At 73.2% G+C, this 53,658-nt stretch carries 46 protein-coding genes and 2 rRNA genes; 40 read left to right on the forward strand and 8 right to left on the reverse strand.

Annotation, left to right across the window (positions count from 1 at the left end; translation table 11 throughout):
* The 16 genes from ACR9ZK_RS02480 to ACR9ZK_RS02555 all read left to right on the forward strand — a co-directional run.
* Positions 1-291: ribosomal RNA gene (locus ACR9ZK_RS02480) — 23S ribosomal RNA — on the forward strand; the annotation flags it as partial.
* Between the two features lie 80 nt (positions 292-371).
* Positions 372-488: ribosomal RNA gene (gene rrf, locus ACR9ZK_RS02485) — 5S ribosomal RNA — on the forward strand.
* Between the two features lie 107 nt (positions 489-595).
* Entirely contained in the window at positions 596-2,209 is a 1,614-nt protein-coding gene (locus ACR9ZK_RS02490; protein ID WP_481339817.1) for a tetratricopeptide repeat protein, read from the forward strand.
* Positions 2,202-3,260, forward strand: coding sequence for an HAD-IIA family hydrolase (locus ACR9ZK_RS02495; protein WP_481339820.1), 1,059 nt, complete (start codon positions 2,202-2,204; stop codon positions 3,258-3,260). Before ACR9ZK_RS02490 ends, ACR9ZK_RS02495 begins: the two co-directional genes overlap by 8 nt.
* 32 nt (positions 3,261-3,292) lie before the next feature.
* Entirely contained in the window at positions 3,293-3,616 is a 324-nt protein-coding gene (locus tag ACR9ZK_RS02500; protein ID WP_481339823.1) for a hypothetical protein, read from the forward strand.
* Positions 3,613-4,437 carry a TlyA family RNA methyltransferase gene (locus tag ACR9ZK_RS02505; RefSeq protein WP_481339826.1) on the forward strand — a complete coding sequence of 275 codons (825 nt, stop codon included), beginning with the start codon at positions 3,613-3,615 and terminating at the stop codon, positions 4,435-4,437. The genes ACR9ZK_RS02500 and ACR9ZK_RS02505 overlap by 4 nt, the downstream gene beginning before the upstream one ends.
* Positions 4,434-5,381 carry an NAD kinase gene (locus ACR9ZK_RS02510; RefSeq protein ID WP_481339829.1) on the forward strand — a complete coding sequence of 316 codons (948 nt, stop codon included), beginning with the start codon at positions 4,434-4,436 and terminating at the stop codon, positions 5,379-5,381. The genes ACR9ZK_RS02505 and ACR9ZK_RS02510 overlap by 4 nt, the downstream gene beginning before the upstream one ends.
* A gap of 10 nt (positions 5,382-5,391) precedes the next feature.
* Entirely contained in the window at positions 5,392-7,203 is a 1,812-nt protein-coding gene (gene recN / locus ACR9ZK_RS02515; RefSeq protein ID WP_481339833.1) for a DNA repair protein RecN, read from the forward strand.
* A 71-nt stretch (positions 7,204-7,274) separates the two neighbouring features.
* On the forward strand, positions 7,275-8,456 hold the full coding sequence (steA, locus tag ACR9ZK_RS02520) for a putative cytokinetic ring protein SteA (RefSeq protein WP_481339835.1): 1,182 nt from the start codon (positions 7,275-7,277) through the stop codon (positions 8,454-8,456).
* Positions 8,453-9,397 (forward strand): copper transporter, encoded by a 945-nt coding sequence (locus ACR9ZK_RS02525; RefSeq protein ID WP_481339838.1) that lies wholly within the window; start codon positions 8,453-8,455, stop codon positions 9,395-9,397. The genes steA and ACR9ZK_RS02525 overlap by 4 nt, the downstream gene beginning before the upstream one ends.
* Positions 9,394-10,227: a hypothetical protein gene (locus tag ACR9ZK_RS02530; RefSeq protein WP_481339841.1), complete on the forward strand. Its 834-nt coding sequence runs from the start codon at positions 9,394-9,396 to the stop codon at positions 10,225-10,227. The genes ACR9ZK_RS02525 and ACR9ZK_RS02530 overlap by 4 nt, the downstream gene beginning before the upstream one ends.
* Positions 10,224-11,933 (forward strand): murein biosynthesis integral membrane protein MurJ, encoded by a 1,710-nt coding sequence (gene murJ, locus ACR9ZK_RS02535; RefSeq protein ID WP_481339844.1) that lies wholly within the window; start codon positions 10,224-10,226, stop codon positions 11,931-11,933. Before ACR9ZK_RS02530 ends, murJ begins: the two co-directional genes overlap by 4 nt.
* Complete coding sequence (locus ACR9ZK_RS02540) at positions 11,930-13,024, forward strand: glycosyltransferase family 4 protein (protein ID WP_481339848.1); 1,095 nt, start codon at positions 11,930-11,932, stop codon at positions 13,022-13,024. The genes murJ and ACR9ZK_RS02540 overlap by 4 nt, the downstream gene beginning before the upstream one ends.
* Before the next feature lie 16 nt (positions 13,025-13,040).
* Complete coding sequence (locus ACR9ZK_RS02545; protein ID WP_481339851.1) at positions 13,041-14,837, forward strand: CTP synthase; 1,797 nt, start codon at positions 13,041-13,043, stop codon at positions 14,835-14,837.
* 3 nt (positions 14,838-14,840) lie between these two features.
* Positions 14,841-15,533, forward strand: a complete 693-nt coding sequence (locus tag ACR9ZK_RS02550) for an NUDIX domain-containing protein (RefSeq protein ID WP_481339855.1) — start codon at positions 14,841-14,843, stop codon at positions 15,531-15,533.
* 125 nt (positions 15,534-15,658) lie between these two features.
* Positions 15,659-15,955, forward strand: coding sequence for a YchJ family protein (locus ACR9ZK_RS02555; protein WP_481339858.1), 297 nt, complete (start codon positions 15,659-15,661; stop codon positions 15,953-15,955).
* On the opposite strand, the gene ACR9ZK_RS02560 is transcribed toward ACR9ZK_RS02555, so the two are convergent.
* On the reverse strand, positions 15,854-16,849 hold the full coding sequence (locus tag ACR9ZK_RS02560) for an EamA family transporter (RefSeq protein WP_481339861.1): 996 nt from the start codon (positions 16,847-16,849) through the stop codon (positions 15,854-15,856). The genes ACR9ZK_RS02555 and ACR9ZK_RS02560 overlap by 102 nt on opposite strands.
* Positions 16,850-16,923: 74 nt before the next feature.
* Here ACR9ZK_RS02560 and ACR9ZK_RS02565 point away from each other — a divergent pair, with 74 nt between their 5' ends.
* Positions 16,924-17,838, forward strand: coding sequence for a LysR family transcriptional regulator (locus tag ACR9ZK_RS02565; protein WP_481339864.1), 915 nt, complete (start codon positions 16,924-16,926; stop codon positions 17,836-17,838).
* 64 nt (positions 17,839-17,902) lie between these two features.
* Here the strand turns inward: ACR9ZK_RS02565 and helR are convergent, their stop codons facing one another.
* The gene (gene helR / locus ACR9ZK_RS02570) at positions 17,903-20,137 is read right to left on the reverse strand and encodes an RNA polymerase recycling motor ATPase HelR (protein WP_481339866.1); all 2,235 of its coding nucleotides are present in this window, start codon (positions 20,135-20,137) and stop codon (positions 17,903-17,905) included.
* A gap of 176 nt (positions 20,138-20,313) precedes the next feature.
* The gene (locus ACR9ZK_RS02575; RefSeq protein WP_481339868.1) at positions 20,314-21,414 is read right to left on the reverse strand and encodes an acyltransferase family protein; all 1,101 of its coding nucleotides are present in this window, start codon (positions 21,412-21,414) and stop codon (positions 20,314-20,316) included.
* 125 nt (positions 21,415-21,539) lie between these two features.
* On the opposite strand from ACR9ZK_RS02575, the gene aspS reads away from it, so the two are divergent.
* The 3 genes from aspS (at position 21,540) to ACR9ZK_RS02590 (ending at position 24,388) form a co-directional block, all read left to right on the forward strand.
* Positions 21,540-23,369 carry an aspartate--tRNA ligase gene (gene aspS / locus ACR9ZK_RS02580; protein WP_481339870.1) on the forward strand — a complete coding sequence of 610 codons (1,830 nt, stop codon included), beginning with the start codon at positions 21,540-21,542 and terminating at the stop codon, positions 23,367-23,369.
* 103 nt (positions 23,370-23,472) lie between these two features.
* Complete coding sequence (locus ACR9ZK_RS02585) at positions 23,473-23,943, forward strand: helix-turn-helix transcriptional regulator (RefSeq protein WP_481339872.1); 471 nt, start codon at positions 23,473-23,475, stop codon at positions 23,941-23,943.
* A 10-nt stretch (positions 23,944-23,953) separates the two neighbouring features.
* A complete protein-coding gene (locus ACR9ZK_RS02590; RefSeq protein WP_481339874.1) occupies positions 23,954-24,388 on the forward strand; it encodes a VOC family protein in 435 nt (144 codons plus the stop codon).
* 15 nt (positions 24,389-24,403) lie between these two features.
* On the opposite strand, the gene ACR9ZK_RS02595 is transcribed toward ACR9ZK_RS02590, so the two are convergent.
* Both ACR9ZK_RS02595 and ACR9ZK_RS02600 read right to left on the reverse strand, forming a co-directional pair.
* The gene (locus tag ACR9ZK_RS02595) at positions 24,404-25,216 is read right to left on the reverse strand and encodes a GNAT family N-acetyltransferase (protein ID WP_481339877.1); all 813 of its coding nucleotides are present in this window, start codon (positions 25,214-25,216) and stop codon (positions 24,404-24,406) included.
* Positions 25,213-27,408, reverse strand: a complete 2,196-nt coding sequence (locus ACR9ZK_RS02600) for an MMPL family transporter (protein WP_481339881.1) — start codon at positions 27,406-27,408, stop codon at positions 25,213-25,215. The genes ACR9ZK_RS02595 and ACR9ZK_RS02600 overlap by 4 nt, the downstream gene beginning before the upstream one ends.
* A 17-nt stretch (positions 27,409-27,425) precedes the next feature.
* Between ACR9ZK_RS02600 and ACR9ZK_RS02605 the strand changes: the two genes are divergently transcribed.
* The 15 genes from ACR9ZK_RS02605 to aroQ all read left to right on the forward strand — a co-directional run bounded on the left by ACR9ZK_RS02605 (position 27,426) and on the right by aroQ (position 45,357).
* Positions 27,426-28,820 carry a replication-associated recombination protein A gene (locus tag ACR9ZK_RS02605; RefSeq protein WP_481339883.1) on the forward strand — a complete coding sequence of 465 codons (1,395 nt, stop codon included), beginning with the start codon at positions 27,426-27,428 and terminating at the stop codon, positions 28,818-28,820.
* Positions 28,821-29,278: 458 nt separating this feature from the next.
* Positions 29,279-30,307 (forward strand): ABC transporter permease, encoded by a 1,029-nt coding sequence (locus ACR9ZK_RS02610; RefSeq protein WP_481339935.1) that lies wholly within the window; start codon positions 29,279-29,281, stop codon positions 30,305-30,307.
* A gap of 102 nt (positions 30,308-30,409) precedes the next feature.
* Positions 30,410-32,140 (forward strand): ABC transporter substrate-binding protein, encoded by a 1,731-nt coding sequence (locus ACR9ZK_RS02615; protein WP_481339886.1) that lies wholly within the window; start codon positions 30,410-30,412, stop codon positions 32,138-32,140.
* A 115-nt stretch (positions 32,141-32,255) separates the two neighbouring features.
* Positions 32,256-33,242 (forward strand): ABC transporter permease, encoded by a 987-nt coding sequence (locus ACR9ZK_RS02620; protein ID WP_481339889.1) that lies wholly within the window; start codon positions 32,256-32,258, stop codon positions 33,240-33,242.
* Positions 33,239-34,309 carry an ABC transporter ATP-binding protein gene (locus tag ACR9ZK_RS02625; protein WP_481339891.1) on the forward strand — a complete coding sequence of 357 codons (1,071 nt, stop codon included), beginning with the start codon at positions 33,239-33,241 and terminating at the stop codon, positions 34,307-34,309. Before ACR9ZK_RS02620 ends, ACR9ZK_RS02625 begins: the two co-directional genes overlap by 4 nt.
* Positions 34,306-35,358 carry an ABC transporter ATP-binding protein gene (locus ACR9ZK_RS02630; RefSeq protein WP_481339894.1) on the forward strand — a complete coding sequence of 351 codons (1,053 nt, stop codon included), beginning with the start codon at positions 34,306-34,308 and terminating at the stop codon, positions 35,356-35,358. The genes ACR9ZK_RS02625 and ACR9ZK_RS02630 overlap by 4 nt, the downstream gene beginning before the upstream one ends.
* A gap of 405 nt (positions 35,359-35,763) precedes the next feature.
* Positions 35,764-38,442: an alanine--tRNA ligase gene (gene alaS / locus ACR9ZK_RS02635; RefSeq protein WP_481339897.1), complete on the forward strand. Its 2,679-nt coding sequence runs from the start codon at positions 35,764-35,766 to the stop codon at positions 38,440-38,442.
* Positions 38,439-38,945, forward strand: coding sequence for a Holliday junction resolvase RuvX (gene ruvX / locus ACR9ZK_RS02640; RefSeq protein WP_481339900.1), 507 nt, complete (start codon positions 38,439-38,441; stop codon positions 38,943-38,945). Before alaS ends, ruvX begins: the two co-directional genes overlap by 4 nt.
* Positions 38,942-40,333 carry an endolytic transglycosylase MltG gene (gene mltG, locus ACR9ZK_RS02645; RefSeq protein ID WP_481339902.1) on the forward strand — a complete coding sequence of 464 codons (1,392 nt, stop codon included), beginning with the start codon at positions 38,942-38,944 and terminating at the stop codon, positions 40,331-40,333. The genes ruvX and mltG overlap by 4 nt, the downstream gene beginning before the upstream one ends.
* Positions 40,327-41,208: a shikimate dehydrogenase gene (locus tag ACR9ZK_RS02650; RefSeq protein WP_481339904.1), complete on the forward strand. Its 882-nt coding sequence runs from the start codon at positions 40,327-40,329 to the stop codon at positions 41,206-41,208. Before mltG ends, ACR9ZK_RS02650 begins: the two co-directional genes overlap by 7 nt.
* Positions 41,205-41,906 carry a prepilin peptidase gene (locus ACR9ZK_RS02655; protein WP_481339907.1) on the forward strand — a complete coding sequence of 234 codons (702 nt, stop codon included), beginning with the start codon at positions 41,205-41,207 and terminating at the stop codon, positions 41,904-41,906. Before ACR9ZK_RS02650 ends, ACR9ZK_RS02655 begins: the two co-directional genes overlap by 4 nt.
* Positions 41,907-42,002: 96 nt before the next feature.
* Complete coding sequence (gene aroC / locus ACR9ZK_RS02660; RefSeq protein ID WP_481339910.1) at positions 42,003-43,223, forward strand: chorismate synthase; 1,221 nt, start codon at positions 42,003-42,005, stop codon at positions 43,221-43,223.
* Positions 43,220-43,801: a shikimate kinase gene (locus ACR9ZK_RS02665; RefSeq protein WP_481339937.1), complete on the forward strand. Its 582-nt coding sequence runs from the start codon at positions 43,220-43,222 to the stop codon at positions 43,799-43,801. The genes aroC and ACR9ZK_RS02665 overlap by 4 nt, the downstream gene beginning before the upstream one ends.
* Positions 43,798-44,913 carry a 3-dehydroquinate synthase gene (aroB, locus tag ACR9ZK_RS02670; protein WP_481339914.1) on the forward strand — a complete coding sequence of 372 codons (1,116 nt, stop codon included), beginning with the start codon at positions 43,798-43,800 and terminating at the stop codon, positions 44,911-44,913. The genes ACR9ZK_RS02665 and aroB overlap by 4 nt, the downstream gene beginning before the upstream one ends.
* Before the next feature lie 9 nt (positions 44,914-44,922).
* Positions 44,923-45,357, forward strand: a complete 435-nt coding sequence (aroQ, locus tag ACR9ZK_RS02675) for a type II 3-dehydroquinate dehydratase (protein ID WP_481339917.1) — start codon at positions 44,923-44,925, stop codon at positions 45,355-45,357.
* Between the two features lie 109 nt (positions 45,358-45,466).
* On the opposite strand, the gene ACR9ZK_RS02680 is transcribed toward aroQ, so the two are convergent.
* Together ACR9ZK_RS02680 and ACR9ZK_RS02685 are read right to left on the reverse strand one after the other, a co-directional pair.
* Positions 45,467-46,537, reverse strand: coding sequence for a DUF3800 domain-containing protein (locus ACR9ZK_RS02680; protein WP_481339919.1), 1,071 nt, complete (start codon positions 46,535-46,537; stop codon positions 45,467-45,469).
* 49 nt (positions 46,538-46,586) lie between these two features.
* A complete protein-coding gene (locus ACR9ZK_RS02685) occupies positions 46,587-48,632 on the reverse strand; it encodes a HelD family protein (RefSeq protein WP_481339922.1) in 2,046 nt (681 codons plus the stop codon).
* A gap of 205 nt (positions 48,633-48,837) precedes the next feature.
* On the opposite strand from ACR9ZK_RS02685, the gene efp reads away from it, so the two are divergent.
* Both efp and nusB read left to right on the forward strand, forming a co-directional pair.
* Positions 48,838-49,401: an elongation factor P gene (efp, locus tag ACR9ZK_RS02690; protein ID WP_323101757.1), complete on the forward strand. Its 564-nt coding sequence runs from the start codon at positions 48,838-48,840 to the stop codon at positions 49,399-49,401.
* Between the two features lie 16 nt (positions 49,402-49,417).
* Positions 49,418-49,831: a transcription antitermination factor NusB gene (gene nusB, locus ACR9ZK_RS02695; protein ID WP_481339926.1), complete on the forward strand. Its 414-nt coding sequence runs from the start codon at positions 49,418-49,420 to the stop codon at positions 49,829-49,831.
* 21 nt (positions 49,832-49,852) lie between these two features.
* Here the strand turns inward: nusB and ACR9ZK_RS02700 are convergent, their stop codons facing one another.
* Complete coding sequence (locus tag ACR9ZK_RS02700; protein ID WP_481339929.1) at positions 49,853-50,758, reverse strand: LysR family transcriptional regulator; 906 nt, start codon at positions 50,756-50,758, stop codon at positions 49,853-49,855.
* Between the two features lie 92 nt (positions 50,759-50,850).
* Between ACR9ZK_RS02700 and ACR9ZK_RS02705 the strand changes: the two genes are divergently transcribed.
* From ACR9ZK_RS02705 to ACR9ZK_RS02715, 3 genes are all read left to right on the forward strand, one after another.
* Positions 50,851-52,011, forward strand: a complete 1,161-nt coding sequence (locus tag ACR9ZK_RS02705) for a TDT family transporter (protein ID WP_481339931.1) — start codon at positions 50,851-50,853, stop codon at positions 52,009-52,011.
* A gap of 79 nt (positions 52,012-52,090) precedes the next feature.
* A complete protein-coding gene (gene pyrR, locus ACR9ZK_RS02710; RefSeq protein WP_481339939.1) occupies positions 52,091-52,666 on the forward strand; it encodes a bifunctional pyr operon transcriptional regulator/uracil phosphoribosyltransferase PyrR in 576 nt (191 codons plus the stop codon).
* The coding region (locus ACR9ZK_RS02715; RefSeq protein WP_481339933.1) for an aspartate carbamoyltransferase catalytic subunit at positions 52,663-53,658 on the forward strand (996 nt) is incomplete at its 3' end. The genes pyrR and ACR9ZK_RS02715, both read left to right, overlap by 4 nt.

Genomic DNA, 53,658 nt, shown 5'->3' on the forward strand with positions numbered 1-53,658 from the left:
CCCTATCCGCTGTGCGCGTAGGAAACTTGAGAAAGGCTGTCCCTAGTACGAGAGGACCGGGATGGACGAACCTCTGGTGTGTCAGTTGTTCCGCCAGGAGCACCGCTGATTAGCTACGTTCGGAAGTGATAACCGCTGAAAGCATCTAAGCGGGAAGCACGTTTCAAGATGAGGTTTCCAGGCCCGCGAGGGCGAGAGGCTCCCAGCTAGACGACTGGGTCGATAGGCCGGATGTGGAAGCACAGCAATGTGTGGAGCTGACCGGTACTAATAAGCCGACAACTTGACCCTACGAAGATGCTCCGCGTCCACTGTGCAGTTCCCGAGACACAAACACTCCACACCCCGCGTGTTTGAGATCTCCATAGAGTTTCGGCTGTCATAGCGAAGGGGAAACGCCCGGCTCCATTCCGAACCCGGAAGCTAAGCCCTTCAGCGCCGATGGTACTGCACTGGTGACGGTGTGGGAGAGTAGGACGCAGCCGGACACACTTTGGTAGAGCGCCCCGGACGGAACTTCATTGATCCGTCTGGGGCGCTCCCTTTTTGTGCCCAGGAAGTGGCGTCGGCACGGCCGGCGCGGAAGGATGACGATATGAGCGACCAGTACGGCGACGACGACCGGCGACGCTCTCACGACCGTCGCTCCGACGAGCGACGGGACGACCGCCGCGGCCCCCGACGTTCCGAGAATGATCGGGGCGGTCGGTCCAGCGGTCCCCGACGGGACGACCGCCGCGAGAATGATCGTACGTACGGTGGTGACCGGCGTCGCGAGGGCGGTGACCGTCCCTCGTACGGTGGTGACCGGCGCCGCGACGGCGGGGACCGTCCTTCCTACGGTGGTGACCGGCGCCGCGACGGTGGGGACCGTCCTTCCTATGGTGGTGACCGGCGCCGCGACGGCGGGGACCGTCCCTCCTATGGTGGTGACCGGCGCCGCGACGGCGGGGACCGTCCCTCCTACGGCGGGGACCGACGCCGGGACGGCGGGGACCGTCCCTCCTACGGCGGGGACCGACGCCGGGACGGCGGGGACCGTCCCTCCTACGGTTCGGACCGACGCCGCGACGGCGGGGACCGTCCCTCCTACGGCGGGGACCGACGCCGCGACGGCGGGGACCGTCCCTCCTACGGTGGCGACCGTCCCTCGTACGGTGGTGACCGGCGTCGCGACGGCGGTGACCGTCCCTCCTACCGTGGCGACCGTCCCTCCTACGGTGGTGACCGGCGCCGCGACGGCGGTGACCGACCCTCCTACGGTTCTGACCGGCGCCGCGAGAGCGGTCGTCCCTCCCGCGACCGTGAGCGGTCCGGCGGGAGTCCGCGCCGTGACGAGCGTGACGGCGCGCCGGCGCAGCGCGGCGGGTCGCGCCTGACGCCCACGTCGCCCCGCAAGCCCGAGCCGGCGATCCGTGAGGGTGTCACCGGCTACGAGCTGGACCGCGGCGTCAAGAACCAGCTGCGCACGCTGTCCAAGGAGAACGCCGAAGGCGTGGCGCAGCACCTCGTGATGGTCGCCGAGCTGCTCGACGTCGACGTCGAGGCGGCCCTCGCCCACGCGGAGACCGCAGTGCGTCGCGCCGGGCGGGTCCCAGCCGCGCGCGAGGCCCTCGGTCTCGTCGCCTACCGCATGGGCGACTGGGCCCGGGCGCTCGGTGAGTTCCGGACCGTTCGTCGGCTCTCGGGCTCGAGCCACCTGCTGCCGCTCATGGTCGACTGCGAGCGCGGCCTCGGCCGCCTCGCCAAGGCCCTCGAGCTGGCACAGACGCCCGAGGCGCAGAACCTGGCCGTCGACGACCGGGTCGAGCTCGCCATCGTCGTGTCCGGCATCCGGCGCGACCTCGGCCAGCTCGACGCTGCCGCTTCCGGCCTGTCCGACCTCGTCAAGCGGGTCAACCCGAACCGACCGCTTGCCGCACGCCTGTACTACGCCTACGCCGACGCCCTCCTGGCCGCGGGCGACACCGAGGCTGCGCGCGAGTGGTTCGCCCGGGCGGCCGACGCCGACCATGATCTCGTCACCGACGCCGCCGAACGCCTCGAGGAGCTCGACGGCATCGACCTCACCGACCTGCTCGAGGGTGAAGACGAGGAGGTCGACGACGTCGAGGACGTCGACGACAGCAGTGACATCGACGAGGCTGACGACCTCGACGACAGCGACGACAGCGACGACAGCGACGACGCGTCGCGCGGGCGTGGCTGACCGGGGCTTCGTCGACGCCTACGACGGGGTCGTCTGCGACCTCGACGGCGTGGTCTACCGCGGCGACGACGCCATCGACGGCGCCCCGAAGGCACTGCAGGACATCGTCGCCCGGGGCGTCCGCGTCGTCTACGCGACGAACAACGCCTCCCGGGTGCCGGCCGAGGTGGCCGCCCAGCTCGGGAGCCTGGGCGCCCCCGGAGGTGCGGACGACGTCGTCACGAGTGCGCAGGCCGGGGCCGAGCGACTGGCGTCCACCCTCGCACCCGGCTCGCCGGTGCTCGCCCTGGGCGGACCCGGTGTGACCGAGGCGCTGACGCGCGCCGGGTTGCGTCCGATCCCGCCCGGCCGGGCGAACCACCTCGACCCGGAGGAGCCGTGTGTCGCGGTGCTGCAGGGGCTCGGCCGCAACCTGACCGTGCTCGACTTCGAGGACGCAGCACGCCTGCTTCAGGCCGACGTGCGTTGGGTGGCGACCAACGACGACGCGACCCTGCCGATGCCGTGGGGAGGCGCCCCGGGCAACGGGGCTTACGTCGACCTGCTGGCCTCCGCCGTGGGCCGGCGCCCCGAGGTCGTCGGCAAGCCGCACGCCCCGCTCTACCGCCTGGCGACCGCCCGGCTCCGGGCAGACCCCGCCCGCGTCCTGGCCGTGGGCGACCGGCTCGACACCGACATCGCGGGCGCACGCGCGGCCGGGACCGACTCCGCGTGGGTGCTCACCGGAGTCGGTCGTCCCAGCCACCTGCTCGCCACCGACCTGCGCCCGACCGTCGTCGTCCGCCACGTGGCCGACCTTCTCGACCCGCTCGACCCGCCGACCCGTCACGAGGGCGTCTGGGTCTGCGGCGGCTGCCGCGTCCGCATGAGCGACGGCGCCCTCGAGGTCCTCGGGTCGGAGGCGTCGAAGGGGTGCTCCCATGACACCGACCTGCTCCGGGCGGGACTCGCGGCCCTCGTCGAGCGCCGGGATGCCGGTGACCCCGTCTCGGGGCTGGCCGAGGCCGCTGCCCGGCTCGACGGCCTCGCGGCCGGGCACCCGCTAGCCTGACCCGAGCGGCACCACCACGACGGAGGACGGACATGTTCGGGCAGGACCCCAGGCAGACGGACGCCGACGAGGTCGACGAGACGACCGAGACGACCGAGACGACCGACGGCACCGACGAGACGGACACCTACACCGACGAGCAGGGCGACGTCGAGGGCGACGCGGAGGTGCCGTTCGAGCCCTCCTTCGACGAGCGGGCGGAGCCGGAGGCGCCGGCCACGGGGGACCCGTCCATCGACGACGCCATGACCGATCTCGCTGTGGCACAGTCCGGCTCGTTCGAGGAGCGCATCGAGGCAGGGGAGCGCGCGCACCGTCTGCTGCAGGGCCGGCTGGGCGGCCTCGGCGAGGCGTGAGCGGACGGCGGCTCGACGCCGAGCTCGTCCGCCGGGGGCTCGCCCGCTCCCGGGGCCAGGCTCGCGAGCTCGTCGACGCCGGTGACGTCCTCGTCGAGGGGCGGCCGGCGGCCAGGGCATCCACCACCGTCGACGACGACACCGCGATCGCGCTGGCCCGGGAGCCGGACCGGTGGGTGGGCCGCGCTGCACTCAAGCTGCTGCACGCCCTCGACACGTGGCCCGTGGCCGTGCAGGGCCGGCGCTGCCTCGACGTCGGGGCGAGCACCGGCGGGTTCACCCAGGTGCTCCTGGAGCGGGGTGCCGCGCACGTGACCGCACTCGACGTCGGCCACGGTCAGCTCGTGCCCACGCTGGCCCGCCACCCCCGGGTGCGCGACCTGCCGGGCACGAACGTCCGCGACGTCGACGTCGAGACCCTCGGCGGCCGCTTCGACCTCGTCGTCTCCGACCTGTCGTTCATCTCGCTCGCCGTCGCCCTGCCGGCCATGCGCCCGCTCGTCACCGATGCCGGCGACCTCGTCGTCCTCGTCAAGCCCCAGTTCGAGGTCGGTCGCGAGAGGCTGGGGCGCAAGGGCGTCGTGACGTCCGTGCACGAGCACCGCCGTGTGCTGCGCGAGGTGGCCGCCGTCGCCACCCGGTTGGGCCTGCACGTGCACGGTGCCGCGCCCAGCCCGATCAAAGGGGGTGACGGCAACCGCGAGTTCCTCCTCTGGCTCGCGCCGAGGCGCCCGGAGCCGGGTGCCCCCGCCGCGGACCCGACGGTCGTCGATGACATGCTGGTGGCCGTAGCAGCCGTCGACCCGGAGGGAGCGCCGTGACGCGTCGGATCCTGCTCGTGGCCCACCCGCGGCGTCCCGAAGCGCTGACGGTCGCCAAGGGCGTCGTGGAGCGACTCACCCGCGTCGGCATCGACGTCTCCCTCCAGGCCGACGAGGCCCAGGTCCTCGACCTCGAGGACAGCACCCGCGTCCACGTCGCCTCCAAGCAGGAACGGGCCGCCGAGGGCTGCGACCTCGTCGTCGTCCTCGGCGGCGACGGCACGATCCTGCGGGGCGCCGAGTTCGCCCGGCGCGTCGACGTGCCCCTCCTCGGCGTCAACCTCGGCCACGTCGGCTTCCTCGCCGAGGCCGAGAAGGACGACCTCGACGCCACCGTCGAGCACATCGCCAACAAGGACTACGCCGTCGAGGAGCGCATGACGCTCCACGTCGACGTGAGGCTGCACGGCGAGCTCATCGCGAGCAGCTGGGCCCTCAACGAGGTCAGCGTCGAGAAGGCGGCCCGGGAGCGGATGCTCGAGACGACGATCGAGGTCGACGGGCGGCCGCTGTCGAGCTGGGGCTGCGACGGCGTCATCGTCTCGACCCCGACCGGCTCGACGGCGTACGCGTTCTCGGCCGGTGGCCCGGTCATCTGGCCGCAGGTCGAGGCGATGCTGCTCGTGCCGAGCGCCGCCCACGCACTCTTCGCCAGGCCGCTCGTTCTCGGGCCGGACTCGCACCTGGCCATCGAGATCAAGGCCGCCACCGAGGGGTCCGGCGTCATGTGGTGCGACGGGCGACGCCACGTCGCCCTGCCGCCCGGCGCCCGCATCGAGGTCCGCAAGGGTCTGCGGCCGATCCGCCTCGCGCGGCTGAGCCGGGCCCCGTTCACCGACCGGCTCGTCGCGAAGTTCGACCTGTCGGTCGAGGGCTGGCGCGGAAACGGCGACTCCGGCCAGTCGGGGGACAAGCCGGCGGTGCGTGGGGGTGCCCGGCCCTAAGGTGGGTCCCGTGTTCAGCCAGATGCGGATCCGCGGCGTCGGGGTCATCGACGAGGCCGTCCTCGACCTCAGTCCGGGTCTCAACGTGCTCACCGGCGAGACCGGTGCCGGCAAGACGATGGTCGTCTCCGGGCTGGGGCTCCTCCTCGGCGAGCGGGCCGACTCCGGGCTCGTCCGTGCCGGTGCCGAATCCGCCTTCGTCGAGGGCGTCGTCCAGCTGCCGCTGGACCACCCCGCCCTCGTCCGGGCCGACGACGCCGGCGCAGAGCACGACGACGGCGAGCTCGTCATCGCCCGCACCATCGCCGCCAGCGGTCGCTCCCGCGCCCACGTCGGCGGCCGCACGGCGCCGGTCGGCGTCCTCGCCGAGCTCGGCCGGCTGCTCGTCGCCGTCCACGGCCAGTCCGACCAGTGGCGCCTCAGGCAGGGTGATGCGCACCGCGAGGTGCTCGACGACTTCGGCGGTGCCCCGCTCCGCGACCTGCGCGACCGGGTCGGTGGCCTGTACGACCGGTGGCGCGAGACGCGCCGGGAGCACGAGCGCCTCGTGTCCGAGGCTCGCGAACGCGCGCGCGAGATCGACGGGCTGACCGCGTCGCTCGAGGAGATCGAGGCCGTCGACCCGCAACCCGGCGAGGACCTGATGCTGAGGGCCGAGGACGAACGCCTGGCTCACGCCGACACCCTGCGCCTCGCGGCCGGGCAGGCCCTCGCCGACCTCAGCGGTGACGAGGTCGCCGCCGAGTCGGCCCCCAACGTCCGTGAGCTGCTCGCGGCCGCCCGCTCGGCCCTCGCACCGGCCACCGGGCACGACGAGTCGCTGCGCGGCCTCGACGAGCGGCTCCACGAGGTCGGTACCCTCGTCACCGACCTGTCGGCCGACCTCGCGGCCTACCTCGACGACGTCGAGCTCGACCCCGAGCGGCTCACCTTCGTCCAGGAGCGCCGGGCCGCGCTCGGGGCCCTGACCCGCAAGTACGGCGAGACGGTCGACGAGGTCCTCGCCTGGGGACAGCGCGCCGCCGCCCGGCTCGACGAGCTCGTCCGCGCCGACGACCGCGTCACGGGTCTGGCCGCCGAGCTCGAGGCCCTGCAGGCCGACCTCGTCGAGGCGTCGGTCTCCCTGTCCGAGGCGCGCCGCGCTGCAGCCGACGAGTTCGCGGAGCGGGTGTCCGACGAGCTGGCCCACCTGGCCATGGGCAAGGCGGTGCTGGCCGTCGACGTGCGCCACCGCACCGACCCCGACGGCACACTTCTCCCGGACGGTGAGCGGGTCCGCCTGTCCCGCACCGGGATCGACGACGTCGAGATCCTCCTGGCCGCCAACCCCGGTGCCCAGCCGCGCAGCGTCGCACGTGCGGCGAGCGGCGGCGAGCTGTCGCGGGTCATGCTCGCGCTCGAGGTGGTCGGGTCGCACACCGCGAACGCCGGCCCTCCGACCTTTGTCTTCGACGAGGTCGACGCGGGCGTCGGCGGCCGCGCCGCCCTGGACGTCGGGGCGCGCCTCGCGGCCCTCGCCGAACAGGCACAGGTCATCGTCGTGACGCACCTGGCGCAGGTCGCCGCCTTCGCCGACCGGCACCTCGTGGTCCACAAGGCCGACGACGGGCGCGTCACCTCGAGCAGCGTCAGCGCCGTCGCCGGCGGGGACCGCCTGCGCGAGCTGTCGCGGATGATGGGCGGCGATCCCGACTCCGAGGCCGGACTCGCGCACGCCGAGGACCTCCTCGAGCAGACGGCCACGGCCCGCACTGCGCGCGGGACGAAGCGGGGCAGGAAGCCGGCCGGGGAGCCGCGCCGGCAGCGCACCAGGGCGTCCTGACCGGAGCGACGCGTCCAGGGCCACGAGCCACGACGGCCCCCGCGAGGACGCCGTGGAAGGATTGACCCGCCATGTCGATCTCCATCCGCCGTCGCGGCCACGCCCCGAGCTCGGGTCCGGGCGTGGTCGGGCCTGCACGCGTCGACCGGCGCACGAAGAACCTGACCAAGCGCCTGCAGGCCGGAGACGTCGCGGTCATCGACCACACCGACCTCGACAAGGTCAGCGCCGACGCGCTCGTCGCGGCCCGGCCGGCGGCCGTCGTCAACGCGGCCGCCTCGATCAGTGGTCGCTACCCGAACCTCGGCCCGCAGATCCTCGTCGAGGCCGGCATCCCGCTGCTCGACGCCGCCGGCGGGGAGGTCATGTCGCTCGAGGACGGCCAGTCCGTCCGGCTCGACGGCGACGACCTGTGGTCCGGCGACCGAAAGGTCACGACGGGCCGGCGTCTGGACGCCGACGCCGTGCAGTCCGAGATGCACGACGCGCGCGCCGGCCTCGCCGTGCAGATCGAGGCCTTCGCGACGAACACGATGGAGTTCATCCGCAAGGAGCGTGACCTGCTCCTCGACGGCATCGGCATCCCACCGATCACGACGACGATCGACGGGCGCCACTGCCTCATCGTCGTGCGCGGCTACCACTACCGCGAGGACCTCGAGACGCTGCGCCCGTACATCCGCGAGTACCGGCCCGTCCTCATCGGCGTCGACGGCGGGGCCGACGCCATCCTCGAGGCGGGGCACCGGCCCGACCTCATCGTCGGCGACATGGACTCGGTCTCCGACGAGGCGCTGACCTGCGGCGCCGAGGTCGTGGTCCACGCCTACCGCGACGGTCGGGCCCCGGGGCTGGCCCGCGTGGAGGCCCTCGGCATCGAGCCGGTCGTCTTCCCCGCGGCGGGCACGAGCGAGGACGTTGCCATGCTCCTCGCCGACGACGCGGGGGCCGAGCTCATCGTGGCCGTCGGCACCCACGTCACGCTCGTCGAGTTCCTCGACAAGGGCCGCGACGGCCAGGCGTCGACCTTCCTGACGCGGTTGCGCGTCGGGGGCAAGCTCGTCGACGCCAAGGGCGTCAGCCGTCTCTACCGGGCTCGCATCCCGGGTCGCCTCCTCGTCGCGATGTGCGTCGCCGGGCTGCTCGCGCTCTTCGCCGCCCTCAGCGCGACCCCCGTGGGGAAGGCGTGGCTGCAGGTCGTCGCCGCGCGCTGGGACGACCTCTGGAACGCCGTCGTTGGGATCTTCACGTGATCGACTTCCGATACCACCTCGTCTCCATCATCTCGATCTTCCTCGCGCTCGCCGTCGGCATCGTCCTCGGCGCCGGGCCGCTGCAGGCCACGATCGGGGACACGCTCGGGGACCAGGTCGTCGCGCTCCGCTCCGAGAAGCAGACGCTCAACGACAAGCTGACGGCGAGCGAGAAGCTCGTCGAGGCCTCGGGCGAGTACGAGTCCGCGGTGCAGCCGCGGGTCGTCGAGGGACGCCTCACCGGCCACCGGGTCGTCGTCGTGGTCCTGCCGTCAGCCGACGGCACCCTGGCCGACGACCTCGAGAACGTCATCCCGCAGAGCGGCGCCACGAGCACCGGTGCGGTGACGGTGAGCCCGGACTGGTTCGACCCGACGCAGGCAGGCGACCGCGAGCAGGCCGCGCGCCAGGCCGCGTCGGCGCTCGGGCTGCGCGGCACGGCGTCCGGCGACTCCCTGCTCGACCAGGTGCTGGCCCACCTCCTCGTCTCGCGGACCGACGCGGCGTCGTCGACCCAGCGCACGACCGCCCTCAAGGTCCTCGCCGACGCCGGGCTCGTCGACAGCAGCGTCGACGACCTCGCACCGGCCGACCTCGCGATCGTCGTCTCCGGCGACTTCGCCGGGACGCAGGCCGCCGTCGACCAGCGCAGCGAAGGCCTGCGCGCCATCCTCACCGGGCTCGCGCAGGGCTCGAACGGCACGGTCGTGGCGGGCGGTGAGCCGGTGGCGGCCGCCGGTCAGCCGGTGTCGTCCGATGCCGTGTCGGCCGTCCGGTCGAAGTCGGAGACCGCCGACGTCGTGGCCACCGTCGACCACGCGCGGGCCGGCAACGGCCCCGGCATCGTCGTCCTCGCGCTCGAGGGGCTGCTCGACGACCGCGTCGGGCACTACGGCATCTCCACCGGAGCGACGGCCACGGTGCCCAGGGTCCTGCCGTGACGGCCGCGCGACGGCGCGAGCACCTCCTCACCCTCGTGGGCTCGGCTGCGGCGGCCTGGGCCACCGGCCGCGCCGCCCGCCGCCTTCCGCGCCGCCTCGCCGAGCCGTGGGAGCGGACCAACCACGCCGGCCGGACGGTCACGCTGCTCGAGGGGCCCGCCCTCGTCGCCGGTGCCGTCGCCGGCGCCCTGCTCGGCCGGGCCGAGCGCCCCGTGCACCGGACGGCGGTGGCCGTCGCGGCCGGTGCGGCCGGTGCCCTCGGCGCTCTGGACGACCTCGCCGGCGGCACCGCCGACAAGGGTCTGCGGGGGCACCTCGCGGCCCTGCGCCGGGGGGAGGTGACGACCGGCGCCGTCAAGGTCGTCGGTCTCGGCGCCACGGGGCTGTTCGTTTCCGCCCTCTGCGACTCCGGACGCCGCCCGCGCGGTGGCGTCGTCGCGTCGGTCGTCGGCGGGGCCGTCGTGGCAGGGGCCGCCAACGCGGTCAACCTCTTCGACCTGCGGCCGGGCCGCGCCCTCAAGGTCACCGTCGTGGCAGCAGCCCCCCTCGTCGGGTCGGCCGCGGCGGCCTCGGCCGCACTGGGCGCCTCCCTCGGCGTCGCTGCGGACGACCTCGCCGCACGGTCGATGCTCGGCGACACCGGGGCGAACGCCGCCGGGGCGCTCGTCGGCCTGGCGGTCCTCGAGCGCACCGGTCTGGCCGGGCGGCTCGTCGCGCTCGCCGGCCTCATGGCGCTGACGCTGGCCTCCGAACGCGTCAGCTTCACCCGGGTCATCGAGGGCAACGGTGTGCTGCGTGCCCTCGACGAGTGGGGCAGGAGCCCGCGGTGACCGCACCCGGCCCGGACGGCGGTGCGGGCCGCCGCGCGGCAGGGCCCGGCATCCTCGCCGCAGCCGGCACCATCGCCGCCATCACGCTGGTCGCCCGGGTCGTCGGCTTCGGCCGGTGGTTCGTCTTCTCCCACTCGGTCGGGGCCACCTGCGTCGGCAGCGTCTACCAGTCGGTGAACGCCGTGCCCAACGTCCTGTTCGAGATCGCCGCCGGCGGCGTCCTGGCCGCGGTCGCCGTGCCGCTCGTCGCCGGTGCCCTCGCGCGGGGCGCCCGGGACGAGGCCGACGCCACGGCCTCGGCGCTGCTCACGTGGGTCGTGCTCGTGCTCGTGCCGATCGGGGCCGTCGTTGCCCTGGCCGCGCGACCGACCGCGGCGGCACTCCTCGGCACCGGTTGCCCGGGAGAGGTCGACCTCGGCGCCGAGCTGCTCCTCGTCTTCGCCGCGCAGGTTCCCCTCTACGGCATCGGCATCGTCCTCGCGGGCGTCCTGCAGTCGCACCGGCGCTTCGTCGGGGCGGCAGTCGCGCCGCTGCTGTCCAGCGGCGTCGTCATCGTCACCTACCTGCTCTACCGGGCTCTGGCGGCCGACCCCGCCGCCCCGATCGCCGACGTGCCGGGTGCCGCCATCGGCGTCCTGGCCGGGGGAACGACGCTCGGCGTGGTCGCCCTGAGCCTGCCGCTCGTGGTGCCGGTGGGTCGCGCGGGGATCCGGCTGCGCCCGCGCCTGCGCTTCCCGACCGGCGTGGCGCCCCGGGTGCGCTCGCTGGCGGTGGCCGGCCTGCTCGCCGTCGCCGGTCAGCAGGTCGCCACCCTCGTCGTCATCCGCCTCGCCAACGACCGCGGTGGAGCCGGCACCCTCAACGTCTACACCTACGCCCAGGCCGTGACGCTCCTGCCGTACGCCGTGCTCGCCGTGCCGCTCGCGACGGCCGCCTTCCCATCCCTCGCGAGCGCCGCCGGCGCCCGGACCACCGACGGCGTGGCCGCCACCGGCGCCGATCCGTCGGCCACGCTGCGACGGGCGTGGCTCGCGACCCTCGTCGTCAGCCTGGCCGGGGTGGCCGGACTGGTGGCCGTCGCCCGTCCGGTGGGTGCCTTCTTCGTCGCACTCGACGCCGGGTCCCGTACCGAGGCGACCCTCGGGACCCTTGCCGCCATGGGCGACGCCGTGACGTTCTTCGCGCCGTCGGTCCTCGGCCTCGCGGTCATCGGGCTGCTGACCCGGGCGTCGTACGTGCGCGGCTCCGCCGTGCTCGCCGGCGCCCTCGCGGCCGGGGGGTGGCTCGTCTCGGCCGTGCTCGCGCTCCTCATCCTGGACCCGTCGGGTGCCGGTGGGCCGAGGACCTTGACGGTCCTCGCGGCGTCCACGAGCGGCGGCCTGCTGGCCGGTGCCCTCGCCCTCGTCGTGCTCGTCGGGTCGACGTGGGGCTGGCGGGCGCTCGCGGTCCCGGCGCGGCCGCTGCTCGGGACGCTCGCCGGCGCGGCCGTCGCCGCCCTCCTGGGCCGCGGCGCGTCCGGCTGGCTGGGACTGCACGACATCGGCACCTCGCTCGGGGGCAGCGTCATCGTCGGGGTGACGGTCGGCGTCGCCGCCGTCGCCCTCATGGCCGGGATCGCCGTCACCGTCGACCCCTCGCTCGGCCGTCGGCTCCGCCGGGCCCGGACGCCGCGCGTCGTGGCCGGCCGGGGGGAGTCGGCCTCGTGAAGGTGCTCCAGGTCGTCGGTCGCTCCACGGGCGGCATCGGCCACCACGTCACCGACCTCGTCGCCGGCCTGCGCCGCGACGGTCACCAGGTCGTCGTGGCCACGGCCGCCTCGACGGCCGGGGCGCTGGCCTGGCACGACGCGCACCTGCTGTGGCCCGTCCACCGCGGCCTGCGTGCACCCCGCGGGCTCGTCGACTGGCACCGGATCATGGGTCTGGCATCGGGCGCCGACGTCGTGCACGCGCACGGGCACCAGGCCGCCGTCGTGGCGGCCGTCGCCGTCGCCCGCTCGCGTCCACGACCCCGCCTCGTCGTCTCGCTGCACAACGACCTGCCCCCCGGCACGTCGCGGCCGGCGCGGTCGGTCCTGCGATGGGCGCTGCGTCGGGCCGACCTCGTCACCGGCGCGAGCGCCGACCTCGTCGAGCTCGCCTCGCACCTCGGTGCACCCCGCGTCGAGGCTGCGGACGTCCCGTCGCCGCGCACGGCCTCGCTGCTCGTCGCCGATGCGCTCGGTGACGACGAGCGCACGGCGCTGCTCTCGTCGGCGGGGGTCCCGACCGACCGGCCGGTCGTGCTCACCGTCTCGCGGGTCGCGCCGCAGAAGCAGCTGGCCACCCTCGTCGACGCGGCGGCGGCGTCCCGGGAACGGGCCACGTGGGTCGTCGTCGGCGACGGCGACCCCGAGCTGCGCGAGCAGCTCGAGTCGCGCGCGTCCGGCGGCGGCGCCGCCGTCCGGTTCGTCGGGGCCAGCGACGACGTCGGGCTCTGGCTGCGCGCCGCCGACGTCTTCGTCCTGACGAGCCGGTGGGAGGCTCGCGCCCTCGTCGTGCAGGAGGCGATGGCAGCGGCCCTGCCGGTCGTCGTGCCCCGTACCGGTGGCCTGCCGCAGCTCGTCGGCGGCGCCGGCGTCCTCACGCCCGTCGGGGACGCCGCAGCCCTCGCCGCCCACGTGGACCGCCTCCTGGCCGACCCGGAGGAACGGCACGCCCTCGGGCTGGCCGCTCGCGTGCAGGCCGCTCACTGGGCGACACCCGACGAGGAGACGCGCCGGTGGGCCACGCGCTACACCGAGGCCCTCCGCGGATGACGTAGACTTAAAGCCCGTGGTGGAAACGACGAAGCACATCTTTGTGACCGGGGGCGTTGCCTCCTCGCTCGGCAAGGGCCTCACGGCATCCAGCCTCGGACGACTTCTGCGATCGCGGGGCCTGCGGGTCACCATGCAGAAGCTCGACCCCTACCTCAACGTCGACCCCGGGACGATGAACCCGTTCCAGCACGGTGAGGTCTTCGTCACCGACGACGGCGCCGAGACCGACCTCGACATCGGCCACTACGAGCGCTTCCTCGACGTCAACCTCGTCGGCAGCGCGAACGTGACCACCGGTCAGGTCTACAACAACGTCATCGCCAAGGAGCGCCGCGGCGAGTACCTCGGCGACACCGTCCAGGTCATCCCGCACATCACGAACGAGATCGTCTCGCGGATGCGGGCGCTCGCCACGGGTGGTCCCGACGCGCCCGACGTCATCATCACCGAGATCGGCGGCACCGTCGGCGACATCGAGTCGCTGCCCTTCCTCGAGGCGGCGCGCCAGGTGCGCCACCTCATCGGCCGCGACAACAGCTTCTTCCTCCACGTCTCGCTCGTGCCCTACCTCGCCCCGAGCGGCGAGCTGAAGACCAAGCCGACGCAGCACTCGGTCGCGGCGCTGCGCCAGGTCGGCATCCAGCCCGACGGCCTCGTCCTGCGCGCCGACCGCGAGATCCCCGAGCCGATCAAGCGCAAGATCTCCCTCATGTGCGACGTCGACGTCGACGCGGTCGCCGCGGCCGTCGACGCCCCGAGCATCTACGACATCCCCAAGGTCCTGCACCGCGAGCGGCTCGACGCCTACGTCATCCGCCGGCTCGGGCTCAACTTCCGCGACGTCGACTGGACGGAGTGGGACCAGCTGCTCCAGCGCGTCCACGACCCCGAGCACGACGTCGAGGTCGCGCTCGTGGGCAAGTACATCGACCTGCCCGACGCGTACCTGTCGGTGACGGAGGCGCTGCGAGCCGGAGGGTTCCACCACGACGCCAAGGTCCGCATCCGCTGGGTCGCGAGCGACGAGTGCCAGACCCCGGCGGGTGCCCAGCGCGCTCTCGGCGGTGTCGACGCGGTCCTCGTGCCCGGCGGCTTCGGCGTGCGCGGCATCGAGGGCAAGCTCGGCGCGCTGACGTGGGCCCGCGAGAAGCAGGTCCCGACCCTCGGCATCTGCCTCGGCCTGCAGTGCATGGTCATCGAGTACGCCCGCTCGGCGCTCGGCGTGGACGACGCCAGCTCCACGGAGTTCGACCCCCAGACCCAGCACCCCGTCATCGCGACGATGGAGGAGCAGAAGGCCTTCGTCGAGGGCGCTGGCGACCTCGGCGGCACGATGCGTCTCGGCCTCTACCCGGCGGCCCTCAGGGAGGGCAGCGTCGTGCGCGAGGCGTACGGCGCTGCCCAGGTCAAGGAGCGTCACCGCCACCGCTACGAGGTCAACAACGCCTACCGCGAGGACCTCGAGAAGGCGGGACTCGTCTTCTCGGGCACGTCCCCCGACGGCACCCTCGTCGAGTTCGTCGAGCTGCCGCGCGACGTGCACCCGTACTACGTGTCGACGCAGGCGCACCCGGAGTTCCTCTCCCGCCCGAACCGCGCCCACCCGCTGTTCGCCGGTCTCATCGGTGCGGCCCTCGAGCGCCAGCGCAGCGAGCGGCTCGTCGAGGTCGAGCGCCGCCGCTCGGAGGCCGCAGCCGAGGGCCCGGGCCGGGACGGCGCGGAGGACCCCATGACCGTGGGCGACGCCGTCGATGCCGTCAGAGTCCCCGACGTGCACGTGCCGGTGGCCGTCGCCGCCGACCACGACTGACGCGTGAGCCCGTCCGGCCTGTCAGGCCTGTCGGCGCCCGTCGGCTCCGGTGAGGACCTCGACGAGGAGTGGCGCAGCCACCCCGTCGTGGAGTCCGAGCTCGTCTTCGAGGGCCTCATCTTCGACGTCCGCCGCGACCGGGTCGACCTCGGCGAGGGCGGCGTCGTCACGCGCGACTACATCGAGCACCCCGGCGCCGTCAGCATCCTCGCGCTGCGGGAGGTCGACGGCGTCGAGCACGTCCTGCTCATCAGGCAGTACCGCCACGCCTCGGCCGGCTCCGTCTGGGAGCTGCCGGCCGGCCTGCTCGACGTCGACGGGGAGCCGCCCTTCGAGGCGGCCGTCCGTGAGCTGGCCGAGGAGGTCGACCTGGCCGCGGACGAGTGGCACGTCCTCGCCGACGACATCACCTCGCCCGGCGCGTTCGCCGAACCGGTCCGCGTGTTCCTCGCCCGTGGCCTGCACGACGTGCCCGAGGCATCCCGGCACGAGCGCACCGCGGAGGAGCTGAGCCTGCGGCCGCTGTGGGTGCCGCTCGACGACGCCGTCGCCGCGGCGCTCGCCGGGCGCATCAGCAACTCGGCGACCCTCGTGGGGCTGCTCGCGGCGCACGCGTCGCGCGCCGGCGGCTGGGCATCGCTGCGTCCCCGGGACGCCGCGTGGCCGGCCCGAGACGCCCAGGCCGCCCGACGGTGAGAGCGGGCGGTCCGCCGCACCGGGGAGACGCGCAGACGTGCCCGTGCGGCAGCGGCTCCGGCCTCGACCGGTGCTGCGGCCCGGTGGTCTCGGGGGCGCGTGCCGCCGCGACGGCCGAGGAGCTCATGCGTTCGCGCTACACGGCGTTCGCCACCGGCGACGCCGGCCACCTGTTCCGCACGTGGCACCCGCGGACGCGACCGGACGACGTCAAGCTCGACGCCTCGACGCGCTGGGTCGGTCTCACGGTGCTGCGCACCGAGGACGGTGGGCCGGCCGACGAGCACGGCCTGGTCGAGTTCGTGGCGTCGTGGGTCGACTCATCCGGAACCGGTGCGGCGCGTCGGGGCGAGCTGCACGAGGTCAGCCGGTTCGCCCGCCGGGCGGGGCGCTGGCTCTACGTCGACGGTGACCACGGCTGAGACCGCGTGCCGGCGCTCATCGGCGCGGCCCCGGCGCCGGCGCAGCACGGCCACGGCGACACCACCGAGGAGCAGGACCCCGCCGGCGACCTCGAGCGGGTGCGGCCGCTCGGCGTAGACGAGCCCGGCGGCGGCCATCCCGAAGACCGGCACGAGCATCGCGAAGGGCGTGACGCGCGCGACCGTGTAGCGGGCCAGCAGCGTGTTCCAGATGCCGTAGCCGACGAGCGAGGACAGGTAGGCGGTGTAGGCGGTCGACAGCACCGCCGACCAGTGGACATGGGTCACCGCACGGCCGATGGCCTCGGGACCCTCGAGCAGCCAGGACAGCGCGAGCGCGGGCAGCGGGACGACGAGCCCGGACCACACGGTGACGCCGAGCCCGGCGCCCGGGCCGAGGGCACCGGCCCGCCTCGTGAGGACGTTGCCCACCGCCCACGAGACCGCCGCGAGCACGAGGACGACGAGGGGCAGAAGGGGTGCGGACAGGCCACGTCCGGCGGCGATGAGCAGCAGGCCCGCGCCACCGAGCGCGACGCCGACCCGCTGGGTGCGTGAGGGCCGCTCGTGCAGCCACACCGCGGCGATGACGACCGTGAGCAGCACCTGCGCCTGCAGGACGAGGGAGGCCAGCCCGGGCGGCATGCCGAGGTGCAGCGAGACGTACATGAGGGCGAACTGGCCGAGGCTCGTGAAGAGGCCGATGAGGGCGAGGTCGCGCCAGGGCAGGGCGGGCCGCCGGACGATGAGCACGGCCGGTACGCAGACGACGACGAACCGGACCGCGAGGAACAGCAGCGGTGGCACGGAGTCGAGGCCGGTGCGGATGGCGACGAAGTTGGTGCCCCACAGGAGGGCGACGAGGACGGCCAGGGCGGAGTCTCGGCGGCGCATGGAGCCCATCGTCGAGGGCAGCGACCGTTCACGTCCATCAAACTATCGTGCCGTTGACTGTGTAGCATCGCTGCATGATCGACCCGGTCGCGCTGCGCTCTCTCGTCGCCGTCGAGGCCCACGGCTCCGTCGGGGCGGCCGCGGCGGCCCTCGACTACACGCCGAGCGCCGTCTCGCAGCAGATCAAGCGGCTCGAGAGCCAGACGGGCGTGCAGCTGCTCGAGCGTCAGGGCAGGGGCGTGCTGCTGACCGAGGCCGGCCGCACCCTGACCGAGTCGGCCCGGGACCTGCTCTCGCACATGGAGCGCCTCGAGTCGCGGCTGCACGGCGTCAGCGGTGAGGCCGTGGGCACCGTGCGGCTCGCGACCTTCGCGACGGCGTACCGGGGCATCGTCGTCGGCGCCATCGGCCGGCTGCGTCGCGCGGCGCCCGGGGTACAGCTGCGCCCCGACGAGATCGACCCGTGGGACGCCGTCGACGCCGTGGCATCGGGCTCGCACGACCTGGCGCTCGTGCACAACTGGGAGCCGCTGCCGCTGCCGATCCCGGACCACCTGGAGGTCCGTCACCTCGGGCGGGACCGTGCCGACGTCCTCGTGCACGTCGACCACCCGCTCGCGGGTCGTACGAGCGTCGGGGTCGGTGACGTCCTCGACGCCGAGTGGGCGAGCGTGGCGCCCGGCTCCATCTGTCACCAGTGGCTCCAGAAGATGTACTTCGACGTCGGGCGGGCCCCCAGGATCGCCCACGTCGCGCTCGAGTTCGCGACGCACGTCGCCCTCGTCGCGGACGGCGAGGCCGTCGCGCTCGTGCCCCGGCTCGGACGCGGGCCCCTGCCGCCCACGGTCGTGGCCGTGCCGATCGTCGACCCGGTGTCCGAACGCACCGTCAGCCTCGTGTGGCGGCGGACCATGACGGCCAGTCCCGCTCTCGCCGCGACCGTGGACTCCCTTGCGGCAGAGGCCTCCCGAGACCTGACGCCCCTCTAGCCGGATCGGCGGGCGCGGCGCCGACTCCGCCCGTCGCGGAGCCGGGCCGTGCCCGCCGAGATCGCTAGCCCTGGAGCACGACCAGCTGCTGCGTGGCCCGGGTCATCGCGACGTACCGGTCGACCGCACCCTCGATCCCCGTGCCGAGGCGTTCCGGGTCGACGAGCACGACGAGGTCGAACTCGAGGCCCTTGGCCAGCTCGGGGGTCAACGACCGCACGCGCGGACGCTCGGTGAACGAGGCGTCCCCGATGACGCACGCGACCCCCTCGGCGTGGGCCGCGAGCCACTCGGAGACCACCGCCTCGAGGTCCGCCCGGGACCCGTGCACGACGGGGCGCCCGCTCTCACGGATCGAGGTCGGGACGTTGGCGTCGGGCAGGGCGGCACGGATGACCGGCTCGGCCGTGGCCATGACCTCGCTCGGGGTGCGGTAGTTGACGGTGAGCGAGGCCAGCCGGACGCGGTCGAGGCCGACGCGGGCCAGGCGCTCCTGCCACGACTCGGTGAAGCCGTGCCGCGCCTGGGCCCGGTCCCCGACGACGGTCAGGCTGCGCGACGGACACCGTGCCAGGAGCATCTGCCACTCGGCGTCGGTCAGCTCCTGCGCCTCGTCGACGACGACGTGTGCGAACGGGCCGGCCAGGCGGTCCGGCTCGATGCGGGGGAGCGCGGCCTCGTCGTCGAGCGCACCGACGAGGTCGTCGCCGCGCAGCATCGACATGACGTGCATCTCCGAGTCGTCCGACTCGATGAGGTGCTCGACGACCTTGGTCCGCTCCTCCCGCTCGGCGGCGAGCGCCGCCTCCCGGCGCCGACGCCGGCCGGAGACGGCGGCGTCCCCGAGGCGCGCTCGCGCGAGGTCGAGGATCGGCAGGTCGGACACGGTCCACGCCTGCGCGTCCGGACGCTGGAGCGCGCGGATCTCCTCCCGCGAGAGCCACGGCGCGGCCAGGTGCAGGTAGGCCGGCACCGACCAGAGGTCCCCGACGAGGTCCGACGCGTCGATGGTCGGCCAGGCCTTTCCCAGCGCCTCGAGCAGCCCCGCGTCGCGCAGGACAGCCCGGCGCAGCTGCTCCGGGGACGCCCGGACGTCGCGCGTGTCACCATGGCCGCCGTGGGTGCCCTCGCCGACGCGCGCCTCGTCGCCCGGGTCGTCGCCGGGCTCCTCGTGGTCCGCCTCGTACGTCGCGACGAGGATCTCGGCGACCTCGTCGAGCACCTGGTCGCGCGCCTCGTTGTGCGGCGTGCCCGGTTCGACGGCCTCGACCGCCGTGGCCCAGTCGGCCGCAGAGAGCCACAGGTCCGCCCACGGCGTCGACACCTCGAGCCCCACGGTCGGCGTCTCCTCGTAGAAGCGCACCGCCCGGTCCACGGCGCCGACCCAGTCGGCCGACGCCTTGAGGCGGGCGACCTCGGCGTCGGCCTCCGGGAGGGCCGCCGCGCCCTCGGGAAGCAGGTCGCGCAGCGTGCACGTTTGGACTCCCTCCTCGCCGAGGCTCGGCAGGACGTCGGAGACGTAGGCGAGGTACGGCGCGTGCGGGCCGACGAAGAGCACGCCGCCGCGCCGGTGGCCCAGCCGTGGGTCCGAGTAAAGGAGGTAGGCGGTGCGGTGCAGGGCCACGACGGTCTTGCCCGTGCCGGGACCGCCGTCCACGACGAGGGCTCCGCGGGAGCCGGCCCGGATGATGGCGTCCTGGTCGGCCTGGATCGTGCCGAGGACGTCGCGCATGCGCTCCGAGCGTTCTGCGCCGAGGCTGGCGACGAAGGACGACTGGTCGTCGAGCGACACGTGCGAGGCGAAGGTCTCGGGGGTGAACACCTCGTCCCAGTAGTCGCTGACCCGGCCGCGGGTCCAGCGGTAGCGGCGCCGGCTCTCCAGGCCCATGGGGTTGGCGTGCGTCGCCGCGAAGAACGGCTCGGCGGCGGGGGAGCGCCAGTCCACGAGCAGTCGCCGCCCCGAGGCGTCGGTCAGGCCGAGGCGCCCCACGTAGACCGGCTGCCCCGGGTCGTCGGCCGGGACCATGTGGCCGAGGCACAGGTCGAGGCCGAAGCGGCGCAGGGTCCGCAGCCGGGCGCTCAGCCGGTGCACCTCCTGGTCCCGCTCGAGCGCGGCCTGGCCGTGGCCGCCGGGGGCACGCCGGGCGGCGGCCAGACGGTCGGTGAGGTCGGCGACGGTGCGCTCGAGGCTCTCGGCGATGGCCGCGAAGTGCGCCTCGTCCGCGGCGACGAGGGTCGGGTCGGCCTTGTGGGCCAGTCGGTCGGGAAGGTCGAACGCGTGGGTGGTCAGCGGGCTCACGTCATTAGCTCCCATCGGGTGCGAGACCTGGGTCTGGGGCCTCGGCCCGCGATTCTGCGGCACGACGGGGGCCTTGCCGCAAGGCCCCCGGTGCGTTATACGTTGGAGATGGAGAGGGAAGTCCCTCTCCATTCGCACGTCCGGGGCGTGGCACGGGCTGCCTCGCCGTGGCGCGCTCAGCCCACGGGCTCCGCGCGCGGCGTCGAGTCGGGCTCGCGTGCCGTGCGCTCCTCGGCGGCGTGGGCCAACTGCCGACGCGACGGCTGGTCGAGGCGCAGCGGTCCGCGCAGGCGCGTCAGGGGCCGCTCCAGCAGCACCCACGACAGCCACGACACGAGCACGGCCGCTGCGATGAGCAGGAGGTTGCGCGGCACCGAGTGCTCGCCGAGGAGCAGGCTGTTGATGAAGGTCTGGTGCCAGAGGTAGAGCGCGTAGCTGATGGTGCCGAAGAAGACCATGACCCTGGACCCGACGACGCGCGAGTGCCCGGTGGCAGCGGCGTGCACCAGCCAGACGCCGATGATCGCGAAGACGGCGCCGAGCGGTCGGAAGAGCGGGTGGTCGACCGCGATGCCGTGACCGGGGAAGGCCGACACGGCGACGAGCACCGCGAAGGGCACGAGCGGGTTGGCGCGGGGGAGCGTCACGCCGCGCCTGGCCAGCTCGGCGAGACCGAACGCGAGGGCGACCCCGAGCAGGAGGGCGAAGACGTTGGTCTCGGTGGAGATGTCGAGCCGGATGGCATCGCCCTGCGTCCACACGCTGTAGAAGGTCGCCAGGGCCGCGAGCGTCAGGACGACGGCGAAGGCCCGGGCCCGCTGCCAGGTCATGAGCGCGATGAACGCCAGCGGCCACACGAGGTAGAACTGCTCCTCGACCGACAGGGACCAGAGGTGGTTGAGCACACCCAGGTCGGTGCCCGCGATCCGCACCCAGTTGCCGACGTAGAGCACCGAGGCCAGTGCTGCCGTGGGGTGACCGGCGAGCCGGGGGTCGTCCGTGGCCCAGAGCAGGACGGGCACGAGCGCGAGCAGGAGCAGCAGCGCGGGCAGCAGGCGGACCGCTCGTCGGCCCCAGAACCGCCACAGGCTGACCGACCCCCACCGGTCCCACTCGCGCAGGAGGAGGCTCGTGATGAGGTAGCCGGACAGGACGAAGAAGAGCGTCACGCCCGACAGGCCGCCCCAGCGCACCGGCAGGCCCGAGTGCGATGCGGCGACGAGGAGGATCGCGAGGCCGCGGACGCCGTCGAGGTCACGGTTGCGGGTGTGCTGCACGCGGACAAGGCTAGGCGCGGACCCGGTCTAGGATGAAACCTCGGTGCCGCACGCCGCTCGTGTGCAGGCGCATCGACAGCGCGGCCCAGCGCCGCGCCCCCGACCCGTCCTCGGAAGGATCCTCCGTGCTCCGCACTCACGAGGCCGGCACGCTCCGTGCCGACCACGCAGGCCAGACCGTCACCCTCACCGGTTGGGTGGCTCGGCGTCGAGACCACGGCGGGGTCGCCTTCCTCGATCTGCGGGACGCCTCGGGCGTGGCCCAGGTCGTCGCGCGTGACGAGGTCCTCGCCGAGGGCGGGGCCCACGACGTGCGCAACGAGTACTGCGTCCGCGTCACGGGGCAGGTGCGGATGCGCCCCGAGGGCAACGCCAACCCCGAGCTGCCCACGGGCGAGATCGAGGTCATCGTCGAGCAGCTCGAGGTGCTCAACCCCAGCGCGCCCCTGCCGTTCCAGATCGACGAGCGCGTGACGGTCGGCGAGGAGGCGCGGCTCAAGCACCGCTACCTCGACCTGCGACGCCCGGGGGCCAGCTCGGCCGGTGCCGCGATCCGGCTGCGCTCGCGCGTCAACGCGGCGGCCCGCAAGGTGCTCGGCGCCCATGACTTCGTCGAGATCGAGACGCCGACGCTGACGCGGTCGACGCCCGAGGGTGCCCGCGACTTCCTCGTGCCGGCCCGCCTCGCGCCGGGCTCCTGGTACGCGCTGCCCCAGAGCCCGCAGCTGTTCAAGCAGCTGCTCATGGTCGCGGGCATGGAGCGCTACTACCAGATCGCGCGCTGCTACCGCGACGAGGACTTCCGCGCCGACCGCCAGCCGGAGTTCACCCAGCTCGACATCGAGATGAGCTTCGTCGAGCAGGAGGACGTCATCGCCCTCGCCGAGGAGGTCGTGCGGGAGATCTGGTCGCTCGTCGACGTCGAGCTGGACACCCCGTTCCTGCAGATGACCTACGCCGAGGCCATGGCCCGCTACGGCTCCGACAAGCCGGACCTGCGCTTCGGCCAGGAGCTCGTCGAGTGCACCGACTACTTCGCCGACACGACCTTCCGCGTCTTCCAGGCCGAGTACGTCGGCGCCGTCGTCATGCCGGGCGGGGCGAGCCAGCCGCGCAAGCAGCTCGACGCGTGGCAGGAGTGGGCCAAGCAGCGCGGCGCCAGAGGCCTGGCCTACGTCCTCGTCCAGGAGGACGGCGAGCTGGGCGGCCCGGTCGCCAAGAACCTGACGGACGCCGAGCGCGCGGGCCTCGCCGCGCAGGTCGGCGCCGAGCCGGGTGACTGCATCTTCTTCGCCGCTGGGGCGACCAAGCCCTCACGCGCGCTGCTCGGCGCCGCGCGCCTGGAGATCGGCCGCCGGTGCGGCCTCATCGACGAGAAGGCGTGGAGCTTCCTCTGGGTGCTCGACGCGCCGCTGTTCGAGCCGGCGGCCGACGCCGTCGCCTCGGGAGACGTCGCCGTCGGCGCCGGGGCCTGGACGGCCGTGCACCACGCCTTCACCTCCCCGAAGAAGGAGTTCGAGGACACCTTCGACACCGACCCGGGCAGCGCGCTCGCCTACGCCTACGACATCGTCTGCAACGGCAACGAGATCGGCGGGGGGTCGATCCGTATCCACCGCCGCGACGTCCAGGAGCGCGTCTTCCGGGTCATGGGCCTGTCGCAGGAGGACGCGCAGGAGAAGTTCGGCTTCCTCCTCGAGGCGTTCCAGTACGGCGCGCCGCCGCACGGCGGCATCGCGTTCGGCTGGGACCGCATCGTGTCCCTGCTCGCCGGCACGGAGTCGATCCGCGACGTCATCGCCTTCCCGAAGTCCGGCGGCGGCTACGACCCGCTGACGGCGGCGCCGGCGCCCATCACGGCCCAGCAGCGCAAGGAGGCCGGTGTCGACGCCAGGCCCGCCGCCGACGCGCCCGCCCCCCAGGGCGCCCCCGAGGTCAGCCCGAAGCAGAGCTGAGGCGGGCGACCCCTTCCTCGGTCGCGCAGCCCTTCGTCCCGTCGGGGACGAGGGGCTGCGCGGCTCGGTCGCGCACCGGCCGCCGACGGTGGAGGATGGCCTCGTGGAGACGACCGCGCGGCCGAGCCTCCGGACGCCGGAGCGCGCGCCGGACGACGTGCTCGTGCACCTGCGCCGGGCCCGCGACCTCGCCGACCGCGAGTACGCTCGGCCGCTCGACCTCGACCGGCTCGCCGCCGAGGCTCGCCTCTCGAAGTGGCACTTCCTGCGCCTCTTCCGCTCGACGTACGGTCTGACGCCTGCCGAGTACGTGTCGCGGCGTCGGATCGAGCGGGCGCAGGACCTGCTCCGGGCCACCAACCTCACCGTCACCGAGGTCTGCTTCGCCGTGGGGTACTCGAGCCTCGGGTCGTTCAGCAGCCGCTTCCGCGAGGTCGTGGGGGAGACGCCGAGCGCCTTCCAGCGCCGGTACGCCGAGGTGGGTGCACCCCACATCCCCGGCTGCTTCGTCTTCATGTGGGGCCTCGCCGAGACCGCAACCGGGGAGAAGCCGGCGATCGGGCCGGGGTCCTAGCGTTGCGCCCATGATCACCAACATCTCGATCGTCAGCCTGTTCGTGAAGGACATCGACGACGCCAAGAAGTTCTACACCGACGTCCTCGGCTTCGAGGAGAAGGACGACATCACCCTGGGCGAGGGCTACCGGTGGTGCACCATCGTCCACCCCAACCAGCCCGAGCTGGCCGTCAACCTCGCGATCCCCGGCCCGCCGCTGCCTGCCGACCTCGTCGACGCGGTGCGGCGCGCCCAGGAGGCCGGCACGATGCACGGCCTCGGGCTCACCGTCGACGACTGCCAGCGGACCTTCGAGGACCTCACCGCCAAGGGCGTCGAGTTCCTCCAGCCGCCCTCGACCCGGCCGTACGGCACCGAGGCCGTGTGCCGGGACATCTCGGGCAACTGGGTCGTCCTTGTCGAGCCGGCCACGACGCCGTACTCGGCCGCCGACTTCGACTGAGGCTGTCGCGCGCCGTCACGGGGACGATCGGCAGAGGGCCTCCGAACGTTGGCGCACGGACCGGCTCGCCCACGCCACCGGGCTCCAGTAGCCGAGCGAGGCGTAGAGGGAGCGAGCCACGGTGTTGTGCGCGTACATGCCCAGCGTGCACAGGCCGTGGTCGGCCACGGCCCGGCGCGTCACGGCACCGACGAGCGCCCGGCCGAGGCCCCGCCCGCGCACCGAGGCGTCGACGGCGACCGACGACACCGACGGCGCCCCGCTCGGCAGGAGGCCGACGGCCGCGGTGGCGACGAGGCGACCGTCGAGGTCGATGCCCCACCACGTCTCGCCCTCGCCCGGCGCGGTGTCGGCCGTGGGGGAGTGCTCGGCGAGGAAGGCCGCGACCTCCTCGTGTCGGGCCGTGTCGTCGAGCGGCCGGACGAGGCCCTCGGGGCCGAAGGCGGGGGGCGCCGTCCGGGTGACGAACCAGTCCCAGTCGCCGCCCGGGTCGACCTCGAGCCGTTCGTGCACGAGCGGCTCGAGGTGCCGCGGAACGCTCAGACCGAGGGGCCAGGACGCGTGGACCTCCTCGGCGAGCTGCGGCAGCCGGTCGAGCAGGGCACCCACTCCCGCTGCCCCGCCGAGCGCGGCGAACGCCACGCCGTGGCGACGCAGCCGACGGAAGAGGACCGCGTCCCCGGACCGCCACCACGTGTCCGAGAGCCGGGGCGGCACCTCCCAGCGGACGAACTCGTGTCCGCCCGACGCGTCGACGAGGGCCGCGTGCCCGTGACCGCGCACCACGGGGCCCGCTGCCGCGGGGGCGCGGCCGCGATCGGCGGTCACTCGCTGATCCCGAAGCGGGCGTGGAGGCGGCGGAGCGGGCCCGGCGCCCACCAGTTGAACCGGCCGAGCAGCGTCATCGTCGCGGGCACGAGGAGCATCCGCACGAGCGTCGCGTCGATGGCGACGGCCGCGACCAGCGCGACGCCCATCTCCTTGATGATGAGGATGTCGCCGGCGACGAAGCCCGCGAACACGATGACGATGAGCAGCGCCGCGCTCGTGATGATCCGTCCGGTGCGCTGGAGCCCGAGCGAGACGGCACGGTCGGTGTCGCGCCCGGCCCGGTGGAACTCGACGATGCGGGACAGGAGGAAGACCTCGTAGTCCATCGAGAGCCCGAACCCGAAGGCGAGGACGAGGAAGGGCACCATCGACTCCACCGCGCCCACCGACGTGAAGCCGAGCAACCGGTCGAGGTGGCCCTCCTGGAAGATCCACACGACGACCCCGAGGGCGGCACCGAGCGACACGACGTTCATGAGGAGCGCCTTGACGGGAACGACCAGCGAACCGGTCATGAGGAAGAGCAGCAGGAGCGTGCCGAGGACGACGAGCCCGACGGCGTAGGGGGCACGGGCCGCCATCGAGTCGAGGAAGTCGATCTGGCCCGCGGCCTGGCCCGTGGTGAGGGTCTCGAACGGTGCTGCCGCAGAGCGGATCTGGGTGACGAGGTCCTGCGCGGCGTCGGAGGTCGGGGGTCCGGCCACGCGGATGTCGACGCGCTGGTGGGCGGCGCCGAGCGGGGCCACCGTGACGCCCTCCACGCCGGGCGCCGACGAGAAGCGGCCGGCCCACGACGTGACGGTGGCACGGTCGGGTGAGGCGGCGACGACGGTGACCTCGGGCGCGGACAGGGTCGGGTAGTCACGGGCGAGCGCGTCGAAGAAGACGCGCTGCTCGGCGTCCTTGGGCAGCAGCTCGGTGCCCGAGGCGGTCAGCTTCATCGACAGCGTCGGCAGCGCGAGGGTGACGAGCACGGCGAGGACCGCCACGATGACGAGGACCGGACGGCGTTGCACCCCCGACGCCAGCCGCGAGAAGGCGCCGGTGTCACTCGGCCGCTCGATCGCCTTGCGCGCCAGGCGTTTCGCGCCGAGCACGGCCAGCGCAGGGACGAGCGTGACGGCGACCACCATGGCGACGAGCACGACGCTGACGCCGGCCACCCCGATGGCCCTCATGATCGAGGCCTCGAAGACGAGCAGGCCCGACAGCGCGATCGCGACGGTGACCCCGGAGAAGAGCACGGTGCGTCCGGCTGTGGCGACGGTGCGCTCCGCGGCGAGCACGACGTCCTCGCGCGTCGGCGACTCCTCGGCCAGGTGCGACAGCTCCTCGCGGAACCGGCTCACGGTGAGCAGGCCGTAGTCGATCGAGAGCCCCAGCCCGAGGAGCGTGACGATGTTGACGACCGTCGCGTCGAGCTCGACCGCGTGGGAGAAGCCGAAGAGCGAGAGGAGCGCCCCACCGATCGACACCACGGCACCGACCACCGGCATGCCGGCGGCGACGAGGCCGCCGAAGACGAAGAACATGACGAGGAAGGTCAGCGGCAAGGCGATGCCCTCGCCGCGGACGAGGTCGCGCTCGACGGTGCCGGTGATGGCCTTGATGGTCTTGTTCGTGCTGCCGACCGATCCCTCGGCGTGCATGGCCGACGCGACGTCGAGCAACGCGGTCTCGGCAGCGGCCTCGGCGTCGTCCTGGGCCTGCTTGGGCAGCCCCGGCCGGAAGTCGACCACGGTGACGAAACCGCCCACCGCCGGGGTCCCTCCCGCCAGCAGTGGCGCGACCGACGGGTCGCGAAGCCCCTTGGGGGACAGGAGCGGCGACCTGACGTCCTTGACGCCGTGAAGCCCGGCCAGCTTCGCGGTCGCGGCGGCGCCGGCGCGCACCACCGCTCGGTCGGCGAGGTCCGCGCCGGTCACCTGCAGCGTCAGCGTCTCCAGGGCGGGCTGGGAGGCCTCGATGACGTCCCGGGCCCTCGAGGACTCCGAGTCGACCGTCGGTGCGCCCGAGTGCAGCCGCTCGAAGAGCGACTGGCCGGTGACGCCCCCGACCGACACCGCGAAGCACGCGACGGCGACGACGACCCAGCCGGCGACCCACGAGCGGGGGTGGTGGGCGATGGCCCGGCCGAGCCGGGTGAGGAGCGAGGGCGGGCGGCCGCCCACGGCCGAGGGTCGGGACACACGGATAGGGTTCCACAGTGAGCTCCGACGACCTCTTCGGGTCCGCCGCGGCGGCAGAGCGTGCCGACCTGCCCGCGTCGGCGGGGACGGCGCCGCTCGCGGTCCGGATGCGGCCGCGGACCATCGAGGAGGTGCGCGGGCAGCGCGAGTCCCTGCGCCCGGGCAGCCCGCTGCGACGGCTCATCGAGGGCTCCGGCGGTGCCGCCGGCCCCCTGTCGGCGATCATCTGGGGCCCGCCCGGCACCGGCAAGACGACGCTCGCCCACCTCGTCGCCACGGCCGCCGACCGCCGGTTCGTCGAGCTGTCCGCCGTCACCGCGGGCGTCAAGGACGTCCGGTCCGTCATGGACGCGGCGGCCCGCGAGCGCGACCTCTACGGGCGCCAGACCGTCCTGTTCCTCGACGAGATCCACCGCTTCACCAAGGCGCAGCAGGACGCCCTGCTGCCCGGTGTCGAGAACCGCACCGTCATCCTCGTCGCGGCGACGACGGAGAACCCGTCGTTCAGCATCATCTCGCCGCTGCTGTCGCGCTCGGTCCTCGTCACGCTGGGCGCGCTGCCCGACGCCGACGTCGCCGACCTGCTCCGCGCCGCCCTCGACGACGAGCGTGGCTTCGCCGGCGCGCACACCCTGGACGACGACGCCCTCGACCACCTCGTGCGGATCTCCGGCGGCGACGCGCGCCGGGCCCTGACCTCCCTCGAGGCGGCGGCCGGTGTCGCGCTCGACGCCGAACCCGCCGGGCGCACCGACGACCGTCCGGTGGCCATCACCCTGGCCCACGTCGAGCAAGCGGTGGCGCACGCGGCGGTCCGGTACGACCGTGCCGGTGACCAGCACTACGACGTCGCCAGCGCCCTCATCAAGTCGATGCGCGGCAGCGACGTCGACGCCGCCCTGCACTACCTGGCGCGGATGCTCGAGGCGGGGGAGGACCCGCGGTTCATCGCACGCCGCATCGTCATCTCCGCGAGCGAGGACGTCGGCATGGCCGACCCGACAGCGCTGCAGACCGCCGTAGCGGCGATGCACGCCGTGGCGCAGATCGGGATGCCCGAGGCGCGGATCATCCTGGGCCAGGCCGTGGTCCACAACGCGCTCGCCCCGAAGTCGAACGCGGCCTACCTCGGCATCAACGCCGCCATCGCCGACGTCCGGGCCGGACGCGGGGGAGCGGTGCCGCCACACCTGCGCGGCAGCGGGTACGCCGGTGCCGAGCGGCTCGGCCACGGGGCGGGCTACGTCTACGCGCACGACGAGCCTGACGCCGTGGCCCGCCAGCAGTACCTGCCCGACGACCTGCACGACGCCGTCAGCTACTACCGGCCCACCGACCGCGGGTTCGAGGAGCGACTGCGCACGCGGTGGGACTGGCTCGCCGGCCGTCTCGGCCGGACCCGTCGGTCATGAGGTCCGGGCCCGTCGGTCATGAGGTCCGGGCCCGTCGGTCCTGAGGTCCGGGCCCGTCGGTCCTGAGGTCCGGGCCCGGGCCCGTGGTCCTGACGTCCGCGTCAGGACCGGAGGTGCCTGGCGGTCCGACGGCTCGGCCACTCCCGCGCCCGACACGCCACGTTCGCGGTGAGTTGTCCAGGCGTGTTGCCGGCGTGACAGGTGGGGCCAGGGAGCCGTCCGACGGCCGAACATCCCTCCGGGCCCGCCCTCGTCCGCACGATGTTGTGCCGAACCGGACACTGGTAACGATTTGTCAACCAAGACCGTCTCGATGCTTGGACACCGGCCCGGCGTATGGCAGGGTGACGACGTCCCGCAGGGGGTGGAACGGCCCGTCCGTGTGCCTGTGCCGGGACCGGCGAGTGACCTCGTCGGTGATGGAACCCCACAAGGATGGAGACGACGCGTTGAACGCCATGCCGGGCTCTGCAGCTGCGACGCTGACGGAGGCGCCCGACGAGAGGACCGCCCAGGAGCCGAACCGCAAGCAGGTGAGGACCGGCCGTTCTCCGGGGCAGGTCGCGTGGGACCGGCTGAAGAAGGACAAGGTCGCCATCGTCTGCGGCGCCATCATCGTCTTCTTCGTCCTCGTCGCGATCTTCGCGCCGCTGCTGACCAAGCTCGAGGCGGTCGACCCGCTGACGAAGGCCGCGGCCGACCCGTACGCGACGCACACCGAGCTCGTCGACTTCAACGGCCTGCCGACCGTCGGCATGAGCTCGGCCCACTTCCTCGGCGTCGAGCCCCGACTCGGCCGTGACCTGTTCGCCCGCTGGGCCTACGGCGCCCAGCCCTCGCTCGTCATCGGGTTCGTCGCGGCGACCGTCTCGACGATCATCGGCGTGACGCTCGGCCTCGTCGCCGGGTACCTCGGCGGCGTCGTGGACCGCATCATCTCGTGGGTCATCGACTTCTTCCTCAGCCTGCCGATCCTGCTGCTCATCATCGCCATCGTTCCGATCGTCCAGAAGAGCATCGCCGCCGGCAGCGACCTCACCAACGAGCAGACGTCCCGCATCCGCTTCGTCGTGCTGATCTGCGTGCTCTTCTTCTTCGGCTGGATGGGCCTGGCCCGACTCGTCCGCGGTGAGGTGACGAGCCTGCGCGAGCGCGAGTTCGTCCAGGCGGCCCGGGCCATCGGGGTCCCCACCCGCCAGATCCTCTTCAAGGAGATCCTGCCCAACCTCGTGGGCCCCATCATCGTGTCCGCCTCGATCGCGGTCCCGGCGTACATCACCTACGAGGCGACGCTGAGCTACCTCGGCGTCGGCCTCGTCGAGCCGACGGCGTCCTGGGGCCGCACGATCGCCGACGCGCAGAACCTCTTCGCCACCTATCCGCTGTGGCTCTGGCCCTCGGTCATCGCCCTGTCGCTGCTCGTGCTCGCCCTGACGCTGCTCGGTGACTCGATCCGCGACGCCTTCGACCCCACCAGTCGCCGATAACCCACCCGTTCTCGGTCCTCACATGTCCCCGGCAAAGCGCCGGGACACGCACAAAAGGGAGCAACAACAATGCGCTGGACCAAAGTCCTGACCGTGGGAGCCGTGGCATCCCTCGGGTTTGTCGCGGCCTGCGGCGCTCCGGCAGCCAACAACGGCGGCGCCGGCGGCACCAACGGTGCCGGCAACGGCCCCGTCGAGGGTGCCGCTGCCGCCCTCGACCCGAACGCCAAGGGGCCGGCCCCCGCCGTCCCGGGCGCCAAGAAGGGCGGCATCCTCACCGTCGCCTACTCGTCGACGCCCGCCAACATGGACCCGAGCGACCAGTTCTTCCAGGACACGGCCGTCATCTTCTCGCTGACGCACCGCGCGCTGACGACGTTCACGATGCGCGACGGCAAGATGGTCCTCGTCCCGGACCTCGCCACCGACCTCGGCAAGCAGTCCGAGGACGGCCTCACGTGGACCTTCACCCTCAAGGACGGCCTGAAGTACGAGGACGGCACGCCGGTCAAGGCCCAGGATGTCGTGTTCGCGGCCAAGCGCTCCTTCGACCCCGACCTCGCCGCGGACGGGCCGACGTACCAGAAGGAGTTCTTCAAGGGCGGCGCCGACTACCAGGGCCCGTACAAGGGTGACAAGAACTGGAAGGGCGTCGAGGCCACCGACGACAAGACCGTCGTCTTCCACCTCGAGAAGCGCTTCGAGACGCTCCCGTACTTCGTCTCCTTCAACCAGTTCGCGCCGATCCCCGAGGCCAAGGACACCAAGGCCGACTACCAGCTGCACCCGCTGGCCACCGGTCCCTACATGTTCGACAAGTACACCCCGGGCACCGAGCTGACCCTCAAGCGCAACCCCAACTGGGACCCCAAGACGGACCCGGCGCGCAACGACTACCCGGACGGCTACCACTTCAAGTGGGGCGTCGACGACCTCAAGACGCAGACCGCCATCCTCGCCTCCAACGGCGACGACGCGACGACGATGAACTGGATGCCCATCGACTCCTCGCTCATCCCGCAGATCGAGGGTGAGAAGAAGTCGCAGTTCGTCGAGGGTCCGTCCTCGTGCGTGATCATGGTCAACATGGACGCCACGAAGATCCCCATGCCGGTGCGCAAGGCGATCGCCGCCGCGTGGCCGTTCGACTCGATCCACAAGGCCGCCGGCGAGACCTCGCACTCGTTCACCCCGGCCAGCACGATGATCCCGCCGCAGATCCCCGGCCACCTCGACTACGTCGTCGACGGCATGAACGGCCAGGGCGACGGCAACCCGGACAAGGCGAAGAAGATGCTCGCCGACGCCGGCTACGGTCCGGACAAGCCGTTCGAGCTCATCTACTACTACACGAACGACGACGACTCGGCGCAGAAGGTCAACCAGGTCCGCAAGCAGAAGCTCCAGGCTGCCGGCTTCAAGGTGACCGACATCGGCGTTCCCGGAAAGGAGCGCCGCGCGATCATCGGCAAGCCCAACGGCAAGTACAACATGCTGCAGGGCCCGCGCGGCTGGTGCTTCGACTGGCCGTCGGCCGACTCCATCATCCCGCCCACCGTCGGCTCCGGCGCCCTGTCGCAGGGTGGCACGACCTTCGGCAACTTCTCCGACGCCAAGATCGACGCCGAGATCAAGCGCATCCTGCAGCTCTCGATCGCCGAGCAGGGCCCGGAGTGGGGCAAGATGGACAAGTGGCTCATGGAGAACTACCTCCTGGCCATCCCGGACTACTACGACAAGGGCAACACGGTCTTCGGCTCGAAGGTCAAGAACGTCATGAACAACCCGAACAAGGGCATGCCCGAGATCACCCAGATCTGGCTCGACCAGTAAGTCGGTGCTGACGGCGTCCCGCCGCGGACGCATGATCTGAACCGACCGCGGTGGTGGGGGTCCGGCGATCCCGGACCCCCATCACTGGCGCCCGCCCCCTTGGAAGGCTCCTCCCGTGCTCACGTACATCCTGCGGAGGCTCGCGCTGGCCCTGAGCGTCGTCCTGGCGACCCTGGTCTCGGCGTTCCTCCTCTTCTTCGCCGCGCCGTCGGACCCGGCGCAGGCCTTGTGTCCCGACACGAAGTGCCCGCCGGCCCGCCTCGCGGCCATCCGCGCCAACCTCGGCCTGGACAAGCCGCTGCCCCAGCAGTTCACCGACTACTTCTCGGGCCTGTTCGCCGGCCGTGACTTCGTCTACGCCGGGGACCGGGTGCACTGCGGCGCGCCGTGCCTGGGCTACTCGTTCGTGACGCGGCAGTCCGTCAACGACGAGCTGTTCACGCGGTTCCCGAACACCGTGGTCCTGACGCTCATGGCGGCCGTCATCTTCCTGGTCGTCGGCATCACGCTCGGCATCCTGGCCGCCGTCCGGCGCGGCACCCCCTCGGACCGGGGCATCGTCGGCGTCTCGCAGGTCATCGGCGCGATCCCGTACTACGTGCTCGCGCTGCTCGTCGCGCTGTACCCCGTGACGCTGTGGCACATCCTTCCGCAGTACAGGTCGATCTCCTCGGGCGTCGTGCCCTACCTCCTCGGCATGCTGGCCCCGGCCCTCATCCTGGGCCTCGTCACCTCGACGACGTACGTGCGCTACACCCGCAACTCGATGCTCGAGTCGCTGTCGATGGACTACATCCGCACGGCGCGCTCCAAAGGCATCGGCGAGCGGCGGGTGCTCGTGCGCCACGGCTTCCGCGCCGCGATGAGCCCGATCCTGACGATCCTCGGTCTCGACATCGCCGCCCTGCTCACGGGAACCCTCATCACCGAGCAGATCTTCAGCGTCGACGGCATCGGCCGGCGCACCATCACGGCCTTCCGCAACGACGACCTGCCGGTCATCATGGGCAGCGTCCTCATGACCGCGGTCATCGTGGTCCTGATGAACCTCCTCGTCGACATCGGCTACTCGTTCATCGACCCGCGAGTGAGGCTCACGTGACCACGCCGTCGAACACCATCGCGACCCAGAGCGCGCAGGCCCAGAACGCCGGGGACGTCGTCCTCGAGGTCACCGACCTGTCGGTCGCCTTCCCGACCGAGGAGGGGGTCGTCAAGGCCGTCTCCAACCTCAGCTACCAGGCCCGCCTCGGCCGCACCCTCGCCATCGTCGGCGAGTCCGGGTCGGGCAAGTCGGTCTCGAGCATGGCGGTCCTCGGCCTGCACAACCCGAAGCGCACGCAGATCACCGGGAGCATCAAGCTCGACGGCATCGAGCTCGTCGGGGCGCCGCGCCAGACCTTCCAGCAGATCCGGAGCACCAAGGCCGCCATGGTGTTCCAGGACCCGCAGTCCTCGCTGCACCCGTTCCACAAGGTCGGCAAGCAGATCGCCGAGGCCTACGCGGCCCACCACAGCGTGAGCAAGCAGGTGGCGGCCAAGCGTGCCGTCGAGATGCTCGAGCTCGTCGGCATCCCGAACCCGCAGCGCCGGGCCAACCAGTACCCGCACGAGTTCTCCGGCGGCATGCGCCAGCGCGCAATGATCGCCCTCGGCCTCGTCAACAACCCGAAGCTGCTCATCGCCGACGAGCCGACGACCGCCCTCGACGTCACCGTCCAGGCGCAGATCCTCGACCTCGTCAACGACCTGCAGAAGGAGTTCGGGTCGGCCGTCATCCTCATCACGCACGACCTCGCGGTCGTCGCCGAGACCGCCGACGACATCCTCGTCATGTACGCCGGTCGCGGCGTCGAGAGGGGCGACGCCAAGGAGGTGCTGGCCCAGCCCTCGCACCCCTACACCTTCGGCCTGCTGCAGTCGGTCCCGTCGCACTCGGAGGACCGCGACGAGCTCTCGACGATCCCCGGCGCGCCGCCGAGCCTGCTCGCCCTGCCCTCGGGCTGTTCGTTCCACCCGCGCTGCGCGTTCAAGGACCTCGTCGAGGGCGACGCCTGCTTCACGCAGCTGCCCGAGTGGCGTCCGACGCCGGGGCTGTCCAACCGCCAGATCCGGTGCCACCTCGAAGACCCGGTGACCACCCTGAACAGCGCCGAGGGAGCACGATGAGCGACCAGACGCTGCTGGAGGTCACCGACCTCCAGCGCTACTTCCCCTTCCGCGAGGTCCAGGGGCTGCGCATGGTCAAGGCCATGGTCAAGGCCGTCGACGGCATCAGCTTCTCGGTCAAGCAGGGCCAGACGCTCGGCCTGGTCGGGGAGTCCGGCTGCGGCAAGTCGACGACCTCACGCCTCGTGACCCGCCTCGACGAGCCCACCGGCGGGAAGGTCGTCTTCGAGGGCCGCGACATCACGCACCTGCCGGAGAAGGACCTCCGGTCCATCCGCCGCGACGTGCAGATGATCTTCCAGGACCCGTACAGCTCCCTGAACCCGCGGCACACCGTCGGTTCGATCCTCGCGACGCCGCTCAAGGTCCACGGTCTGCACCGGGGCAAGGAGAAGGCCCGCGTCCAGGAGCTGCTCGAGCTCGTCGGCCTCAGCCCCGAGCACATCAACCGCTACCCGTCGGAGTTCTCCGGCGGCCAGCGCCAGCGCATCGGCATCGCCCGCGCTCTCGCGGTCGAGCCCAAGCTCATCATCGCGGACGAGCCGGTCTCGGCGCTCGACGTGTCGATCCAGGCGCAGGTGATGAACCTGCTGGGCAAGCTGCGCGACGAGCTCGACCTCGCGTTCATCTTCGTCGCGCACGACCTCGGCGTCGTGCGCCACTTCTGCGACCAGGTCGCGGTCATGTACCTCGGCAAGATCGTCGAGTACGGCGACAAGAAGAAGATCTACGAGGAGCCGGAGCACCCGTACACGCAGGCGCTGCTGTCCGCTGCACCGGACATCAACGTCGCGCGCGGCATCGCCCCCAAGGAGCGCATCCGCCTCGTCGGCGACGTGCCCAGCCCGATCGACCCGCCGAGCGGGTGCCGCTTCCGCACCCGCTGCTGGAAGGCCCAGGAGGTCTGCGCCCAGACGGAGCCGCCGCTGGTGCCCTCCGAGGCGGCTCTCGCACCGGTCCGGTCCAAGCGCGAGAGCGGCAAGCACGTGCAGGCCTGCCACTTCCCCGAGATCAAGACCGACCTCGTGGCCGAGGTGGAGCCCGTCTGACGCGCCGCGAGAGCCGTCGGCGGCAGTCGGCCGGGCGTCTGTCGGCAGCTCCGCCGGCGGCCCGCGCATGCTGGGCCGGTCCCCGCTTGGGGGACCGGCCCAGCCGCGTGTCCGGGGGCCCGAGCGTCTCGCGCGGGCGGGAACGCGGTGGGACCCGCAGGGCACCGTCCGTTAGGGTTGACCAGTGGCGCGAGGTCCGCGCCGACGAGTCGAAGGACGGATGCATCGTGGCCCGAGTGGCACGCAGGGTGGTCCTGGTCCGGGTGAGCGCGCGGCAGGCGCGAGCTCCCCGGGGGCCAGTCGCGCCCCGTTGAGGCGCCGGGCTGGCCCCGCCCCCACCTGCCCCGACCCGCGCCGTCGTCTCCGTGACGGCCCCGGACCACTCACCGACCCAAGGACTGACGCATGGAAACCGCTGAGATCAGGCGCCGTTGGCTCTCGTTCTTCGGCAGCCGCGACCACACCGTCGTGCCGAGCGCGTCGCTCGTGCACGACGACCCGAACCTGCTGTTCGTCAACGCCGGCATGGTGCCGTTCAAGCCGTACTTCCTCGGCCAGGAGACGCCGCCGTACAGCCGCGCCACGAGCGTCCAGAAGTGCGTGCGGACCCTCGACATCGAGGAGGTCGGCAAGACGACCCGCCACGGCACGTTCTTCCAGATGAACGGCAACTTCAGCTTCGGCGACTACTTCAAGGAAGGCGCGATCGAGCTCGCGTGGGAGCTCATCACGAGGAGCCAGTCCGACGGCGGCCTCGGCTTCGACGAGAAGGACCTCTACGCGTCCGTCTACCACGAGGACGACGAGGCCATCTCGCTGTGGAAGAAGGTCGCCGGCCTGCCCGACGACCGCATCGTGCGGCTCGGCCGCAAGGACAACTACTGGAACATGGGCGTCGCCGGCCCGGGCGGCCCCTGCTCGGAGATCCTCCTCGACCGCGGGCCGGCGTACGGCGCCGACGGTGACTGGGAGGCCGGCGACCGCTACCTCGAGTTCTGGAACCTCGTCTTCATGCAGTACGAGCTCGAGAACGTCCGGTCGAAGGAGGACTTCGACATCGTCGGGGACCTGCCCAAGCGCAACATCGACACCGGCATGGGCCTCGAGCGCGCCGCTTTCCTGCTCCAGGGCGTCGACAACATCTACGAGACCGACGAGGTCTTCCCGGTGATCGCCGCGGCCGAGGACCTCACCGGCCGCCGCTACGGTGCGGTGCACGAGGACGACGTCCGCTTCCGGGTCGTCGCCGACCACGTGCGCTCCTCGCTCATGCTCATCGGCGACGGCGTCGTGCCGGGCAACGAGGGGCGCGGGTACGTCCTGCGCCGCCTGCTGCGCCGCGCGGTGCGCTCGATGCGCCTGCTCGGCGTCGACGCCCCGACCCTCGAGCACCTGCTGCCGGTCAGCATGGAGCGGATGAAGGCCTCCTATCCCGAGCTCGAGACCGACTTCCGGCGGATCAGCCAGGTCGCGTACGCGGAGGAGGACGCGTTCCGACGCACCCTGAGCGCGGGCACGACGATCCTCGACACCGCGGTCGCCAAGGCCAAGGCGTCGGGGGCGGGGACGCTCGGCGGGTCCGAGGCGTTCGCGCTGCACGACACGTACGGGTTCCCGATCGACCTCACGCTCGAGATGGCGTCCGAGCAGGGCCTGCAGGTCGACGAGGCCGGCTTCCGGCGCCTCATGGCCGAGCAGCGCGACCGCGCCAAGGCCGACGCCCGGGCGAAGAAGAGCGCGCACGGCGACACCTCCGTCTACCGGCAGCTGGCCGACGCGCTCGGCCGCGACGTCGAGTTCACCGGCTACGACCAGGTGCTCACCGACACCCGCCTGCGCGGCATCGTCCGCAACGGGGTCGTCGTCGAGCGCGCCGAGGCCGGCGACGACGTCGAGCTCGTCCTGGACCGCACCCCGCTCTACGCCGAGTCCGGCGGCCAGCAGGCCGACCACGGGCGGATCCGCCTCGCCAACGGCGCGCTCATCGAGGTCAAGGACGTCCAGCGACCCATCACGGGGCTGGTCGTCCACCGCGCCACCGTCCTCGAGGGCGAGGCGGCGGTGGGCCAGGAGGCCGAGGCGGAGGTCGACGTGCTGCGTCGGCGTTCCATCTCGCGGGCGCACACCGCGACGCACATGGTGCACCAGGCGCTGCGCGACGAGCTCGGCGAGACCGCGACCCAGGCCGGTTCGGAGAACTCGCCGGGGCGCCTGCGCTTCGACTTCCGGTCGCTGCAGGCGGTGCCGGCCGAGGCGATGGGGCAGATCGAGGCCCGCATCAACGGGTTCCTGCTCGACGACCTGCCGGTGACCGCCGACGTCATGGGGCTCGACGCGGCCAAGAAGCTCGGTGCGATGGCGCTCTTCGGCGAGAAGTACGGCGAGCGCGTCCGCGTCGTGTCGATCGGCGAGTGGTCGCGTGAGCTGTGCGTGGGCACGCACACGCCGCGGATCGGCCAGATCGGGGTCGTCAAGCTGCTCGGGGAGGCCTCCATCGGCTCGGGTGTCCGACGCGTCGAGGCGCTCGTCGGCGCCGACGCCTACACGCACCTGGCCCGCGAGGCGGCGATCGTCAGCCAGCTGACCGACACGCTCGGCGTGCGCCGTGACGAGCTGCCCGACCGCATCAGCGGCATCCTGTCGCGCCTGCGCGACGCCGAGAAGGAGATCGCGGCGGTGCGCCAGGCCCAGGTGCTCGGCGCGGCCGCGGGTCTCGTCGCCTCGGCGCGCGACATCGGTGGCGTCACGTTCGTCAGCCACGACGCCGGCAGCGGGGTCGTCGCTGACGACCTGCGCGCTCTCGTCACCGACGTGCGCTCGCGGCTCGGCAACGAGCGGCCGACGCTCGTGTCCATGGCGGCGGTCGCGAACGAGCGGCCCGTCGTCATCGTCGCGACGAACGAGCGCGCCCGCGAGGCCGGCCTCAAGGCGGGCCCCTTCGTCAAGCTCGCGGCCGCCGCCCTCGGCGGTGGCGGTGGGGGGCGCGACGACCTCGCCCAGGGTGGCGGCACGGACGCCGGCCAGGTCTCGGCGGCCCTCGGCGCGGTCGAGGACGCACTGCGGAGCCGAGGCGCCGGCCAGTGACCTCGTCGGGCGCACGCCCCGGAGTTCGCGTCGGCGTCGACGTGGGCCAGGCCCGCGTCGGCGTCGCCGCGTCCGACCCGTCCGGGACGTTCGCCCACCCCGTCGAGACGCTGCCGCGTGACCTCGCGGCCGACGCCGACGTCGAGGCGCTCGCCGCGATCGTCGCCGACCTCGGCGCCGTCGAGGTCGTCGTCGGGCTGCCGCGGCTCCTCTCCGGGCAGGAGGGGGAGGCGGCCCGGCTGGCTCGCACGTATGCGTCCCTGCTGGCCGCGCGGCTCGGTACCGTGTCGGTGCGCCTCGTCGACGAGCGCTTGACCACCGTCGACGCGCACCGGAGACTACGCGACAGCGGGGTCCCTGGTCGCGGCCAGCGAGCGGTGGTCGACCAGGCCGCTGCCGTGCTGATCCTCCAGTCGGCCCTCGACACCGAGGCGGCCCTGGGCCGGGCGCCGGGCGAGACCGTCTCGCCCACCGGAAGACGGAAGAAGGAACGCCGAGGATGAAGGACCACCTGGAGTCGTCCATCTTCGGCGACCACGACGACACCTACGCCCACGACGAGACCGCGCCGGGCGCCTACGAGCACGACCTCGCCGCGGGTGGGTACGACGGGTACGGCACGCATGCGGACCACGACCACGTCGCCGGCCACGGGGGACATGAGGCAGGCCACGGTCCGGCACACGGTGCCGACGCGCAGGGTGCCGTCCCCCTGACCCGGCGCGAGCGTCGCGAGGCCGAACAGGCCGCCCGGGCGCGCGGACGCCGCAGACGCGACGCCGGCTCGTCCACGGGGGCACCCACCGCACCGGCCGCACCCGCCGCGCCGGCCGCGCGACGCTCCGGCAAGCCGTCGGTCTTGCGCCGCATCATCGTCATCGTCCTCGCGCTCGGTCTCATCGGTGGCGGCGTGGGCGTCGCCTACAAGGCCTTGCGGCCCGTCGTCGAGGACTTCCTCGAGGCCAACGACTACCCGGGCCCGGGCTCCGGCCAGGTCCAGGTCACCGTCGAGGACGGCCAGGGCGGCACCGCCATCGCCAAGACGCTCGTCGAGGACGACGTCGTCAAGTCGACGAAGGCCTTCATCGAGGCCGCGAACGCCGACCCGAGGAGCGCCGGCATCCAGCCGGGCATCTACACGCTGAAGAAGCAGATGCGCGCCGCCGACGCCCTCGCCGTGCTCGTTGACCCCAAGAACCGCGACATCACCCGGGTCACCATCCCGGAGGGCCTGTGGGCCACCGAGATCTACGCGCGCCTGTCGAAGGGCTCGGGCATCCCGGTCGCCCAGTACGAGGCCGCGGCCAAGAAGGTCGACGAGCTCGGCCTGCCGCCGTCGGCCAAGGGCAACATCGAGGGCTACCTCTTCCCGGCCAGCTACGAGTTCGGGTCAAAGACGACCGCGCTCGACCAGCTCAAGCAGATGGTCGCCGAGTCGATGAAGCGCCTCGACGCCCTCGGTATCGCGCCGGACCGGATGGAGCGCGTCGTCACGGTCGCGAGCCTCGTCGAGGGCGAGGCCCAGACCGAGGCCGACCAGGCCAAGTTGGCACGGGTCATCGAGAACCGCCTCGCCCAGAACATGTCCCTCGGCCTCGACTCGACGGTCAACTACATCTTCAAGAAGCGCGGCGTGCCCACCCAGGCCATGCTCGACAGCGGCAGTCCGTACAACACGCGTCGCTTCCCGGGTCTGCCGCCGGGCCCGATCGCCAACCCCGGCGACCAGGCCCTGCAGGCGGCCGCCTCGCCGGCGCCGGGCGGCTGGTTGTACTTCGTCACCGTCAACCTGGCCACCGGCGAGACGAAGTTCGCGACGACGTACGAGGAGCACCAGCGCAACGTCCAGCAGTTCCAGCAGTGGTGTGCGGCCAACAAGGGCAAGTGCTGACGCTCTGGTGCGAGGTGTGGGGCAGCCCCATCGCGCACTCGCTCTCGCCGGTGCTGCACCGGGCCGCCTACACGGCGCTGGGTCTCGGCTGGACGTACGGACGCCGCGAGGTCGGCGCCGACCGGTTCGCCGGCGAGCTCGAGGCCCTCGCGGACGGGTGCCGGGGCCTGTCGCTGACGATGCCGCTCAAGGAGGCGGCCCTCGCGGCCGCGTCCGTCGTGGACGACGCGGCCCGCGCCACCGGCGCGGCCAACACGCTGCTGCCGACCGCCGCCGGCTGGTCGGCGCACAACACCGACGTCGTCGGCGTCCGGCGGGCGCTGGCCGAGGCCGGTGCCCCGGCGCCCCGCTCGGTGCTCGTCGTCGGGTCCGGGGCCACGGCGCGCTCCACGGTCGCGGCGGTGGCCGGCACCGCCCGGCGGGTCGTCCTCATGGTGCGCGACCGGGCCCGACCCGAGACGCTCGAGCAGGCGCGCGCGTCGGGCCTCGAGGTCGAGGTCGTCGGTCTCGGGCAGTGGACGCCGACCGACGTCGTCGTCAGCACCGTGCCCCCTGCGTCCGTGGTCGGCCTGGACCGGCTGCCCGTGGCCGACGCGTCGACGCGCCCGGTGCTGCTCGATGCCGTCTACGCCGGCGGCACGACGCCACTCGAGCGGGCCGCTGCGGCCGCCGGCTGGGTCATCGCCCCCGGTACGGACATGCTCCTGCACCAGGCCACCCGACAGGTCGAGCTCATGACCGGGCGCCCCGCGCCCCTCGAGGCGATGCGTGCCGCGCTCGACGCCGCCCTGGCGGCCCGGGCGGTCCGGACATCTCAGCAGGCGGCGGGTCGCGACGACCGCGCAGGTACGGCCGAGGCGGGGACCGCGTCGTGACCTGGGTCGCCGCGCCGCCGACGCCGTGGTGGTTCGTCGTCGTGGTGGGTCTGGCCGGCCTCGGTGTCGGTGAGCTCCTGCGCCGGCGGCTCGCGACCCTGGGCTACCGGCTCGACGACGAGATCGGTCCGGGACCGCGCGTCGGGCCGTGGGTCGTGACGGCCTCGACCGGGCTGCTCTGGGCGGTCCTCGCCTGGCGGTTCGGCCCCCTGTCGGAGTGGGCGCTGGCACCGGCCTACCTCGTCTTCTCCGCGGTCGCGGTAGCGCTCTCGTGGATCGACGCCGACGTGCACCGGCTGCCTCGGGGCCTGACCCGCCCGGCATATGTCGTCCTGCTCGTCCAGCTGACCGTCGCCTCGCTCGCGTCGGGGGACTGGGCGGCCCTGCGTCGGGCCGTCGTCGCGGGTCTCGCGCTGTGGGCGGTGTTCCTGCTGCTCGCCCTGCTCGCCGCGTTGCTGGGCAGCGGCTTCGGGTTCGGCGACGTCACCCTGGCCGGCCTGGTCGGGCTCGCCTCGGGCTACCTCTCGGTGGTGGCGACGCTCGTCGCGGCGTGCGCGGCCTTCCTCCTCGCCGGCGCCTACGGCGTCGTCCGGCTCACGGTGCTGCGTGGTTCGCGCAAGGACGACATCGCCTTCGGTCCGTGGATGCTCGTCGGGTTGCTGCTGTCGCTGCTCACCGAGGTGCGGTTCGTCCTCTGACCGTGGTGCGTCCGGGTGCGGTCGCCGGTGTGGCTGCGGTCGTCCGCCTCGCGGGCGGGTCGGAGCCGGCGACAGGCTGCGTGGGAGGATCGGGACATGTTTCGTTGGTTGACCGCCGGTGAGTCCCACGGCCCGGCGCTGGTGGCCGTCCTCGAGGGCGTCCCGGCCGGTGTCGAGGTCGGCGCCAAGGACCTGCAGGCCGCGCTCGCGCGGCGCCGGCTCGGGTACGGGCGCGGCGCCCGGATGAAGTTCGAGCAGGACGAGGTCGAGTTCCTCGGGGGCCTGCGCCACGGGGTGACGATCGGCTCGCCCCTCGCCGTGCGCATCGGCAACAGCGAGTGGCCCAAGTGGACGACCGTCATGAGCCCCGAGGCCGTCAGCGACGAGGCGTACGCCGCCGCGGATGACGTCAACGCCGAGAAGGAGGTCGCGCGCAACAAGCCGCTGACCCGCCCCCGGCCCGGCCACGCGGACCTCGTCGGCATGCAGAAGTACGGGCACGAGGACGCCCGGCCCGTCCTCGAGCGGGCCAGCGCGCGTGAGACCGCGGCGCGGGTCGCGCTGGGTGAGGTCGCCGCGCGCTTCCTGGAGCAGGCCTACGGCATCCGGCTCGTGTCGCACACGGTCTCGATCGGCACCGCAGCGGTCAGCCCCGACGCGCCCGTGCCGACGCCCGACGACGTCGAGCGTCTCGACGCCGACCCCGTCCGCGCCTTCGACGTGGCCGGGTCGGCCGCGATGGTCGCCGAGGTCGACGCCGCCCGCAAGGACGGCGACACCCTCGGTGGCGTCGTCGAGGTGCTGGCCTACGGCCTGCCTCCGGGCCTCGGCTCGCACGTGCACTGGGACCGCCGGCTCGACGGCCGCCTGGCGCAGGCGCTCATGAGCATCCAGGCGATCAAGGGCGTCGAGGTCGGGGACGGCTTCGAGACCGCCCGCCGCCGCGGCTCCCGGGCCCACGACGAGATGGACCTGCTCGAGGGCGCCATCACGCGTCGCACCGCCCGGGCCGGCGGGACCGAGGGCGGCATGTCCAACGGCCAGCCGCTGCGCGTGCGCGCGGCGATGAAGCCGATCAGCACCGTGCCGCGGGCCCTCGCCACCGTCGACGTCGCGACCGGTGAGGCCGCGACCGCCATCCACCAGCGCTCCGACGTGTGCGCCGTCCCCGCGGCAGGCGTCGTCGCCGAGGCGATGGTGGCGCTCGTGCTCGCCGAGGCGTGCCTCGAGAAGTTCGGCGGCGACTCCGTCGCCGAGACCTCGCGCAACCACGCCGCGTACCTGGCGGCGATCCCGGAGGGGCTGCGGACGTGGTGACCGCCGACTCCGGGCAGCCGACGGACGCCACCGAGGCCACGGAGGCCAGGGGGGCCGAAGAGGCGACGCGTCCGGTCGCCGTCGTCGTCGGGCCGCCCGGTGCGGGCAAGACGACCGTCGGCAAGGCGCTCGCCGAGCGACTGGGGGTCGCCTTCCACGACGTCGACGCCGCCGTGGAAGCGGTGGAGGGGCGCAGCATCTCCGACATCTTCGTCGACGACGGCGAGCCGGTCTTCCGGGAGCTCGAGCGGGCCGAGGTGGCCCGGTCGCTCGCGGAGGAGACCGGCGTCGTCGCACTCGGGGGCGGGGCGGTGATGGACCCGCTGACCGAGGAGGCGCTGCGGGGCCACGTCGTCGTGTTCCTCGACGTCGCCATCGCCGACGCGAGCCGGCGCATCGGCTTCGACCGGTCCCGTCCGCTGCTCGCCGTCAACCCGCGCGCCTCGTGGGTCACGATGATGAACCATCGCCGCCCCACCTACGAGCGCGTGGCGTCGGTCCGCGTCGACACCGCGGGCAAGGCTCCGGAGGCCGTCGTCGACGAGGTCGTCGCGCTCCTCGAGGCGGGGCGGGCGTGAGCGGCACGGCCGCGCCGACGACGATCAGCGTCGGCGGACAGTACGACGTCGTCATCGGCTCCGGTGCCCTCGACCGGGTCGGCGAGCTCGTCGGCGAGGGAGTCGAGCGCGTCCTGCTCGTCCACCCGCCGACGCTGCCCGACCTCGTGGCGCGCGTCGCCTCGGCCCTCGAGGCGCGCGGGTACGCGGTCCTTGCCGCCGAGGTCCCCGACGCCGAGTCGGCCAAGACCGCCGCGGTGGCCGCAGACCTCTGGTCGCGGCTCGGCCGGGCGGGTTTCACCCGCAGCGACGCCGTCGTCGGCCTCGGCGGTGGCACCGTCACCGACCTCGCGGGCTTCGTCGCGGCGTCGTGGCTGCGTGGAGTACGCGTCGTGCAGGTGCCGACGACCCTCCTCGGCATGGTCGACGCCGCCGTGGGCGGCAAGACCGGCATCAACACTCCCGAGGGCAAGAACCTCGTCGGCGCGTTCCACCCGCCGGCCGGGGTGGTCTGCGACGTCGGCGTGCTCGCGACACTGCCGCGGGCCGACCTCGTCGCCGGCCTCGCCGAGGTCGTCAAGTGCGGGTTCATCGCGGACCCGCGCATCCTCGAGCTCGTCGAGGACGACCCGGCATCGGCCTGCCGGGCCGACGGCCCGCACGTGGTCGAGCTCGTCGAGCGGGCGGTCCGGGTCAAGGCCGAGGTCGTCGCCGCCGACCTGCGCGAGAGCTCGCTGCGCGAGATCCTCAACTACGGCCACACGTTCGGGCACGCCATCGAGCAGGTCGAGGGCTACACGTGGCGTCACGGCGAGGCGATCAGCGTCGGCATGGTGTACGTCGCCGAGCTGGCGCGGCTCACCGGCCACCTCACCGGACCGGAGGGCGACCACCTGGTCGCCCGCCACCGGGCAGTGCTCGGGTCGGTCGGCCTGCCGACGACCTACCGCGGCGACCGGTGGGAGTCGCTGCTCACGGCGATGCGCCGGGACAAGAAGTCCCGCGGGTCGACCCTGCGGTTCGTCGTGCTCGACGGGCTCGCCGTCCCCACGCGTCTGGTCGGCCCGTCCGACGCCGTCCTCGAGGAGGCGTACCGCCTCGTGTCGCGGGCCGGCGGTGCGGGGGCTCACTAGACTCCGGTCATGACGGCAACGGTCTTCGTCCTGTCCGGTCCCAACCTCAACCGGCTCGGCACCCGCGAGCCGGAGGTCTACGGCTCCGACACGCTGGACGACGTGCACGCCGCGGTCCAGCGCGAGGCGCGCGACCTCGGTCTCGTCGCCGACTGCCGGCAGACCAACCACGAGGGCGAGCTCATCGACTGGCTGCACGAGGCCGTCGACTCGGGCGCCGACGTCGTGCTCAACCCCGGTGCCTTCACGCACTACTCCTACGCGGTTCGCGACGCGTGCGCCATCGTCACGACGAGCGGACGCAGCCTCGTCGAGGTGCACCTGTCCAACCCCGCCGCGCGCGAGGAGTTCCGGCACACCTCGGTCGTCGCCGGCGTCGCCACCGGCACCGTGGCCGGCTTCGGCCTGCAGAGCTACCTGCTGGCGCTGCGCGCGCTGGTCTGAGCGAGCGCGTCGAGGTCCCGCACCGGACAGGTCGGTGTCGACGAACCGGGCTGCGGCCGAGGTCTGGTGCCGCTCCGAGGGGAGGCGCCCCCGCTCGCTACGTCAGTGCTCAGTCAGGGTGAGCAGTGACGTAGGGCCGAGCGACTGAGGGGTCCGGCAGAGGCCGGTCGACGAGCGAGGTCGGGGACAGGAACCCCTGAAGCAGCGGGTCGCCGAGGACGTCGGGCGACCGGCGGGCGACACCGGCCAGCAGGTCGGCGACCTGCACGCGGGGGTCGTCGCGGGAGTCGACGGTGACGAGTCCGGCCAGGGCGGAAGCGGATCCGTCCGCCGCGCCGGCGAGCACCTCCTGCAGACGGCGCAACCGGTCGGCCGTCAGGGCGCTCTGCTCGTCGTGGACGACCAGCACGCGACGTCGTCCGTCGCTCCAGAACAGCACCGTCTCGGCGAGCGCGGGCAGGAGCGGCTCGAGCGGCGGCGGCACCGACCGGTCGCCGTCGGCCAACCGGGTCGTCACCTCGATGACGCGCTCGCGCTCGACCGCCGCGAGGACGCCCATCGCCTCCGTCCGCCCCCGCTCGGCCTCGTCGCCGGTTGCGCTGAGCGCCCTGAGAAGCGCTTCGCGTGACACCAGGAAGGCGTCGAGGGAGGCCGCGTCCGGCGCGTGACGGGCCTTGGTCCGCACGACGTCGGAGAGGGCGCGGAGGAAGGCGGACCACGGTGCCCGGTGCGCCCGTCCGGCGCGGTAGAGCGCCAGCGACGCCCCCGGGTCGACCGCCGCCAGGCGGGTGCCCGCAGCGTACGACGGCTCGACGAGGAACAGGTCGACGACGCGGCTGACGAGGAACAGCTCCTTGTCGACGACGTGGACATGGGCGTGACCACGGAGCCGCTCGAGGAGCCACTCGAGGGCGGCCCGGGCGTCGGGCCCCCGGAGCAGCGGTCCGGACTTGACCTCGTCGAGCGACCACCTGACCCCCGCGTGCAGGGTGCGGACGACGTCGGCGGCCTCCGCGACGGGCAGGTCGACGCTGGCGTGGACGAACAGCGGCGTCGCGGCGTCGAGCAGGTTGGTGCCGGAGAAGCCGGACTCGTCGCAGGCGATCTCGACGACGTCGTCGCCCACCTCCCCGGTCGGGGGCAGGCCACCCTGGGGCGGCAGCCGCCGCTCGCTCACCACGCCCCCATGCTCGCCCGCAGGCGGCGGGAGCGCCATCGAATTGCCGTGCTCAGCCGGCCAGGGCGTCGGGGAGCGGCTCGGCGTGCACGACGGTGAGCGCCGAGACGGCGCGCGTCAGCACGACGTAGAGGCGCCGCAGCCCGGTCCGTCCGTCAGGCTCCGCGGCGGCGATGGCCGCCGGCTCGACGACCACCGTGCGGTCGAACTCGAGTCCCTTGGCGACGCCCGCCGGCACGACCTCGACCTGGTGGTCCTCGTCGTCGCCGTGGTCCCGGTCGAGCCGGCCGTGCGGGATGCCCGCGGAGGTGAGCGCGGCGGCGACGTCGGCGACCATGGCGTCGGGCGCGATGACGCCGACGGAGCCGGGCTCGGCGCTCGCCTCTCGCACGACCCGGGCCACGGCCGCCATGAGCTCGCCGGCCACGGGCACGACGTCGAGGCGCCCGGGGTTGGACCGCACGGACACCGGCGCACCGAGACCGGGCGCCATGGCGGGCAGCAGCCGGGCCGCGTAGTCGATGACGTGTGCCGGCACGCGGAACCCGCGGTCGAGCACGACGAGGTCGTGGGACTCCTTGCCGAGGTGGCGCATCGCGTCGGCCCACGACGAGGTGGCCCACGGCGTGGTTCCCTGGGCGATGTCGCCGAGCACCGTCGCCGACCCGGTGGAGCAGCGCCGACCGACGGCGCGCAGCTGCATGGGGGACAGGTCCTGCGCCTCATCGAGGACGACGTGCCCGAGGCTGGGCACTCGGTTCAGCAGGTCGCCGACCTCGTCGAGCAGGGCCATGTCCGCCCGGCTCCACCGCGCTGCGCCCTTCGTGCGGGCCGGCTTGTCCCACAGGAGCATCCGCTGCTCCTCGGCAGTGAGATCGTCCTCCGCAGCGGCAGCCAGTGCCTCCGGGTCGGACCAGAGCCGGTGCAGCACCGTCTGCGGGTCGAGGGCGGGCCACACCGACGCGACGTACTTCTTCACGGCGGGCGACTTCGCGACGGACTCCTGCACCCGGTCGTCGGGGGCGTCGCCATCGCGCTCCATCCTGAGCAGGACGTGGTGCGCGAGGCGCATCGGCAGCAGGTCGCGGGCCGCGGTGTACCGGACGCCGCGAGCGGCCAGCTCGTCGAGGATCTCCTGGACCTCGTACGCCGGCACGCGCCACTTGCGGACGCCGCGAGGCACGACGAGCGCCTCGGTGGCCCGCGCGACGGTCGACCACACGGCCCGGCGCAGCACCGCGGCCAGGCGCGCGTCACCCTTGAGCGTCGCGACCGTCGCGGGCTCGTCGACGCGGACCCGGCCGTGCTCGAGGAGGCTGTCGATGGTCGCGTGGCCGACGCGGACCTCACCGAGCGAGGGGAGGACCGCGCCGATGTGGTCCAGGAACGCGCGGTTGGGTCCGACGACGAGCACCCCGGATCGGTCGAGGCGCTCACGGAAGGAGTAGAGCAGCCACGCGGCGCGATGCAGCCCGACCGCGGTCTTGCCGGTGCCCGGGGCACCCTGCACACAGATCGTCGTCCCGACGTCGCTGCGCACGATCTCGTCCTGCTCCGGCTGGATCGTCGAGACGATGTCGCGCATCGGCCCGGTGCGGGGACGCTCGATCTCGGCCGCCAGCAGCGAGCCACCGGACGCGTCGTCCTGGGCCGCAGGCACCCCGAGGTGCTCGTCCTCGATCGCCGTGAGCCGGCCGTGGTCGACGCCGAACCGGCGACGCAGCACGACGTCCATCGGCTCCAGGTGCGACGCGCGGTAGAACGCCGTCGACACCGGCGCCCGCCAGTCCACGACGACCGGGTCGCCGGCCTCGTCGCTGACGTGCCGGCGCCCGACGTGGAACGACTCGGCCGGGGCATCCGCCGGCTCGAGGTCGATGCGGCCGAAGAAGAGCGTCGTGCGCGGGTCGTCCTGCAGCGAGGCGATGCGTCGGGCGAGGACGCGGGAGAGCACCTCGCCGCTGACGGCGTCGCTGGCCCGCGACGCGTCGAGCGCCTCGGCGGTCTCACGCATCCGGCCCAGCTCGGCCCGCGCCCGGTCGAGGAAGGCCTGCTCTCGTGCGAGCTCGTCGCTCAGGGTGTGGGTGGGCGCGGGCACGGCGAAGCCGCCTCTCTCGGGCCGGGACACGTCTGGGGGGACCGGCGAGCCTACACCTGCCCCGGCCCGCGCGGCACCGGCGATTCCGCGATCGGCGCGGGCCACGGCTAGACTTGCGCGGCAACTTCCACGACATCTAAGCGACCGGGTCCCGGCGCGCCCGCGGGGCGCCCACCGGCCGGCACACGAAAGCGGTTTCCAGCAGATGGCATCTACGAACGACCTGAAGAACGGCCTGGTGCTCAACCTCGAGGGGCAGCTCTGGTCCGTCGTCGAGTTCCAGCACGTCAAGCCGGGCAAGGGCCCCGCCTTCGTGCGCACCAAGCTCAAGAACGTCCTGTCGGGCAAGGTCGTCGACAAGACCTTCAACGCGGGTGTCAAGGTCGAGACGAGCAACGTCGACAAGCGGACGATGCAGTACCTGTACAAGGACGGCTCGGACTTCGTCTTCATGGACACCGACACCTACGACCAGCTCAACGTGTCGGAGACCACCGTCGGTGACGCCGCGAACTACCTCCTCGAGAACCAGAACGCCATCGTCGCCACGCACGAGGGCGCGCCGCTCTACGTCGAGCTGCCGGCGTCCGTCGTCCTCGAGATCACCCACACCGAGCCGGGCCTGCAGGGCGACCGCTCGACGGGTGGCACCAAGCCGGCCACGCTCGAGACCGGTGCGCAGATCAACGTGCCGCTCTTCCTCGAGACCGGCACGAAGGTCAAGGTCGACACCCGCGACGGGTCGTACCTCGGCCGCGTCAACGACTGATCGGACGCGGACCCACGTGGCTGCACGCACCAAGGCCCGGGCCCGGGCCCTCGACATCCTCTTCGAGGCCGACCAGCGCGGCGTCAACGCGGTGACCCTCCTCGAGGAGCGCCTCGCCGACCGCGACTCGCGGGCGGGCAACAACCCGTACACGGCCGACCTCGTCCGCGGTGTCGTCGGGCACTGGAAGGACATCAACGCGGCGCTCACCGACTACAGCCAGGGATGGACGATCGAGCGGATGCCGGCGGTCGACCGGGCGCTGCTGCGTCTGGGTGCGTGGGAGGTGCTCTGGAACGAGGAGATCCCCGACGGTGTCGCGATCTCCGAGGCGGTCGCGCTCGCCACTGAGCTGTCGACCGACGAGTCGCCGAGCTTCGTCAACGGCCTGCTCAGCCGTCTCGCCGAGGTCAAGGCCACGATCGTCTGACCCGGACGCCGCCGCGGGCCCCTAGGCCTCGCGGGTCGCGGCGGCGATGGCGAGCAGCTCGGCGGCGGCATCGCTCGGGCGCTGGCTCTGGTTCCACACCGCACGGATCGAGCGCGGCATGGTCAGGTCGACGACGGGCACGGCGACGAGACGCCCCGACCGCAGGTCGCCGCGGACCGCGAGCGCGGACAGGACGGCCGGGGTCCCGGTGGTGACGACGGCGTCGCGCACCGCCCCGGTCGAGGACAGCTCGAGCGCCGGCGCGACGTGGCCGGGGACGGCCCGCTCGTACGTGCGACGGGTTCCTGAGCCGGCCTCGCGCACGACGAGCGGCGTCGCGGCGAGCTCGCCGGCGGTGATGCCGCGTCGCCGCCTGGCCCACGGGTGGTCGCGCGGCACGACGACGACGAGGGCGTCGGAGGCGACGGTGCGCCGCGCCAGCCCGCGTGGCACGGTCGGGCCCTCGACGAACCCGAGGTCCACCTCGCCGGCCGTCACCGCTGCAACGACGTGCTCGGAGTTGGCCGGGACCACCTGCACCCGCACGCCGCCCGTGGAGGCGCGCAGGGCGCTGGCCCACCCGGGCAGGAGGCACTCGGACACGGTGTTGCTCGCCGCGACCCGCACGACGCTCTCGCCTGCGGTGCGCAGGCCCGTGACGCCGTGCTCCAGCGCGCGTGCGGCGTCGACGACGTCGCCGGCCCACGTGACGACGAGCTGCCCCGCGGCCGTGAGCTCGACGCCTCGGGAGGTGCGGGTGAAGACCGCGACACCGAGCACCCGTTCGGCCGCGCGGACCCGTGCGCTCATCGCCTGCTGGGTGACGCCGAGCTCAGCGGCGGCCGCGGAGATGCTGCCGCACCGCGCCACCGCGAGCAGGGCGAGCAGCGAGCCGGTCTCGGGCACGTGCCGCAGGTCGGAGGACATCCCGCCATCGTACGCGTCCACAAGTCCGACCTTGTGGGCTCACGCATCGGTGGCGCTTCCGAGCGGACGGTGCGGGCAGCGAGGGTGGACGCGTGCCGACCGCCCTCGCCGACCCTGCCGTCCATAGAACCGCGCGACCCGGTGCCGCGACCAAACCGCCGGCTGCCGGCGGGCCTCCCACGGCTGCGGTGGGGCTCCCACCCGCCGGGCCGGCCTGGTTCCCCGCGGTCATGGGAACCGGGATCCTCGCCACGCTCCTTGCCGCGTATGCCGACGGACCGGGCCCCGGCGACCGGCTGCACGACGCGGCGAGGGCCCTGACGGTCCTCGCGTGGCTGCTGCTCGTCACCGTGGGCGGCGGGTTCCTCGTTCGCGTGATCCGGCGGCCGGAGCGCCTGCGCGCGTCGCTCGCGACACCGACCGACCGCGCCCTCTGGGGAACCGTGGCCATGGGCGTCCTGGCCGTCGGCTCGGCGACGCTCACCGTGGCGCCGGGACGGACGTCCGCCCTGCTCGGCGCCGGCCTGTGGGTGGTGGGCACCGTCCTCGGCCTGGCCACGGCGCTCGGGTTCACCGCGACCCTGGTGCGAGGCGAGGCCGGCGAGCCGACACTCGTGTGGGGCCTTCCGGTCGTGCCTCCGATGGTCTCGGCGACCGCCGGGGCCGCCCTCGTGCCGCACGTGTCCACGGTTCCCGGTGCCGGGCTCGCCCTGCTCGGCGTGGCCACGGCCTGCTTCCCCGTCGCGCTCGCGCTCGGGGTCGTCGTCTTCACGCTCGGCTACGCCCACCACTGGCGCGTGGCGCCGGTTCCCCTGGCGGCGTCGGCCACGTCGTGGATCCCGCTCGGCATCGTCGGGCAGTCGGTGGGGGCGGCCCAGGCGCTCGCCGCTGCGGCGGGGCCGTGGCTCACGCCGGTGGCCGCGGCCGACCTGCGCTCGCTCGCCGTCGGCTACGGCGTCGTGGTCCTCGCGGCGGGTGTGCCGCTCGCCGGGTGGGCGGTGGCCGTCACCGCCCGCGGCTTCGCGGGCCGGATGCCGTTCTCGCCGGGCTGGTGGGCCCTGACGTTCCCCATCGGGACGGTGTCCCTCGGGCTGCACCATCTCGCCGGGTCGAGCCACCGGACCGGGTTCGCCGTCGCCGGTACGGTCGTCCTCGCCGTCCTCTGCGGCACGTGGAGCCTCTGCGCCCTCGCCTCGGCCCGGGCCGTTCTCACGGAGTGGCGGGGTATCGGGACCGGTCGCGCGGGACGCTAGACTCGCTGCCCGAAGACATCCTTTAACCACCGTCCCGTGAGGCGGGGAAGGAGGTCCAGCGGCTGTGACCTGCCCTGACCTGAGTGCGCCTGCAACCAGTCCGAGCACCCCTCCTGACGCGAGAGACGTCATGAGCGAGGGCGACATCTCCCGGGCGCTGCGGCGCATCGGCCACGAGATCCTCGAGCGCAACCGCGGCGCTGACAGGCTCGTCCTGCTCGGGATCCCTTCTCGCGGAGTGCCGCTCGCGAGGCGTCTCGCCGCCTGCATCGCCGACGTCGAGGGCGCCCCGGTCCCGGTCGGGGAGCTCGACATCACGCTCCACCGCGACGACCTCCGTCGCAACCCGGTCCGCACGGCGCACCGCTCCCGCATCCCCGACGGCGGCATCGACGACCGCGTCGTCGTCCTCGTCGACGACGTCCTCTACTCCGGTCGCACCATCCGCGCGGCCCTCGACGCCCTCTCCGAGCTCGGCCGGCCCCGCGCGGTGCGCCTGGCGGTCCTCGTCGACCGCGGCCACCGCGAGCTGCCGATCCGGGCCGACCACGTCGGCAAGAACCTGCCGACCTCGCGTGACGAGCGCGTCCACGTCCGCGTCGCCGAGCTCGACGGCGTCGACACCGTCAAGATCAGCGGGGGAGAGGCCCGATGACCCGCCACCTCATCTCCTCGGCCGACCTGACCCGTCGGGAGGTCGAGGACATCCTCGAGACCGCCGCGTCGATGCACGACCTGCAGCGTCGCGAGGTCAAGAAGGTGCCGACGCTGCGCGGCCGCACCGTCATCAACTTCTTCTTCGAGGACTCGACGCGCACCCGCAGCTCGTTCGAGATCGCGGGCAAGTGGATGTCGGCCGACACGATCAACCTGTCGGCCAAGGGCTCCTCGACGTCCAAGGGCGAGAGCCTGCGCGACACCGCGATGACCGTCGACGCCATGGCCGTCGACGCGCTCGTCATCCGCCACAACGCCTCGGGCGCGTGCCACCAGGTGGCCCAGTGGGTGCGGTGCAGCGTCATCAACGCCGGCGACGGCACCCACGAGCACCCGACGCAGGCCCTCCTCGACGCGTACACGCTGCGCCACCGGATGGGCGAGCTCGACGGCAGGCACGTCGCGATCGTCGGTGACCTGACGCACTCGCGGGTCTTCCGCAGCAACGTCATCACGCTCAAGACCCTCGGGGCCAAGGTCACCGTCGTCGCGCCGCCGACGCTCATGCCGAGCGGCATCGGGGCCTGGAGCGCTGCGGACGGGTTCGCCACGAGCTGGGACCTCGACGAGGTCCTCGAGGGCCGGGGCGAGCACGGCACGGTCGACGCCGTCATGATGCTCCGGGTCCAGCGCGAGCGGATGAGCGGCGGGTTCTTCCCGACGCCGCGGGAGTACACGGTCGGCTACGGCCTGACCCGGGACCGCCTCGACACGCTCGTGACCCGCAACCCGGATGTGCTCGTCCTGCACCCCGGACCGATGAACCGCGGCCTCGAGATCGCCCCCGAGGCCGCCGACGCGCCCCAGTCGGTCGTCCTCGACCAGGTCTCGGCCGGCGTCGCGGTCCGGATGGCCGTCCTCTACCACCTCCTCGCGGGCGAGGACACCGCGACCTGTCTCTTATACACATCTGACGCTGCCGACGACGGA

It is taken from the genome of Monashia sp. HAY1-5C, assembly GCF_056755255.1.

Excerpts from the sequence above, each read along its gene's own strand:
- ACR9ZK_RS02490 (WP_481339817.1), top strand. The coding sequence starts at position 596 with ATGAGCGACCAGTACGGCGACGACGACCGGCGACGCTCTCACGACCGT.
- ACR9ZK_RS02500 (WP_481339823.1), top strand. The coding sequence starts at position 3,293 with ATGTTCGGGCAGGACCCCAGGCAGACGGACGCCGACGAGGTCGACGAG.
- steA (WP_481339835.1), top strand. The coding sequence starts at position 7,275 with ATGTCGATCTCCATCCGCCGTCGCGGCCACGCCCCGAGCTCGGGTCCG.
- ACR9ZK_RS02555 (WP_481339858.1), top strand. The coding sequence starts at position 15,659 with ATGCGTTCGCGCTACACGGCGTTCGCCACCGGCGACGCCGGCCACCTG.
- ACR9ZK_RS02560 (WP_481339861.1), bottom strand. The coding sequence starts at position 16,849 with ATGCGCCGCCGAGACTCCGCCCTGGCCGTCCTCGTCGCCCTCCTGTGG.
- ACR9ZK_RS02565 (WP_481339864.1), top strand. The coding sequence starts at position 16,924 with ATGATCGACCCGGTCGCGCTGCGCTCTCTCGTCGCCGTCGAGGCCCAC.
- ACR9ZK_RS02590 (WP_481339874.1), top strand. The coding sequence starts at position 23,954 with ATGATCACCAACATCTCGATCGTCAGCCTGTTCGTGAAGGACATCGAC.
- ACR9ZK_RS02610 (WP_481339935.1), top strand. The coding sequence starts at position 29,279 with ATGCCGGGCTCTGCAGCTGCGACGCTGACGGAGGCGCCCGACGAGAGG.
- ACR9ZK_RS02630 (WP_481339894.1), top strand. The coding sequence starts at position 34,306 with ATGAGCGACCAGACGCTGCTGGAGGTCACCGACCTCCAGCGCTACTTC.
- alaS (WP_481339897.1), top strand. The coding sequence starts at position 35,764 with ATGGAAACCGCTGAGATCAGGCGCCGTTGGCTCTCGTTCTTCGGCAGC.
- mltG (WP_481339902.1), top strand. The coding sequence starts at position 38,942 with ATGAAGGACCACCTGGAGTCGTCCATCTTCGGCGACCACGACGACACC.
- aroC (WP_481339910.1), top strand. The coding sequence starts at position 42,003 with ATGTTTCGTTGGTTGACCGCCGGTGAGTCCCACGGCCCGGCGCTGGTG.
- aroQ (WP_481339917.1), top strand. The coding sequence starts at position 44,923 with ATGACGGCAACGGTCTTCGTCCTGTCCGGTCCCAACCTCAACCGGCTC.
- efp (WP_323101757.1), top strand. The coding sequence starts at position 48,838 with ATGGCATCTACGAACGACCTGAAGAACGGCCTGGTGCTCAACCTCGAG.
- ACR9ZK_RS02700 (WP_481339929.1), bottom strand. The coding sequence starts at position 50,758 with ATGTCCTCCGACCTGCGGCACGTGCCCGAGACCGGCTCGCTGCTCGCC.